The 48,653-nt window shown below is 71.4% G+C and carries 37 protein-coding genes, 2 tRNA genes and 2 pseudogenes (1 of these 41 cut by a window edge); 12 read left to right on the top strand and 29 right to left on the bottom strand.

The window, feature by feature from the left end:
- From ACIQHQ_RS15085 to ACIQHQ_RS15095, 3 genes are all read left to right on the top strand, one after another.
- A protein-coding gene (locus ACIQHQ_RS15085) for a DUF1353 domain-containing protein (RefSeq protein ID WP_402612685.1) crosses the window boundary here: on the top strand, nucleotides 1–401 show its 3' portion. 154 nt of this gene lie to the left of the window's left edge; only the last 401 of its 555 coding nucleotides appear in the window; the start codon falls outside the window, past its left edge; it ends in the stop codon at nucleotides 399–401.
- A 414-nt stretch (nucleotides 402–815) separates the two neighbouring features.
- Complete coding sequence (locus ACIQHQ_RS15090; protein ID WP_402612350.1) at nucleotides 816–1,208, top strand: cyclic nucleotide-binding/CBS domain-containing protein; 393 nt, start codon at nucleotides 816–818, stop codon at nucleotides 1,206–1,208.
- Between the two features lie 194 nt (nucleotides 1,209–1,402).
- Nucleotides 1,403–1,819, top strand: a complete 417-nt coding sequence (locus ACIQHQ_RS15095) for a Fur family transcriptional regulator (RefSeq protein WP_402612351.1) — start codon at nucleotides 1,403–1,405, stop codon at nucleotides 1,817–1,819.
- Nucleotides 1,820–1,969: 150 nt separating this feature from the next.
- Here the strand turns inward: ACIQHQ_RS15095 and ACIQHQ_RS15100 are convergent.
- The 4 genes from ACIQHQ_RS15100 to ACIQHQ_RS15115 form a co-directional block, all read right to left on the bottom strand.
- A tRNA-Met gene (locus tag ACIQHQ_RS15100) sits at nucleotides 1,970–2,043 on the bottom strand.
- 300 nt (nucleotides 2,044–2,343) lie between these two features.
- Nucleotides 2,344–4,167 carry a tetratricopeptide repeat protein gene (locus tag ACIQHQ_RS15105; protein WP_402612352.1) on the bottom strand — a complete coding sequence of 608 codons (1,824 nt, stop codon included), beginning with the start codon at nucleotides 4,165–4,167 and terminating at the stop codon, nucleotides 2,344–2,346.
- A 236-nt stretch (nucleotides 4,168–4,403) separates the two neighbouring features.
- A tRNA-Met gene (locus tag ACIQHQ_RS15110) sits at nucleotides 4,404–4,477 on the bottom strand.
- Between the two features lie 57 nt (nucleotides 4,478–4,534).
- The gene (locus ACIQHQ_RS15115; protein WP_402612686.1) at nucleotides 4,535–7,468 is read right to left on the bottom strand and encodes a UPF0182 family protein; all 2,934 of its coding nucleotides are present in this window, start codon (nucleotides 7,466–7,468) and stop codon (nucleotides 4,535–4,537) included.
- 163 nt (nucleotides 7,469–7,631) lie between these two features.
- On the opposite strand from ACIQHQ_RS15115, the gene ACIQHQ_RS15120 reads away from it, so the two are divergent.
- Entirely contained in the window at nucleotides 7,632–8,174 is a 543-nt protein-coding gene (locus tag ACIQHQ_RS15120) for a PPA1309 family protein (RefSeq protein WP_402612353.1), read from the top strand.
- A gap of 49 nt (nucleotides 8,175–8,223) precedes the next feature.
- Here the strand turns inward: ACIQHQ_RS15120 and ACIQHQ_RS15125 are convergent, their stop codons facing one another.
- The 4 genes from ACIQHQ_RS15125 to ACIQHQ_RS15140 form a co-directional block, all read right to left on the bottom strand.
- Complete coding sequence (locus ACIQHQ_RS15125) at nucleotides 8,224–9,315, bottom strand: PDZ domain-containing protein (RefSeq protein ID WP_402612354.1); 1,092 nt, start codon at nucleotides 9,313–9,315, stop codon at nucleotides 8,224–8,226.
- A 100-nt stretch (nucleotides 9,316–9,415) separates the two neighbouring features.
- On the bottom strand, nucleotides 9,416–9,580 hold the full coding sequence (locus tag ACIQHQ_RS15130; protein ID WP_402612355.1) for a hypothetical protein: 165 nt from the start codon (nucleotides 9,578–9,580) through the stop codon (nucleotides 9,416–9,418).
- Nucleotides 9,581–9,695: 115 nt separating this feature from the next.
- Nucleotides 9,696–10,157, bottom strand: coding sequence for a molybdenum cofactor biosynthesis protein MoaE (locus ACIQHQ_RS15135; protein ID WP_402612356.1), 462 nt, complete (start codon nucleotides 10,155–10,157; stop codon nucleotides 9,696–9,698).
- Nucleotides 10,158–10,249: 92 nt separating this feature from the next.
- Nucleotides 10,250–11,371: an NAD-dependent epimerase/dehydratase family protein gene (locus ACIQHQ_RS15140; protein ID WP_390991398.1), complete on the bottom strand. Its 1,122-nt coding sequence runs from the start codon at nucleotides 11,369–11,371 to the stop codon at nucleotides 10,250–10,252.
- A gap of 192 nt (nucleotides 11,372–11,563) precedes the next feature.
- Here ACIQHQ_RS15140 and ACIQHQ_RS15145 point away from each other — a divergent pair, with 192 nt between their 5' ends.
- Both ACIQHQ_RS15145 and ACIQHQ_RS15150 read left to right on the top strand, forming a co-directional pair.
- Nucleotides 11,564–13,024, top strand: a complete 1,461-nt coding sequence (locus ACIQHQ_RS15145) for a zinc-dependent metalloprotease (RefSeq protein WP_402612357.1) — start codon at nucleotides 11,564–11,566, stop codon at nucleotides 13,022–13,024.
- Nucleotides 13,021–13,548, top strand: a complete 528-nt coding sequence (locus ACIQHQ_RS15150) for an NUDIX hydrolase (protein ID WP_402612358.1) — start codon at nucleotides 13,021–13,023, stop codon at nucleotides 13,546–13,548. Before ACIQHQ_RS15145 ends, ACIQHQ_RS15150 begins: the two co-directional genes overlap by 4 nt.
- 155 nt (nucleotides 13,549–13,703) lie before the next feature.
- Here ACIQHQ_RS15150 and ACIQHQ_RS15155 read toward each other — a convergent pair whose 3' ends face one another.
- From ACIQHQ_RS15155 to ACIQHQ_RS15170, 4 genes are all read right to left on the bottom strand, one after another.
- Nucleotides 13,704–14,459: an AIM24 family protein gene (locus tag ACIQHQ_RS15155; RefSeq protein ID WP_402612359.1), complete on the bottom strand. Its 756-nt coding sequence runs from the start codon at nucleotides 14,457–14,459 to the stop codon at nucleotides 13,704–13,706.
- Between the two features lie 16 nt (nucleotides 14,460–14,475).
- Nucleotides 14,476–15,156 carry an AIM24 family protein gene (locus tag ACIQHQ_RS15160; RefSeq protein ID WP_234845832.1) on the bottom strand — a complete coding sequence of 227 codons (681 nt, stop codon included), beginning with the start codon at nucleotides 15,154–15,156 and terminating at the stop codon, nucleotides 14,476–14,478.
- Nucleotides 15,157–15,167: 11 nt separating this feature from the next.
- Nucleotides 15,168–16,868, bottom strand: coding sequence for a TerD family protein (locus ACIQHQ_RS15165; protein WP_402612360.1), 1,701 nt, complete (start codon nucleotides 16,866–16,868; stop codon nucleotides 15,168–15,170).
- A gap of 142 nt (nucleotides 16,869–17,010) precedes the next feature.
- Entirely contained in the window at nucleotides 17,011–17,619 is a 609-nt protein-coding gene (locus tag ACIQHQ_RS15170) for a M48 family metallopeptidase (protein WP_402612361.1), read from the bottom strand.
- Between the two features lie 317 nt (nucleotides 17,620–17,936).
- Here ACIQHQ_RS15170 and ACIQHQ_RS15175 point away from each other — a divergent pair, with 317 nt between their 5' ends.
- Nucleotides 17,937–19,148 (top strand): ThiF family adenylyltransferase, encoded by a 1,212-nt coding sequence (locus tag ACIQHQ_RS15175; RefSeq protein WP_402612362.1) that lies wholly within the window; start codon nucleotides 17,937–17,939, stop codon nucleotides 19,146–19,148.
- Nucleotides 19,141–20,508 (top strand): ABC1 kinase family protein, encoded by a 1,368-nt coding sequence (locus tag ACIQHQ_RS15180; protein ID WP_402612363.1) that lies wholly within the window; start codon nucleotides 19,141–19,143, stop codon nucleotides 20,506–20,508. Before ACIQHQ_RS15175 ends, ACIQHQ_RS15180 begins: the two co-directional genes overlap by 8 nt.
- A gap of 16 nt (nucleotides 20,509–20,524) precedes the next feature.
- Here ACIQHQ_RS15180 and ACIQHQ_RS15185 read toward each other — a convergent pair whose 3' ends face one another.
- The 5 genes from ACIQHQ_RS15185 to ACIQHQ_RS15205 all read right to left on the bottom strand — a co-directional run bounded on the left by ACIQHQ_RS15185 (nucleotide 20,525) and on the right by ACIQHQ_RS15205 (nucleotide 24,678).
- A complete protein-coding gene (locus tag ACIQHQ_RS15185; protein ID WP_402612364.1) occupies nucleotides 20,525–20,743 on the bottom strand; it encodes a hypothetical protein in 219 nt (72 codons plus the stop codon).
- Nucleotides 20,744–21,041: 298 nt separating this feature from the next.
- Nucleotides 21,042–21,365, bottom strand: a complete 324-nt coding sequence (locus ACIQHQ_RS15190; RefSeq protein ID WP_402612365.1) for a hypothetical protein — start codon at nucleotides 21,363–21,365, stop codon at nucleotides 21,042–21,044.
- Nucleotides 21,362–21,730: a WhiB family transcriptional regulator gene (locus ACIQHQ_RS15195; protein WP_030854855.1), complete on the bottom strand. Its 369-nt coding sequence runs from the start codon at nucleotides 21,728–21,730 to the stop codon at nucleotides 21,362–21,364. Before ACIQHQ_RS15195 ends, ACIQHQ_RS15190 begins: the two co-directional genes overlap by 4 nt.
- Nucleotides 21,731–21,904: 174 nt before the next feature.
- Entirely contained in the window at nucleotides 21,905–22,231 is a 327-nt protein-coding gene (locus ACIQHQ_RS15200) for a hypothetical protein (protein WP_361301695.1), read from the bottom strand.
- A gap of 164 nt (nucleotides 22,232–22,395) precedes the next feature.
- On the bottom strand, nucleotides 22,396–24,678 hold the full coding sequence (locus tag ACIQHQ_RS15205; protein ID WP_402612366.1) for an ATP-dependent DNA helicase UvrD2: 2,283 nt from the start codon (nucleotides 24,676–24,678) through the stop codon (nucleotides 22,396–22,398).
- 96 nt (nucleotides 24,679–24,774) lie between these two features.
- Between ACIQHQ_RS15205 and ACIQHQ_RS15210 the strand changes: the two genes are divergently transcribed.
- Nucleotides 24,775–25,032 (top strand): mycoredoxin, encoded by a 258-nt coding sequence (locus tag ACIQHQ_RS15210; RefSeq protein WP_187823882.1) that lies wholly within the window; start codon nucleotides 24,775–24,777, stop codon nucleotides 25,030–25,032.
- A 215-nt stretch (nucleotides 25,033–25,247) separates the two neighbouring features.
- Here the strand turns inward: ACIQHQ_RS15210 and ACIQHQ_RS15215 are convergent.
- The 7 genes and pseudogenes from ACIQHQ_RS15215 to ACIQHQ_RS15245 form a co-directional block, all read right to left on the bottom strand.
- Nucleotides 25,248–25,453 (bottom strand): annotated as a pseudogene (locus tag ACIQHQ_RS15215) (hypothetical protein); the annotation flags it as partial.
- A 54-nt stretch (nucleotides 25,454–25,507) separates the two neighbouring features.
- Nucleotides 25,508–25,570, bottom strand: a pseudogene (locus tag ACIQHQ_RS15220) (hypothetical protein); the annotation flags it as partial.
- Nucleotides 25,571–25,642: 72 nt separating this feature from the next.
- Nucleotides 25,643–26,587: an NAD(+) diphosphatase gene (nudC, locus tag ACIQHQ_RS15225; RefSeq protein WP_402612367.1), complete on the bottom strand. Its 945-nt coding sequence runs from the start codon at nucleotides 26,585–26,587 to the stop codon at nucleotides 25,643–25,645.
- 155 nt (nucleotides 26,588–26,742) lie between these two features.
- Complete coding sequence (locus ACIQHQ_RS15230; protein ID WP_402612368.1) at nucleotides 26,743–28,146, bottom strand: dipeptidase; 1,404 nt, start codon at nucleotides 28,144–28,146, stop codon at nucleotides 26,743–26,745.
- Between the two features lie 10 nt (nucleotides 28,147–28,156).
- A complete protein-coding gene (locus ACIQHQ_RS15235; protein ID WP_402612369.1) occupies nucleotides 28,157–31,759 on the bottom strand; it encodes an ATP-dependent helicase in 3,603 nt (1,200 codons plus the stop codon).
- 90 nt (nucleotides 31,760–31,849) lie between these two features.
- Nucleotides 31,850–35,218 carry an ATP-dependent helicase gene (locus tag ACIQHQ_RS15240; protein ID WP_402612370.1) on the bottom strand — a complete coding sequence of 1,123 codons (3,369 nt, stop codon included), beginning with the start codon at nucleotides 35,216–35,218 and terminating at the stop codon, nucleotides 31,850–31,852.
- A gap of 266 nt (nucleotides 35,219–35,484) precedes the next feature.
- Nucleotides 35,485–35,874 carry an MGMT family protein gene (locus tag ACIQHQ_RS15245; RefSeq protein ID WP_402612371.1) on the bottom strand — a complete coding sequence of 130 codons (390 nt, stop codon included), beginning with the start codon at nucleotides 35,872–35,874 and terminating at the stop codon, nucleotides 35,485–35,487.
- Between the two features lie 186 nt (nucleotides 35,875–36,060).
- Between ACIQHQ_RS15245 and ACIQHQ_RS15250 the strand changes: the two genes are divergently transcribed.
- The 3 genes from ACIQHQ_RS15250 to ACIQHQ_RS15260 all read left to right on the top strand — a co-directional run bounded on the left by ACIQHQ_RS15250 (nucleotide 36,061) and on the right by ACIQHQ_RS15260 (nucleotide 42,274).
- Nucleotides 36,061–38,790, top strand: a complete 2,730-nt coding sequence (locus ACIQHQ_RS15250) for a lysylphosphatidylglycerol synthase domain-containing protein (RefSeq protein ID WP_402612372.1) — start codon at nucleotides 36,061–36,063, stop codon at nucleotides 38,788–38,790.
- Between the two features lie 334 nt (nucleotides 38,791–39,124).
- Nucleotides 39,125–40,669, top strand: a complete 1,545-nt coding sequence (locus tag ACIQHQ_RS15255) for an alpha/beta hydrolase (RefSeq protein WP_402612373.1) — start codon at nucleotides 39,125–39,127, stop codon at nucleotides 40,667–40,669.
- Nucleotides 40,670–40,804: 135 nt separating this feature from the next.
- Complete coding sequence (locus ACIQHQ_RS15260) at nucleotides 40,805–42,274, top strand: alpha/beta hydrolase (protein WP_402612374.1); 1,470 nt, start codon at nucleotides 40,805–40,807, stop codon at nucleotides 42,272–42,274.
- A 71-nt stretch (nucleotides 42,275–42,345) separates the two neighbouring features.
- Here ACIQHQ_RS15260 and moeZ read toward each other — a convergent pair whose 3' ends face one another.
- The 5 genes from moeZ to ACIQHQ_RS15285 form a co-directional block, all read right to left on the bottom strand.
- Nucleotides 42,346–43,524 carry an adenylyltransferase/sulfurtransferase MoeZ gene (gene moeZ / locus ACIQHQ_RS15265; protein WP_402612375.1) on the bottom strand — a complete coding sequence of 393 codons (1,179 nt, stop codon included), beginning with the start codon at nucleotides 43,522–43,524 and terminating at the stop codon, nucleotides 42,346–42,348.
- Between the two features lie 63 nt (nucleotides 43,525–43,587).
- Nucleotides 43,588–44,337, bottom strand: coding sequence for a spherulation-specific family 4 protein (locus tag ACIQHQ_RS15270; RefSeq protein ID WP_402612376.1), 750 nt, complete (start codon nucleotides 44,335–44,337; stop codon nucleotides 43,588–43,590).
- Entirely contained in the window at nucleotides 44,325–45,284 is a 960-nt protein-coding gene (locus ACIQHQ_RS15275) for an NAD-dependent epimerase/dehydratase family protein (RefSeq protein ID WP_402612377.1), read from the bottom strand. Before ACIQHQ_RS15275 ends, ACIQHQ_RS15270 begins: the two co-directional genes overlap by 13 nt.
- A gap of 120 nt (nucleotides 45,285–45,404) precedes the next feature.
- The gene (locus tag ACIQHQ_RS15280; protein ID WP_402612378.1) at nucleotides 45,405–46,748 is read right to left on the bottom strand and encodes a hypothetical protein; all 1,344 of its coding nucleotides are present in this window, start codon (nucleotides 46,746–46,748) and stop codon (nucleotides 45,405–45,407) included.
- Nucleotides 46,745–48,457 carry a DUF3492 domain-containing protein gene (locus ACIQHQ_RS15285; RefSeq protein ID WP_402612379.1) on the bottom strand — a complete coding sequence of 571 codons (1,713 nt, stop codon included), beginning with the start codon at nucleotides 48,455–48,457 and terminating at the stop codon, nucleotides 46,745–46,747. The genes ACIQHQ_RS15280 and ACIQHQ_RS15285 overlap by 4 nt, the downstream gene beginning before the upstream one ends.
- Between the last annotated feature and the right edge of the window lie 196 nt (nucleotides 48,458–48,653).

Raw genomic sequence — 48,653 nt, forward strand, 5'->3', positions numbered from 1 at the left:
TCTTCCCTACATATGGCCGTTACACCAAAGCAGCAATTCTGCACGACTACCTCGTCAAAAAGCCTCCCCCTGAGGACCGTCCACCCGATATGAACCGCTCCAAAGCTGATCATATTTTCCGGTGCGCCATGCTGGAGTTGGGTGTGCCATTTGTGCGCAGATGGATGATGTGGAGTGCGGTTCGAACCCAAGGCCTTCTCCGCAACACAGGACCAGCAGAGTTTGCCTCGTGGCTGATTGTACTGGTGCCATCGGTTGCATTCTTGATAGTCCCATTCTTGGTCTTGAGTCTATGGCTGATACTATTCAAGATTATTGAAAGTATCTTCTGGGTCGTCCTGAAACCAATCAGTGGGTTTACCAAAGAGCGCGTCAATCGCCCTACGGTCCTACCTCAGTAAAAGATTTCCAATCCTTTTGGGACCAGGTATGGGAATGGACTGGGGTGCGTGAGCGGGAAAACCAGGAGCCCGCGGAAGCCCGCTTGCGGCCGGAGAGCTGCTGACAAGGACGGGGGGCAGCGCTGCGCCTCAGCGCACCCCAGCCTCTGGGCCGTCTGTGGGCCGTCCGAGGAAGCGCTTCGACGGCCCACAACGACCAATGCCGACCGCAACGATGCAGCTCAGCTAGCGGCAGGCTGAGACATCTGCACTCGGCTGGCCAGGCCAATCAGAACCAGCGCTACTGAGCCCCCGTTGTTACCGAGCGCCCCCTTGTTGACCCTCCCTCTGCCTGCCACTCTGAGAGTCCCCCCACTTGTGCATTTGTGAAACCTGAACGAACGGCGGGGAGACTCCCAGGAGGTGGCTCCATCCATGCTCGTCCGTGACGCCATGAGCACTGTCGTCCTCACGATCGGCCCGACCCACACGCTGCGTCAGGCCGCCGCGCTGATGTCCGCGCGCAAGATCGGGGCGGCCGTGGTCCACGACCCCGACGCCGGCGGCATCGGCATCCTCACCGAACGCGACATCCTCAACTCCGTCGGCCTGGGCCAGGACCCGGACACCGAACGCGCCCACGCCCACACCACCACCGACGTCGTCTTCGCCGCTCCGACCTGGACCCTGGAGGAGGCGGCGGGCGCCATGGCACACGGCGGCTTCCGGCACCTCATCGTGCTGGAGGGCGGTGAACCGGCCGGCATCGTCTCGGTCCGCGACATCATTCGCTGCTGGGCACCGGCACGCCAGCGCGTTCCGGCATGACCGCGCGGACGGGCCGGGCCTCCTTCGGGGTCCGGCCCGTCCGCCACAGTTCACCGGCGAGCCGGGTGGCCTGCGGCTGGCCAGCCCACCCCGAGCCAAAGCCGGGCCCTATCATAGACAAGGTCTAAATAAAGTTAGGTTCTAAACTCACACCTGTTCGGGACCTGGTCCCCTTAGCTGTTAGGCTGGTGGCCATGAGTGACCTTCTGGAACGCCTACGCGGACGCGGATGGCGGATGACCGCGCAGCGGCGCGTCGTGGCCGAGGTCCTCGACGGCGAACACGTCCATCTGACGGCCGACGAGGTCCACGCCCGGGCCGTCGCCAAGCTCCCCGAAATCTCCCGGGCGACCGTCTACAACACACTCGGTGAGCTCGTGACCCTCGGCGAGGTGCTGGAGGTCTCCACCGACCAGCGCGCCAAGCGGTACGACCCGAACGCCCACCGGCCGCACCACCACCTGGTCTGTGCCCGGTGCGGCGCGATCCGGGACGTCCACCCGATCGGCAACCCGCTGGCGGACCTCCCCGACACCGAGCGCTTCGGCTTCACGGTCTCGGACGTCGAGGTGACGTACCGCGGCGTTTGCCCGAACTGCGCGGCCGCCTAGCACTCCGGCTGACAAGCCCCGACACCGATGGGTGCCGGGGCTTTGCGCTGCCCGCCGACTCGGCGACCTCCAGGGCGACGGCAACGGGGGCGCGACTGCGGAAAACACCTGGGGCCGGAACCCTTTCGGATTCCGGCCCCAGGCCTTCAGTAGCGGGGACAGGATTTGAACCTGCGACCTCTGGGTTATGAGCCCAGCGAGCTACCGAGCTGCTCCACCCCGCGTCGATGAATGCAACGTTACGTCAATGACGAGGACGGATGCAAATCGCTTCACGGCGAGCGGTTCGCGGCGCCGCGAGGACAGCGGCCCGACTGCGGCACCCGCGGCGAATCGGGCCACGCAACCCGCCGCCGGTATCGGTACGGGTGCTGCCGGGCACCATGCAGCGGCGGCTGCGCCGGCACCGGACAGCCCGGTCCCCTGTACCGACCGTCGAGCACCGCGCAGCCCGGCCCTCGCACCGGCACCGGACAGCCCGACCCCCTGACCCGACGTCGAGCACCACTCGGCCCGGTCCGGCCTCAAGCCGACAGTTCCTGCCGCAACGCGTCCCTCAAGCGCTCCGCCCTCTCGGTGACCGACGCCGGTCCCAGTGACACGGCCCGGTCCGCCCAGCGCTGCCCTTCCGCGAGCTCACCCCGACGCGCGTAGACCAGGGCAAGCCGCAACGCGGCCCGCCCGTGCCCCGCGTCAGCCGCCCGTGTCCACCAGACCGCCGCCTCCGGCTCGCTCCCCTCCCGGGCCAGCAGCAGCCCCAGATTGAACGCCCCGTTGCGGGACCCGGCCTCGGCCGCCTCCCGGTACCACCGAGCCGCCTCGACGACGTCGCCCCGGGCCGCCGCCAGCATGCCGACCCGGACCTGCGCCCGCCGATGCCCCTGGGAGGCCGCCCGCTCGTACCACTCCTCACACTCACTCCGCCGGTGCACGGGCTCCCCGAGCTCGTGCGCGGGCTCCGGTGGCCGACGGGCGTCGAGCACGGTCGCCAGCCGGTACGCGGCCTCGGCGCTCCCGCCCCCGGCCGCACACCGCAGGTGCCGCTCGGCCTCCTGCTCGTCGCCGTCCCGCAGCCTCGCCATACCGACCTGGAGCGCCGCCTCGGTGTGCCCGGCCGCGGCGGCACGCTCGTACCAGCGCAGCGCGGCCTGCTCCTCGCCCCGCCCGGCATGCAGGATGCCGAGGTTGAAGGCGGCGTCCACGCTCCCCGCCTCCGCGGCCTTGGAGAACCAGGGCTCCGCGCCCGTCTCGTCGCCGGCCCGCAGCAGCAGGATCGCCAGCGCGTTCGCGGCCTCCCGGTGCCCGGCGTAGGCCGCGCGCCGGTACCACTGCTCGGCCTGCGGGGTGCGCCCCTGCTCGGCGCAGAGCAGGCCGAGGTTGTACGCGCCGTTGACGTCACCCGCGTCCATCGCGGCCCGGTACCAGCGCTCGGCGGTCTGGGTCTCGCCCCGCTCGGCGTGCAGCGCGCCCAGCGCGTTCGCCGCGTTGCCGTCACCGTCCTGGGCGGCCCGCAGCCACCAGACGGCGGCGTTCTCGGTGTCGCCCGCGTCCCGCAGCAGGAAGCCCAGCGCGCAGGCGGCCCGCGCCTCGCCGTCCTTGGCGGACGTCAGGTACCAGCGCCCGGCCTCCTTGAGCTCGCCGCGCCTCTCCAGGATCGTCCCGAGGTGCAGCGCGGCCCGCCGGTGGCCGCGCGCGGCGGCCTGCCGGTACCACTGCTCGGCCTCGTCGGCCCCCTGGACACCGTTGTCGCCGTCGGCCTCCCGCGTCGCCTTCCGGTCCAGGGCCCGCGCCAGCCGGTACGCCGCCTCCCGGTGCCCGCGCTCGGCCGCGACCCGCATCCACTGCTCGGCCGCGGCGTCCCCGCGGTGCTCCAGCAGATCGGCGAGCGCGTACGCGCCCAGGGTGTGGCCCTGCTCGGCGGACTGGCGCAGCCAGTACTCGGCGGCGGGCTCGTCGCCCCGCTCGCGGTGGTGCCGGCCGAGGGCGTGCGCGGCCGCCGTGGATCCGGCGACGGCGGCGATCCGCCACCATCCGGCGGCCTCGTCGGCGTACCCCCGCTGATGCAGGAGGACTCCCAGATTGTTGGCGGCCGCCCGGTCGCCCGCGGCTGTGGCGGCACGCAGATGAGGCTCGGCACCGTCGAGATCACCACGGCGCAGCAACATGGCCCCGAGGACACTCATCGCCTCGACGTCGCCGGCCTCCGCAGCGAGCCGCTGACGCAGCTCCTCGGCCGCCTCATCGGCGATCTCCCCGGTCTCGTCCGGGGTCTCGGTGTCCTCCCGGCTGGAAGGCTGCACAAAACGCCCTGTCTCGAACAGAGTTGCCTTGTCCCCCATAACGTCCATCGTCGCACCACCTGCAACCTGGGTACACCTGGTATACCGCAGCCAGTGAGGTCACTTCAGCGTTTTGTCGACATGCCCACAGAGAGACAAGTCAAACACAGATTGCCCAACTCCCCCCGGCGGCACGGCCGCAGTCTGCGCCAGCACATGCGTTCACACACATCACGAAGGCCCGGATTCCTGTGTGGAATCCGGGCCTTCGGTGTCACTCTGCCACTCGGACATCGCGACTTCAGTAGCGGGGACAGGATTTGAACCTGCGACCTCTGGGTTATGAGCCCAGCGAGCTACCGAGCTGCTCCACCCCGCGCCGTTGTGTTCACAACCGTATCACGGCGCGGGACGGGCATTTGACCAGGCCAGGGGCCTAACTGCTCGGCTTGGGGCTCGGGCTGCTGCTCGGCTTGCCGCCGGGCTTGCTCTCGCCGCCTCCGGCGCCGCCCGTCCGGCTCGCCTCGGCCTGCGCGTCCTCGGCCCGCTGCAGGGCCTCCTCGAGGTCCTTCTGCGCCCGGCCGTAGGCCTCCCAGTCGTTCTTCTTCAGGGCCTCCTGACCCGCGTCGAACGCCTTCTGGGCGTCCTCCAGGGCCTGTTGGACCGACGGGTCCTCGGACGTCGGCGGTGGCGTATCGCCCTTGTCCGGCGGCTCGGTGGCCGGACCCTCCGCTCCGAAGACCTTGTTGAGGGCCGCGTCGAGGGTGTTCTCGAAGGCGGTCTGGCCTCCGTAGGTGACCAGGATCTTGCGCAGCAGCGGGTACTTCAGTCCGCCACCGCGTACGTAGACCGGCTCCACGTACAGCAGTCCTCCGTCGAGCGGCACCGTCAGCAGGTTGCCGTACTCGACCTCGGAGTCGCCGCCTCTCAGAAGCCTGATGGACTCGGCGATGTCCTCTTGGGAGTTGAACTGACTCTGGACCTGCTTGGGTCCGTTGACCGTGGTGTTGGTCGGCAGTTTCAGGATTCTGATCTTGCCGTAGTCACTGGTGCCCGCCTCGGCGTCGACCGCCATGAACGCGCTGAGGTTGTCCCGGCCGTTGGGCGTGAAGGTCGTCGTCAGCGAGAACGCCTGTGCCTTCTGGTCGGGCATCTTCATGCTCAGGTAGTACGGCGGCACCGCGCTGCCCGACCGGTTCGTCGGGTCGTCCGGCACCTGCCACACCTCGCTGCCGCTGAGGAACGTCGTCGCGTCCTTCACGTGGTAGCGGGTGAGCAACTCCCTCTGGACCTTGAACAGGTCCTGCGGGTACCGCAGGTGGTCCATCAGGTCCTTGGAGATGCCGCTCTTGGGCTCCACCGTGTCGGGGAAGGCCTTCATCCAGGTCTTCAGGACCGGATCCTTGGTGTCCCACTGGTAGAGCTTGACCTCGCCGGTGTACGCGTCGACGGTCGCCTTCACCGAGTTGCGGATGTAGTTGACCTGATTCTGCTGGGCCACCACCGCGCGGTTGTCGTTGGTCGCGGTCAACGAGTCGGCCGTCGTGTCACCGAGGGTCGTACGAGAGGAGTACGGGTATCCGTTCGTCGTCGTGTACGCGTCGACGATCCACTGGATCTGACCGTTCACGACCGCCGGATAGGCGTCGCCGTCGATCGTCAGCCAGGGGGCGACCGCCTCGACGCGCTCCTTGGGTGTTCGGTTGTACAGGACCCGCGACCCCTCGCCGATGGCGCCGGAGTAGAGGATCTGCGGCTCGCCGAACGCCACCGCGTACGCGGCGCGGTTGACCGGGTTGGAGAGGTTGACCCCGCTGTCACCCTTGTAGCTGGTGGTCTTCTCGCCCTTGTCGTCGGAGTAGTCGATCTCCTTCTGGGGACCGCCGACGATCGAGTACGTGGTCGTCTTCTCGCCGTAGTACACCCGCTGCTCGTACGTGCCGAGGTTGCCCTTGGAAGGCAGGTCGGACTCCGTGAAGACCGGCCGGCCCTGAGCGTCGGCGCTGGTGCCCTCGGCGGCGACCACTCCGTATCCGTGCGTGTAACGGAAGTGGTTGTTGATCCAGTTCTTCTTCGGGATACCCGCCAGGTTCACCTCACGCAGGCCGATGACCGTGTCCTGGTCCTTGCCATCCTTGGTGTAGCGGTCGACGTCCAGGTTGTTCGGGAACGCGTAGTAGTTCCTGATCTGCTGGAGCTGCTGGAAGGTCGGCGAGACGATGTTCGGGTCCACGATCCGGATGCTCGCCGTGGAGTCGACGTCGTCGCGCAGCGTGGTCTTGTCCTCGGTCTTGCTCGTACCCGAGTAGTCGGTGACCTGGGTGCCGTCGATGCCGTAGGCCTTGCGCGTCGCCTCGAGATTCTTCTCGACGTACGGCGCTTCCTTGGCCTGCTCGTTCGGCTGGACCTGGAACTTCTGCACGATCGCCGGGTAGAGGCCGCCGATGAGGATCGCGGAGAGCACCATCAGGCCGAAGCCGATCACGGGCAGCTGCCAGGTACGCCGCCACAGGGTGGCGAAGAACAGCAGCGCGCAGATGACGGCGATGCAGAACAGGATCGTCTTGGCCGGCAGGTAGGCGTTGGCGTCGACGTACCTCAGGCCCGTCCAGTTGTCGGTCGCCCTGAAGTCGCTGGACTTCACCGCGAGTCCGTACCGGTCGAGCCAGTACGCGACCGCCTTCAGCGCCACGAAGACGCCGATCAGCACCGACAGGTGCCCGGTGGCCGCGGCCGTGGCCCGGGCGCCGGGGCTGGTGACGCGCAGGCCGCCGTACAGGTAGTGCGTCAGCGCGGCGGCGATCACGGACAGGATCGCGGCGGCGAAGCCGAAGCCGAGCAGGAACCGGTACCAGGGCAGGTCGAAGGCGTAGAAGGAGACGTCCAGCTTGAACTGGGGGTCCTTCTGGCCGAAGGGCACGCCGTTGACCCACATGAGCCAGGTGCGCCACTGGCCGGACGCGGAGGCGCCGGCGATGAGGCCCACCAGGGCGGTGATCCCGAACAGCAGCCACTTCTTGTAGGGCGCGATGCCCATCCGGTAGCGGTCGAGGTTCTGCTGCTCCATCGACATGGCGCTCAGCGGCGGGCGCAGCCGGTGCGCCAGCCAGATGTTGAAGCCGACGGCGAGGGCCATCAGCAGGCCGAAGACGAAGAAAAGCCCGATCTTGGTCCACAGGGTGGTGGTGAAGACCGAGGAGTAGTTCACCGACCGGTACCAGAGCCAGTCCGTCCAAAAGCCCGCGAACATGGTGAACGCCATGCCGAGAACGGCCAGGACGCCCAGCGTCATGAGCAGGGTCCGGACACGCCGGGACGGGCGGCCCACTCTCATCCGCGGCCCTGTCGGGCCTCCGCCGCGGTCCGGCATCTGGAAAGCCAAGGTGCGCACCTCGAAGTTCGCTGTTGATTCGTCAGGCCCGCGTCTTCACGGGCCGTGCGTGGCCCCCGTGATCGTGGGCCCCCACCTATGCAACTTACTCACCGTTTACTCGGTTCCCGATTCCGGCCGGGAACGAGGCAGGATTGTGACCATGTCCAACACTCCCATGGCTGCGAACCCGCTCACCCGGGCCGTTCTCGAGATCGACGAGTACGTCTCCGGCCTCGGCTGGGACCAGTCAGCCCGCCTTTTCGCCCTCGTCGACACCGCACGGCTGCGGGCAGAACAGCCCTCACTCGCGGACCGGCTCGGCCTGGGGGACGAGCCGGAGAACTCCGGCCTCACCCCGATCGAGCAGGACGAGGTTCCAACGGGCAAGCCGCTCGACGAGTTCCTCGCCACCATCGCCTGGCCCGACGCGGTGGTCGGCTGCGCCCTCGCCGTGGAGCGACTGATGCTGCCGCCGTCCGCGGAGGCGCAGGTTCCGCAGGGTCTGAGCGAGGCCGCGCTCACAAAATGGGTGGCGGACCACCCCGACCGCCAGGAGGTCCGCATGACGGTCGGGGTCCTGCGCGACGGCACACGTGAGTCGGCCCTGCGGCTGCGCGAGAAGGACTCCCCCACCGAGGTCCTGACCGGTTCCGACCTGGTCCCGGGGCTGGCGGAGGCGCTGGCTGCGACGTTCGAGGAATAGGCCGAGGGGCCCGGGAGGGTCCGGTCGGCCGGGCCCTCGGCTTCTCGGACTACTTACCGCACTTCGGCAGAGCCGCGGTGTCGCCGCTGCGGATGTCCTTGAGCGCGCCGAGGGCGTCCTGGATGGTTCCCACCTTGACGAGGGTGAGGCCGTCGGGGGTGTCCTTGGCGGCGGCCGCGCAGTTGTCGGCGGGCGTGAGGAAGTACTGCGCGCCCTTGGCCCGCGCACCCACGGTCTTCATCTCGATGCCGCCGATCGGCCCGACCTTGCCGGCGTCGTCGATCGTGCCGGTGCCGGCCACGAACGTGCCGCCGGTCAGGCTGCCCGGGGTGAGCTTGTCGTAGATGCCGAGCGCGAACATCAGCCCGGCGCTCGGCCCGCCGACGTCGGCCAGCTTGATGTCGATGGTGAACGGGAACGTGTGGTCGGTCCCCGCCGAGATCCCGACGATGGCGCGCTTCTCACCGTCGTCGTCCGACGTCGCGGTGGTCATCGTGATGACCTGTGTCCTGGTCGGCGTCCGCTTCTCCTTCTCCGCGGCGGCCTGCTCCTTGGCCGGCACGATCGTGAAGCGGACCTCCTGGCCCGGCTTGTGCTTGGTGACGAGCTTCGCGACGTCGGCCGGCGCCTTCACCGTCGTACCGTCGACGGCCTTGATCACGTCCCCCGCGTGCAGCTTGCCCTCGGCCGGGGACCCCTTGACGACTGTCGAGACGATCACCCAGGACTTCACCGGAACGTCCAGCTCCTTCAGGGCGGCGACCTTGGCGCTCTCCTGGGACTGGCTGAACTCCTCGGCGTTCTCCTGGGTGGACTGCTCCTCGGTCTTGCCGTCCGGGTAGAGCGTCTCGTGCGGCACGACCTTGTTGTCGTGCGCGAGCCAGCCGTAGACGGCTTCCACCAGGTTCATACGGTAGTCGGCACTCGTGACCCGGACCGTGGTCATGTTCAGGTGGCCACTGGTCGCGTACGTCTTCTTCCCCGCGATCTGCAGCACCGGCTCACCGTCGTGATCGCCCAGCGTGTTCACCGTCGGCCCCGGGGACATCTCCGCATAGGGCACGGGGATGAACACTCCCGCGCACAGGAGCGCGATCAGCATCAGGGTGGAGGCGAGCATCGTCGCGGTGCGGCGTGGCATGACTCGACATTACGGGACGGCCCTGTCAGCGCACCGTCAGGGCCGCCCGTCCGGGCGGCCCTGCGCTCTCAACCGTCTGTGACCTGCTGTTCTTCGACCGTCAGCCACCCGGCCAGGGCTTCTCCATGGCCTCCCGGAAACGGGCGTAGCCGGTGAGCTCCGGACCGTCGTTGCGTACCTTGCGGGTCCGGTTGACCCAACTGCCCCAGAGCCCCGCGCCGATGGCAGCCACAAGCGGAATCAGCAACCAGGCGAGCGCCGCCATGCCGACCTCCAACCCCTTCGAGCGTCCGCAACTGACTGATCAGCAGATTAACCATCCGCAGTGACAACGCTCACGCCAGGGGTGCGGTTACGCAACCGGAAGGCGGCTTGGCGGATCAGCAGGCGCCGACCCATTCCTCGGTGCCGTCGGAGAACTTCTGGTGCTTCCAGATGGGCACCTCGTGCTTGAGGTCGTCGATCAGCTTCCGGCAGGCCTCGAAGGCCTCCCCGCGATGCGGGCAGGAGACGGCGACGACCACGGCGAGGTCCCCGACCCGGAGGTCCCCCACGCGGTGCACGGCCGCCAGGGCCCGCACCGGGAACTCGGCGGCGACCTTCCCGGCGATCCGCCGCATCTCCGCCTCGGCACTGGGGTGGCAGGAATACCCCAGCTCCTCGACGTCGGCGCCACCGTCGTGGTTGCGCACGGTGCCCACGAAGAGCGCGGTGCCCCCGGCCGCGTCGTCCCCGACCGCCCGGAACACCTCGTCCAGCGAGAGGGCCGTGTCCCGGATCCCGATCAGCTTGATCGGGTCCTGCGCGGCCTGCTCACCGGGGTGATCGTTCGTGGTTGCCATGCCTCCATCGTGCCGCACGCGACCGGCCGCGCGGAACAAGGCTGTCGGCCGGCACGCGCGCGTCGCGTTCGAACTCTCCTGCAGGGGCCCTCTCAGATCCGCCGCCGGGCCTTCCGCGCCCGCCGTACCACCGCCGCCGCGCCCAGCAGGGCCACCGTCGCACCCGCGGCACCCGCGGCCGTGGCGTCCTTGCGGCCCAGCCGCCGCCCGGCGACCGTGTGCCGCCCGGAGACCTCCTCCAGGAGTTCCGCCAGCACCTCCTCGTTGGTGTACCGCGGCCGCCACCCGGCGTCGTGCAGCCGGCTGCCGCTCACCACCCAGGGGTACATCGTGTACGCCAGATCTCCGGCCGGGGACGGCGTCAGCCCGATCCGGTGCAGTCGTGCCGCCGCGCCGAGCGCGACCGCCGAGGGCAGCTCCATCCGCCGGATGCCGCTGAGCTCCTCGACCTCTTCCTGCTCCAGCCAGCCGTCGCACCCGACGGTCAGTTCCCCGTCGACCTTCTCCAGGACGGCGTACTCCAGCGCGCTGCACAGGTCCTCGACGTGGCAGAACTGCCACGCGGGCCGCGACCCGGCGACGACGAGCAGCCGGGGAGACTCGAAGTACCTGGTCAGGGCGGTGTCGGTGCCGCCCACCAGTACGGCCGGCCGTACCACGGTGACATTGAGCCCGGGATGCGCCCGGGGCGCGCGCCGCGCCAGCCGTTCGATCTCCAGCAGGTCGCCGACGCCCGTCGCCTCCGCCGTGGCCCGCAGCTCGGCGTCCTCGGACAGCGGCAGCTCGTTGTCGGGGAGCGCCCCGTAGACCATCGCCGAGGTGCACAGCACGACCCGGTGCACTCCGGCCGCCGCGGCAGCCGTCAGGACGGTCTGTGTCCCCCGTACGTTGTAGGCCGTTCGGGCGGCTGCGTCGGTTTCCAGATCGAGATCCAGTGCCAGGTGCACCACCACGTCGGCGCCACGCAGTTTGTCAGCGATGGCCGGATCCCGTACGTCCAGGATGTGCCACTGGGCCGCCGCGCACTCGCCGCGCCGCTCGTCGATGGCCACGACCTGCTTGACCTCGTCGGATGCCGCGAGCTGCTCCGTGAGCAGGGCTCCTACGCCGTAGGCGGCGCCGGTGACCGCGACGACGGGCCCACGCGCCGCGGAGCTCGCGGAACTGGTTGACTGGTTTCGCGCTGCGCGAACCTGCGGATCTGGGGAACTCACCGGGCGTCTCCAGCGGTTGTCTTCAGTACGAGCGCGTCCGACGCGTGCGTACCAGGTGGCATCCATCCTGCCGCAGGCCGTCAGCCGGCGAAGCACCGAGGCCCGATCCGCCCCAGGTGTCTACGCTGGGTGGTGTTGTCGGGCAGCCGTGCCGCCGGAAAGAACCGGCGGCCCTACCAGCCGAGGAATCCCGTGAGTGACACCCCATTCGGATTCGGCCTTCCGCCGGAGGAGCCGGACGACGGCGACGAGGGCAAGAAGAAGGACCAGCAGAGCGGTGGTGGTCAGGGACCGGCCAACCCGTTCGGTTTCGGCGGCCTGCCCGGAGCCGGAGGCTTCGGCGGAGGCCCTGGCGGCCCCGGCGGCCCCGGTGCGGACAATCCGTTCGCAGCCATGTTCGGGTCGCTGAACCCCACCGACCTGGGTGCCGCGTTCCAGCAGCTCGGCCAGATGCTCTCCTACGAGGGCGGACCGGTGAACTGGGACATGGCCAAGCAGATCGCCCGCCAGACGGTCTCCCAGGGCAGCCCTGACGGTACCAAGGACGCCAGTGTCGGCCCGGCCGATCGCAAGGCCGTCGACGAAGCCGTCCGCCTGGCCGACCTGTGGCTCGACGATGCCACCTCCCTGCCGTCCGGCGCCGCCTCGGCGGTGGCCTGGAGCCGCGCGGAGTGGGTCGAGGCCACCCTGCCCGCCTGGAAGGAGCTCGTCGACCCGGTCGCCGAGCGCGTGGGCACCGCCATGGGCGACGTCCTGCCGGAGGAGATGCAGGCCATGGCCGGCCCGCTGATCGGCATGATGCGCTCGATGGGCGGCGCCATGTTCGGTACGCAGATCGGGCAGGCCGTCGGCGTGCTCGCCGGTGAGGTCGTCGGCTCGTCCGACATCGGCCTCCCGCTCGCCCCGGCCGGGAAGGCCGCCCTGCTGCCGGTGAACATCGAGACGTTCGGCAAGGACCTGAGCGTTCCCCAGGAGGAGGTGCGCCTGTATCTCGCCCTGCGCGAAGCCGCCCACCAACGCCTGTTCGCGCACGTGCCGTGGCTGCGCTCGCATCTGTTCGGTGCCGTCGACGGCTACGCCCGCGGGATCAAGGTCGACACGGCCAAGCTGGAGGACGTGGTCGGGCAGTTCGACCCGCAGAACCCGGAGCAGTTGCAGGAGGCCCTCCAGCAGGGCATGTTCCAGCCGGAGGACACGCCCGAGCAGAAGGCGGCCCTGGCCCGTCTGGAGACGGCTCTGGCGCTCGTGGAGGGTTGGGTGGACGCGGTGGTCCACGCCGCCGCGAAGCCGCGCCTGGCATCGGCCGACGCCCTGCGCGAGACGCTGCGCCGCCGCCGCGCCTCGGGCGGTCCGGCCGAGCAGACGTTCGCCACGCTGATCGGCCTGGAGCTGCGCCCGCGCCGTCTGCGGGACGCCTCCCGTCTGTGGGCTTCGCTCACGGACGCGCGCGGTGTCGACGGCCGGGACGCCCTGTGGCACCACCCGGACATGCTGCCGACGGCGACCGATCTGGACGACCCGGACGGCTTCGTGCACCGCGAGCAGATCGACTTCTCCGAGTGGGACAAGATGCTCGGCGAGGCGGCGGACAAGCCCGACCTCAAGAAGAAGGACCAGGGCGAGGACGAGAACAAGGGCGACGACGCCGGGTGAGGCTGTACGACGACGCGGTCCTCGTGCTGAAGGGGTACGAGGACCAGACAGAGCTGCGCCAGGCCTATCTCGACCACCTGGCGCAGCACCCGGACGGTCTGTGGAAGGCCTGCCACGCGGGTCATCTCACGGCGAGCGCCCTGGTGATCGACCCCGAGGGCGGCCGAGTGCTGCTCACCCTGCACAAGAAGCTCCGGATGTGGCTGCAGACGGGCGGCCACTGCGAGGAGGGCGACGCGTCCCTGGCGGGGGCGGCCCTGCGTGAGGCGACGGAGGAGTCCGGTGTCCCGGGGCTCACCCTGCTGCCCGGCGGCCCGGTGCGCCTGGACCGGCATCCGATCCCGCCGCCGTGCCACCGCCACTTCGACGTCCAGTACGCCGTCCTGGCACCGCCGGGCGCCGTGCAGGCGGTCAGCGACGAGTCGCTCGACGTGCGCTGGTTCGGCTACGACGAGGTACCGCACGTGGCGGACGAGTCGGTCGTCCGGCTGCTGGAGGCGACGCGGGCGAGGCTCGCGCTCTGAGCGGAAGTAAGGGGCGGTCGCAGGAACGGCCGCCCCTTACATGTGATCCTGACCGTGGGGTGCCCCCCGGGGCACGGGGACTGCGCGACAGTCCCGGACGGCCCGCAGCCCGAGGCGGGACGGACAGCCCACGATCGGCCGAACCCGCGGAGCGATCAGCTCCAGGCGTTGCCCTGGTTCTGCCCGCGCGCTCCCTGCTGGCCCATGCCGTACTGCGCGGTGAGGCCCGAGCCGATCTGGGCGTTCTGCGGCGGCAGCAGTTCACTCGGCTGGACGAGTGCGAAGCCGGTGCCCATGAAGCTCAGCTCCCAGCCCTCCCCGGTGCTGCCACGCCGCCGCCACACCCCGGAGGAGTGCGTCTGGGCCTGCATCTGCACCCGCAGGCCCGTGGACCAGGCGACGATCGCGTCGGCGTCGCAGTTGACGTACCTGTCGGGCGTCACCTGCAACAGCAGCGGCATGCCGGATGTCATCAGGGCGACCTTGCCCCGGCCGGAGATGTTGAGCTGGTACTTCCCGGAGCCGGAGATGCCGTACAGGCTGTCCACGGCGATGACCTCGTGGTGCAGCGAGGAGTCCATCGCCAGCACATAGCTGCTGTCGACGGTGAGGCCGTCCTGGTCCACGTCCATGACGTGGACGTGCTGCTTGAGGTTGGCGAGGTAGACCGTGCCCTGCCCGTGGCAGCGCATCAGGTCGAGGCCCTCCCCGGTCTGCGCACGCGCGCGTGACTGCTGGTTGCTCTGGTACTCGGCGTCAAACTCGACGAGGCCCTGGTAGGCGACCATGGTGCCCTTGCGGGCCAGGATGTCCTCGTGGCCCTCCAGGGCGACGCGCAGCATCTGCTTGTTCTGCAGGCTCCAGCGTTCCTGGGTCTGCTGCTCGTTGTAGGCGAAAATCGGGCTCTGCATGGCGTGTGGCTCCCCCTCAGCCCCGGAACCGGAGGCGGTCGGTGCTGTCCTCGCTGGGCTGGACGACGACGATGCCCTGACCGGAGAAGGCCATCTGGTAGGCCTCGCCGCTGCCGCGGCCGATCAGCGACTGGGCCCGAAAACTGCGCTTGCCCTTCACCTTGAGGTTCGGTGACCAGGCGACGAGCGCGTCGGGGTCGACGTAGGTCTCGTCCTCGCCGCCTCCGCAGTCGACGACGATGGGCTTGCCCCGGGACGTCAGCGCGACCCAGCCCTGTCCGGAGATCTTGGTGTTCCACAGGCCCTGGCCGGCGAACTTCGCCAGGCCCTTGACCCGCTCCACGCCCCACGTCAGGTGGGCGTCGAAGGCGAGCAGGTTGGTGGCGTTGACGGAGATGCCGTCGCCGTTGAGGTTGATGACGACGACGTTCGCCCCGTAGTCGGCCAGGTAGAGCAGGCCGTCGCCGGAGCACTTCATCAGGGGCGCGCCCTCCCCGGTGAGCCAGTCCTTGGCGATCTGGCGCACGGCCGGCGGGTTGGGCTCGTACTGCACGAACCCTTCGTAGGCGACCATCGACCCCACGCGCGCGAGGAGGTCGTTCCCGGTCTGCATGGCGACCTTCAGCATGTGATTGCCGTGGTTCTCCATGCGGGCGGTGACGGGTGCGGGGGCGTGGCCCGCGAGCTGCTGTGTCATGACGGGCTCCCTCAGACCTCGTACGGCTGGACGACGATGAAGTTCCCGGGCGCTCCCCGGAACTGCAGGTTGACGCTCTCCCCCGTGTCACCGGGATAGGCGTTGCGGCGCATCCTTACCTGGCTGGACACGACGACCTGGGCGGCGGCCGACCAGGCGACCACTGCGTTGCAGTCGGCGAAGGTGGTGGGCGTGACGGGCAGCACCACGGGTGTGCCGTGCGTCTTCACGACGATGGTGCCCGTGCCCTGGAACTGCATCGTGAACAGCGCGCCGCCGGGGATGCCGTGGCCCTCGATGCGGCGGACCTCGTAGGTGAGGCTCTCGTCGAAGGCGAGGACGTTCTCTGCGGAGACGCAGACGGCGTCCCCCTGGAGCTCCAAGGGATGGAGCATGGTCGAGTTCTCGGCGAGGAACACCTGCCCCTGGCCCGTGCAGCGCATCAGCTGCATCTCCTGGCCGGTCGCGTTGCCCACGATCCGGCCGGCGAACCCGGCGCCCTTGTAGCTGAAGTCGACCTTGCCCTGGTAGAGCACCATGCTGCCCTGCCGGGCCAGCACGGGCTGTCCCCCGATGCCGAGGTCCACGCGGACGAGCTTCTTGTTCTGCTGTGTCCAGCGCTGCCCCGTGGGGGTCTCCTTGAACTGCTGGAGCGCGGCGGACACACCGGCGCCCTGAGGGGCACCTTGCGGAGCACCCTGCGAAGCTCCGTAGGGGGCCTGTCCGAAGGGCGGCTGCTGACCGTAGCCGGGGGGCGGGGTGTGCTGACCGTAGCCGGGGGGCGGGGCGGGGGCCTGGGGTGCCTGCGGCAGGTGGGGTGCCTGGGGCTGACCGTAGCCGGGGGGCGGCGGGGCCGTCTGGCCCGGGACCTGGCCGTACGGCGGCGGCTGCTGGCCCGGCTGGCCGTACGGCGCGGGTGCCGGGGGCGGCACCGGCGAGCTGCCGGGCGGGGTGTGCAAGGGCGCGACGACGGTCGGGGCGGCGTGCACCGGGGGTGCGGGCGCCGGAGGCGGAGTGGGCCCGGGCGGGGGCGCGAAGCCCTGGGCGGGGCGGGGGGCGGGAGCCGGAGGCGCTGCCGGTGCGGGGGCGGATTCCGAGGTTCCGGGGACACCGAACGCGGGTGGGGCGAAGCCGGGGGCGGCACCGGCCTGCGGTTGCTGCGGCGCGGGTGCGGGCGTCTCCTCCTCGGCGACCTCGCCGCCGAAGTTCTTCAGCAGCGCGTCCAGTCCTCCGTCGAAGCCCTGCCCGACGGCGGCGAACCGCCATACGTCCTTGAGGTAGAAGTCGCCCAGCATCACGGCCCGTTCGGTGGAGAACTCCGAGCCGGTGAAGGAGTAGCGCGCCACCTCCTCGCCGCCCGCGACGATGCGGATGTAGCCGGAGGTGATCTGCGACATCTGCCCGGCACCGTCGATGGTCGCCGTGAAGGACAGTTTCTGGATCTGCGGCGGGATCCGGTCGAGCGTCACCCGGAAGGACTCCGTGTCGCCCGCCTGGGCGCCCAGGAGCTGAATGGACTCCTCGGGGGACTTCGGCTGGTTGAAGAAGACGAAGTACCGGTCGTCCGAGAGCCGTTCGCCGGCGTCGAGGCCGAAGCAGCTGATGTCGAAGCTCAGCCCGGGGCCGGCGATCTGCACACCTACGTACAGATCGGTGCCCGCGGTGAGGTCACTGATCCTGGCCTTGTGGCCGCGTTGGAATTCCCTGGCCATGCGTAACGACCGTCCCCCATCCAGAACGTGAGTGCGTCGCGCCAGGCTAACGGCAAACTCGGACATTGGACGAGGTCGGTACAGAGCCGGTACACAACGCCCGCTCGGCCGTATCCGCTGTTCGCTCGCGGAAAGCGGTCGGTCACCCCGCGGGGTCCTCACCCCGCGCCCGGGGTACGTGGGGCAACCTCCCGGCCGCGACGACTCCTTCGAGGTAGCCGCGGGCCCGCTCCGTGCGCGGATAGGCCTCCAGCAGTGCCCAGAAGCGAGGTCCGTGTCCGGGTACGAGCAAATGGGCGAGTTCGTGGACGAGGACGTAGTCGACGACGTACTCGGGCATGCCCTGCAGGCGGTGCGACAGGCGGATGCTGCCCTCGGAGGGGGTGCAGGAGCCCCAGCGCGTGTTCTGGTTCGTCACCCAGCGCACCGAAGCCGGCCGGGCCCGTCCGTCGAAGTACTGGTCCGACAGGCGCCGGGCCCGCTCGGCCAGCTCTGCGTCGCCCAAGGCCCGCTTGCTCTCCTGGGCGGCGAGCCTGTCGAGCATGACGTGCACCCAGCGCTGCTCCTCCGCCTCGGACATCCGGGCGGGGATGAGCACGACGGTGCGATCGCCCTCGCGGTACGCGGAGACCGTTCTGCGCCGGCGGGCGCTCCTGCGGACCTCGATCGCGCTCGCCAGCGAGCCGCTCGGCAGCTGGCTCATCGTGCTGCGCGGTGACTTTCCGGCGCGGTGCAGTGGGTCGGCGGGCACGCCCCGACGTTACCCGCTGCACACGGGGAAGTCCCGGCTCCGGGATGGTTCGCTCCCGTCGGCCACCACCCGATGCCGGACTTGTACGACGAATGCCCGGGCCTGTGGACAACTTTCGGCAGCGGGCCGCGGGTTTGGGCATGCTGGATCTCGTCGGCGAAGCGATGACTGGGCCGACCCGGGACCAGGGGCCGCCTTGCGCTCTGGTGGCCGCCCACTCACGGGCTGTGCCTGCGACCGGCCTTGGCGCGACGGGCCCGGGCTGCGACTCGCTCCACCGACATACGGGAACGATCTATGACATACGGGGGCCTGTCATGCATCCGATGGTGAAACCGGCGCTGAGGCGCGGCTGGCGCGACCTCAACACCGTGCAGTTCGGAATGACTCCGGCGCATGCGATGACGCTCGGTCCGATGGACCTGGCGACGGGCAGCTTCCTCGACCTCCTGAACGGCACGCGAGGACTGGAGCTGCTGCGCGAGGAGGGACGCCGCATGGATCTGCCCGACGGTCATGTCGACGGGCTCGTGCGGAGACTCGCGCGAGCCGGGCTCCTGGACGACGCCCGGGGAGGCGGTCCGGCCGCTGACGCCCTGCGAAAGAAGAAGGAGGTCCTCGACCGGCTGCGGCCCGACCTGGCCTCCCTCTCCTTGACGACCTCGGCTCCCGGCGACGCGATGGGCCGACTGGCCGCCCGACGCTCGCAGCGCGTGCAGGTGCGCGGCGCGGGACGGGTGGGTGCCGTGCTGGCCTCGCTCCTGGCGGGGGCCGGTGTGGGCGGGGTGGACGTGCTCGACGCCGGCCGAGTGGAGCCGTGGGACGTGGCACCGGGCGGACATCCCGCGGAAGCCGTCGGCGACCGCAGGGACGAGTCGGCCCGCCGTGCCGTGCGCCGGGCGGCCCCGGATCGGCCTCCGCGCCGGACGCGGCAGGCGTCTTCGGAGGGAGGCGACCCGGGGTTCTCGCTGGTGATCATCGCCCCGCGGGACGATGTCGCCGTGCACGCGCCCGACCCGGCCGCCGCCGAGCCGCTGATGGCCTCCGGGACACCCCATCTGTACACCGGTGTCGTGGAGGGCACCGGCGTGGTCGGTCCTCTCGTCCTCCCCGGGGAGACGAGCTGCGCGGGATGTCTGCACGAGGGCCGCGCCCAGCGGGACCCGGCCTGGCCGCGCCTGGTCGCCCAGTGGCGTTCCGGCAGGCAGCGTCAGGTGCACCCCTGCGACCTGACGCTGGCCACGACCGTCGCCGGACTGGCGGCCGCCCACGCGCTCGCCTTCCTGGACGGCCGGATCCCCTCCAGCGCTGGGGCACGCTGGGAGGTCTCCGCCCCTGCTCTGCACTGGCACGCGCGGCCGATCTGGGCACATCCGGCATGCCCGTGCGCGGCGGCGGAGAGAGGAAAAGGGGAGCACCCCTCCGAGGACGGGGCATCGCACGAGACAATGGCGGTGCAACGGCCGTCGGAGCAATGCCGTGAGGCAGAGGCGGAGCGGCCGGCTGGGACTTGGAGGGCGCATGTCTGATCTTCCCCGGAAGGCGGTTACCCGGACCGCCAAGCTCGCCGCGCTCCCGCTCGGCATCGCCGGGCGGGCGACCTGGGGATTGGGCAAGCGGATCGTCGGTGAATCCGCCGAGCTCGTCGGCCGCGAACTCCAGCAGCGCACGGCGGAGCAGCTGTTCAAGGTGCTCGGCGAGCTCAAGGGCGGCGCGATGAAGTTCGGCCAAGCCCTGTCCGTCTTCGAGTCCGCGCTCCCCGAGGAGGTGGCCGGCCCCTACCGGGCCGCGCTGACCAAACTCCAGGAGGCGGCGCCGCCCATGCCGACCCGGACCGTGCACGCCGTGCTCGAGGAGCGGCTCGGCGAGGGCTGGCACGAGCTGTTCCTGGAGTTCGAGGACAAGCCCGCCGCGGCCGCCTCGATCGGCCAGGTCCACCGAGGGGTCTGGCACGACGGCCGCGAGGTGGCGGTCAAGGTGCAGTACCCGGGCGCCGGCGAGGCGCTGCTGTCGGACCTGAACCAGCTGAGCCGCTTCTCGCGTCTGCTCGGTCCGCTGATCCCCGGCATGGACATCAAGCCGCTGATCGCGGAGCTGAAGGACCGCGTCTCGGAAGAGCTGGACTACGGCCTGGAAGCCCAGGCCCAGCAGGCCCACGCGGAGGAGTTCACGGACGATCCGGACGTGGTCGTGCCACAGGTGGTCCACCAGTCCGACCAGATTCTGGTCACCGAATGGATGGACGGCATCCCGCTGTCGGAGATCATCTCGGACGGCACCCAGGAGCAGCGCGACCGTGCCGGTCAGCTCCTGGCCCGCTTCCTGTTCTCCGGCCCCGCCCGCACCGGCCTGCTGCACGCCGATCCTCACCCGGGCAATTTCCGGCTTCTGCCCGGCGGCCCGGCGGGTGAGGACGACTGGCGGCTGGGCGTCCTGGACTTCGGCACGGTCGACCGTCTTCCGGGTGGCCTGCCGGCCACCATCGGCGAGTCCCTGCGGATGACCCTCGACGGGGAGGCCGAGACGGTCTACGAGCTGCTGTGTGCGGAAGGGTTCGTCAAGGAGACGATAGAGCTGAACCCGGACGCGGTCATGGACTACCTGTTGCCGATCATCGAGCCGGCGCAGGTCGAGGAGTTCACCTTCACTCGGGGCTGGATGCGCAGCCAGGCGGCCCGGGTCGCCGACCCCCGCTCCCCTGCCTACCAGCTCGGCAAGCAGCTCAACCTGCCCCCGTCCTATCTGCTGATTCACCGGGTGACGCTGAGCACGATCGGCGTGCTGTGTCAGCTGGGGGCGACGGTGCGACTGCGCGAGGAGTTGGAGGGATGGCTGCCGGGGTTCGTCCCGGAGGATCCGGCGGACGGCGAGGAGGCAGCGGAGGCGTGAGTCCCGGCCGTGGGCCTCACCACCAGTCAGATTCCAGGCGCCCTTCGATGGACCTGAGGTTTTCCCGGGAGCACGTCTGGCAGTAGTGGCGGCGGACGCCGTCCTCCACGGAGTAGGTCCAGGTGAGTGTTGGGCCCACTCCATCGAGCGCGTCGGCCGTCGTGCCGCAGCGGGCGCAGACAAGGCGCCGCTCCTGCGCGGCGGAGTCGTCGCTGCCTCCGGTAGGACTCGTCATCCGGAGACGATATCTCCGCATCTCCGCGCCCAGCCGGCTCAGCGGCCACAACGCCCCGGGCCGGGGTGGGGCACATCCCCGCTGTGCCGGCGCCACGCCCCGGTGGCGGCGGGCCCAACACCCGGGCTCGGCGGCGCGACGCCCTGGCCTCGGTGCGCGCACCATTCCGGCTCGGTGCTGCCGTGAGCCCTCCTGGTCGTGCAACGCACTGCGGGGGCCGGTCCGTTCGGCACGGACCGGCCCCCGCGTTGAGTACTCGGCCTCCTGGGCGGGAGGCCTCCGCTTCAAGTGGGGCGGGTTACTGCATGACCGCCATGGCGAGCGCCCGGCGAGCACGCAGCGATGCGCGCTCCGCCCTGCGCTGCATCCGGCGGGCGGCCACCAGGCGCACGGCCTGTCGGTCTCGCTCCGCCTCCTGCAGTCGCTCGCGCATATGCGCACGAGCCATGGCTTCTGGAATGAGTTGCATCTCTCGGGTCCTGTTCTGACGCGAGTCCTTCGCGCCGCTGATGGTGAAGTCTTGGTTCGCGGAGCCTGCGGGATCGTAAGTGGACGGCTTCATCGGGGCCTGCTTCTGGGGGTCGTGCGTGAGGGGACGGTCGATCGTTCCTGCGGTGTTCATGCCGTGACCGGGTTCTTGCGCGGGCGGCCACGCGGCCGCTTCCGGGCGACGACGACACCCTGGACGAACAGCTCGCCACCCCAGACGCCCCAGGGCTCACGCCGCTCCTTGGCACCGGCGAGGCAGGCCTCGACCAGCGGGCAGGTGCGGCAGAGGGACTTGGCGTACTCGACGTCCGCGGGCGACTCGGCGAAGAAGACCTCCGGGTCGTAGGAGCGGCACGGGACGGGCACGCCGAGGTTCTCGATGGCGTCATCGAGCGCGGTGAGCGCGGTGAGCGGGGTCAAGGCGGGGTCCTCCGTGGAGCCGAGCTTGGGGATCGTGTCGGAAGGCGGTACGGACGGGGCGTGCGCTTCGAGTTGCACGGTTCGTCTTCCTCGTCTGGTCGTTCCGGCCGGTTGGCCGGGGGGGTGGTGGTACCGGGTTCTTTTCTTGTCCCGAGGCTCCTTCGGTCCGTCATCCCTGTTCAGGGACAAACAGAAGGGCCGCGGATCCCGGATGGGGTTCCGCGGCCCTGAAGGCGCCGGCCTGATCGACGATCAGGCTGGATCACTCCAGGGTTCTGGCCCACGGAAGGCCCACATCTGGTGGTGCTGCGTCGTCTGCTTCCGGAATCCGGCACCGGTCGCCGTAAAGGCATAGGCCTGTGCCTGTGCCTCTACTGCCGCTTCCAGTGCCTTGGTCGGTCGCTCATTGCGCTCACGAACGGGAAGGCCCGCGGGAGCAACGGAGGAGGACGCCGGACGGGCGGCACGAATGCCGGACAGACCGGTGCCCAGGTTCGAAACGCCGAGCATGCACGCGGAGACGGCCGAGCGATCGGTCATTTTCACAATGCTGACGGAGCTGGTGTTGATGCTGATCACTGGACTCGCCTCCTCTCGGCGTCTCGGGGGACTGGGTGAACCAGTCCTACGGATATGCAAGTACAACACGGAATCAGCGCCTCCGAGAAGGCCGCTGCTCTCGTGCCTAAGAACCTATGGGGATTGCTGGGGCATGCGCAAACTATTTTTTCGACGAGTTCGTGTCAGTCCTGATCTGTGTGCTCCGCGCCTGACTGGCCTGCGCAGATGGCCAGGACATCGGCCCCGTAACGGGTGAGCTTGCGCGTCCCGACGCCCGGGATGCGGGCGAGCTCGCGCTCGTCGTCGGGAGCGGTCTCGGCGATCGCCATCAGGGTCCTGTCCGTGAACACGCAGAACGCGGGTTGACCGCTGCTGCGGGCCTGGTCGGCCCGCCACTCCCGCAGCCGCTCGTAGAGGCCCTCGTTCATGTCGGAGGGGCAGTCGTCGCAGCGCATCAGCTTCATCTCGCCCGGGTCGGTCAGCGTGCGTCCGCAGACTCGGCAGCGGGCGGGGACTCGCTGGGTCCGTCTCGGGGCGGACCCCCTGGTTCCGGGGATTCCACGCTCGATCCCGCCAGCTCCGCCGATGGTGGTGCGGCCCGTGGTGGCCGTCGAGCCGGGGCGCAGCCCGTCGAGGAAGCGGCTGGGGCGGCGGTTGGGACGGCCGCCGGGTGAGCGGGAGAGCGCCCAGGAGACATGGAGGTGTTCGCGCGCCCGGGTGACCCCGACATACAGGAGGCGGCGCTCCTCCTCGATCTGCTCGTCGGTCTTCGCGTAGGTGATCGGCATCATGCCCTCGGCGACGCCGACCAGGAAGACGACGTCCCACTCCAGGCCCTTGGCCGAGTGCAGCGAGGCGAGGGTGACGCCCTGCACGGTGGGCGCGTGCTGGGCGTTCGCCCGTTCGTCGAGCTCGGCGACGAGGTCGGCCAGCGTGGCGCCCGACTTGGCGGCGGCGAAGTCCTGGGCGAGGTTCACCAGGGCGGCGAGGGACTCCCAGCGCTCCCGCACTGCACCGGAGCCGGCCGGTGGTTGCGGCGTCCAGCCCTCCCCCGACAGCACGGCGCGCACCTGGGAGGGGAGGTCGACGACATCGTCGAGAAGGGAGTCGTTGCCGCCGAAGCGAGCCGCGCCGCGCAGGGCGATGCCCGCCTTGCGCACCTCCGGGCGGTCGAAGAACCGCTCGGCGCCGCGCAGCTGGTAGGGCACCGCGGCGTCGGCCAGGGCCTGCTCGTAGGTTTCGGACTGGGCGTTCGTGCGGAACAGGATGGCGATCTCGGAGGCCGGGATCCCCGAGTCGATGAGCTCGCGGATCCGGCGGGCCGCGCCCTCCGCCTCCGCGGGCTCGTCTGTGTACTCGGCGTAGACCGGCTCGGGCCCCGGAGCGCGTTGGGAGACGAGCTCCAGGCGGTGGTCGGCGGCCCGGCCCCGGGCCTGGGCGAGCAGGCCGTTGGCGAGGTGGACGACCTGGGGGGTGGAGCGGTAGTCGCGGACCAGTTTGACGACGGTGGCACCGGGGTGGCGGGTGCGGAAGTCGAGCAGGTGGTCCGGGGTCGCTCCGGTGAACGAGTAGATCGTCTGGCTGGCGTCCCCGACCACACACAGGCTGTCCCGCTCACCCAGCCACAGTTCGAGCAGGCGCTGCTGGAGGGGGCTGACGTCCTGGTACTCGTCGACCACGAAGTGCTGGTACTGGGTGCGGATCTGCTCGGCGATGTCGTGCCGGTCCTGGAGGACGGCCACGGTCAGCAGCAGCACGTCCTCGAAGTCGATGACGGACCGCTCGCGCTTGACGTCCTCGTAGGCGGCGTAGAGCTGGGCGATCTCGGCGGGGTCGCGGGGGGACACACGTCCGGCCTTGGCGGCGGCGGGCGCGTAATCGGCGGGGACGGTCTGGGTGACCTTGGACCATTCGATCTCTGCGGTGACGTCCCGCAGCTCGCCCCGATCGAGCCGGATACGGCACGCGGCCGCCGCGTCGGCGACGAGCTGGATCTTGCGGTCGACGAGCCGGGGCATGGAGCCACCGATCGCTTTCGGCCAGAAGTACTGGAGCTGGCGCAGGGCGGCCGAGTGGAACGTTCGCGCCTGGACGCCGCCGGCGCCGAGCTGGCGCAGCCGACCGCGCATCTCGCCGGCGGCGCGGTTGGTGAAGGTGACGGCGAGGATGCTGGACGGGTGCAGGATGCCGGCGCGCACACCGTAGGCGATACGGTGCGTGATCGCCCGGGTCTTGCCCGTGCCCGCACCCGCCAGGACGCACACCGGACCGTGCAGGGCCGTGGCCACCTCACGCTGCTCGGGGTCGAGCCCTTCGAGCACCGCGTCGGCGGAGTCCGGTACCTGCGGGAACAGGGTGGAGTGCGTTGCTGCTGTCACACAGCCATGCTGCCAGGTCGCGAGAGACGGCCGCGCCGGTTGTCCACAGGCGGGCACTGATAGTCGTACCAATGCGGCAGGCGTCATGTCGGGCCGGTGCCGGGGCACGGGAATGGTGGACCTTTCACATACGTTCCCTCACTGCGACCACCCGCCCCGAGCCAATGAAGGAGCACGAGCGACATGCTGGGCACTGTGACGATGTACAGCACCACGTGGTGCGGCTACTGCCGCCGGCTGAAGAGCCAGATGGACCGCGAGGGCATCGCGTACACCGAGATCAACATCGAGCAGGACCCGGAGTCCGCCGCGTTCGTGGAGAAGGCGAACGGCGGAAACCAGACGGTGCCGACCGTTCAGGTGGTTCCCTCCAGTGGTGGCGCTGAGGTCGTGATGACGAACCCGAGCCTTGCCCAGGTGAAGCAGGCGCTCGGCGTCTGACCCCCGCGCGGCACACCCCCGACCGGCCTCACGCTGATCGGGGGTTTGTGTCCCCCCGGGCAGACCCAGCGGCAGGACAAGGCCCGCCCTCGGCACCACCGCCGTGGATGCGAGGCCGTCCCCCTGAAGCGCCCTGGAGGGCGCGGAGACTGAGCGCTCCACCTGGCAGCCGCCGCCAACCGAACCTCTGAGCGCGCGGTGGCAAAGCCGCAGGTTCAGAGCGTGAACACAGGCCGAGCAGGGAAATCCTCAAGAGGTCTTCGCCCTCCGGGCCGTACACGAACTCGGCCATGGATGGGTTGCGATGGGCGGTGGCCAGGGGCAGCCATGCCAGCAGGTGGCCGTAGCCTCCGCACACCGACTCGCCACCGTCTCCGCCGTGGACCGCTGTAACGTCGCTCGTCAGCTCCGTGCGGTAGGTGTACGCGAACTCACGGGCGAGCTTGATCATCTCCGGGGAGCGGTCCACCCCCGTGGCGGAGGCCGCCCGGGCCGCGAGCTTGCGGGTGAGCAGGCCGTCGCCGCAGCCGGCGTCCAAGGCCGCCCCGCACGGCAGGGTGGTGATGGACGTTGTGGTTCCAGTACGGGCCGGTCACAGCGGCGGCCACCGTCAGGCGGCGCTCCGCGTCGGGAGCGGCTTGCCGTACCAGAGCTCGATCAGGCGGGCCGCGATCGAGATGCCGTACGGCGGGAGCACCTCACCGGACTCGAAGGCGGCGCGCAGTTCGTCGCGGGAGAACCAGCGGGCTTCGTGGATCTCGTCGCCGTCGACATTGATCTCGGTCGAGGTGGCGCGGGCCATGAACCCCAGCATGAGGCTGGACGGGAAGGGCCAGGGCTGGCTGGCGACGTACTCGACCTGGCCGACGCTGATGCCGACCTCCTCGTGGACCTCGCGGCGCACGGACTCCTCGATGGACTCACCGGGCTCGACGAAACCGGCGAGCGTCGAGAAGCGGCCCTCGGGCCAGTGGACCTGGCGGCCGAGCAGGACGCGGTCGTCCTCGTCGGTCACGGCCATGATCACGGCGGGGTCCGTGCGCGGATAGTGCTCCGCGCCGCAGGCCTGGCAACGGCGGATGTGCCCGGCGGCTGCGATGACGGTCCGCTCCCCGCAGCGCGAGCAGAAACGGTGGGTGCGCTGCCAGTTCTCCAGACCCACCGCGTGCACCATGAGGCCCACGTCGCGTGCCGACAGCAGCGCGCCCGCCTCGCGCAGGCCCGCCGGGCGCGCGGACTGGTCCATGCGCCCGGGCAGGGAGTCCTTCTGGAGGGCGAAGTAGCTGACGCCGTCCTCGTCGATGCCGAGGAAGTAGCGGTGTGCCTCGGTCAGGGGGGCCTCGAACGAGGGAGTCATGACGAGTTCGGTGCGCCCGTCCGCTGTCTCGTCGATGAGGACCTGTCCGCCGGAGACCACGAAGCAGCGGGTGGTGGGGTGGCTCCACGCCGCCGCGAGCCAGGCCTCGTCGAGCCGGTGGTGCGCGGCCCTGTCGATGCCGCTCGGGGCGGTGAGCGAGATGGGGCGGTCGGCGTTGTGGTCGGTCCAGGTGGTCACGGGTGCTTCCAACTCCCCGGTGGGACGGTCGGGTTCGGCAGGCGGTTCAGCGGGACGTACGGCGGGAGACGACCCGCTCCGGCGGGCTCGGGCGGTGCGGGACGGTGCTTCCAGTGTGCCGCGCGCGTGTGGCCGGTCCGGGCGGCTCGGGACGCTCAGGGTGCATGGCGCCAGTTCTCGGCGAGGTCACCCCACAGGTACGCGGTGGTCTCGACGCCTTTGAGGAGCAGGTCGAGTTCGACTTTCTCGTTCGGGGCGTGCCAGCCGTCCGAGGGGACGGAGATGCCCAGGAACAGCACCGGGGCGCCGAGGACGTCCTGGAGGTCGGCCGCCGGACCGGAGCCGCCCTCGCGCGTGAAGCGGACCGGCTTCTCGAAGGCACGGCCCATGGCGCGGGTGACCGAGCGCAGGGCCGGGTGGTCCAGCGGTGTCAGGCACGGGCGGGTGGCGCCGCTGAACGTGATGTCACAGCGGATCCCGGGCGGTACCTGCTCCTCGGCCCAGGCGCGGACGGCTTTCGCCACATGGTCGGGGTCCTGGCCGGCGACCAGGCGGAAGGACAGCTTCAGCACGGCGGAGGAGGGGATGATCGTCTTGCTGCCGGGGCCCTGGTAGCCGCCGCCGATGCCGTTGACCTCCGCGGTGGGGCGGGCCCAGATCCGCTCCAGGGTGGTGTACCCGGCCTCTCCCTGCGTGGCGTGCGACTTGGCCGTGCGCAGCCACCGCTGCTCGTCGAAGGGCAGTTCGGCGAGCAGTTCACGCTCGCGGTCGGTGAGTTCGACCACGCCGTCGTAGAAGCCGGGGATCGCCACGCGCGCGTGCTCGTCGTGCAGGGCGGCGACCAGGCGGGCGGCGGACGTCGCCGGGTTGGGCACCGCGCCGCCGAAGGAACCGGAGTGGATGTCCTGGTCGGGGCCGTACAGGCGTATCTCGCACTCGGCCAGGCCGCGCATGCCGGTGCACACCGTGGGGGTGTCCTCGGACCACATGCCGGTGTCGGAGACGATCACCGCGTCGGCGCTGAGCCGCTCGGCGTGCTGCTCGACCAGGGCGCGGAAGTGCGGCGAGCCGGACTCCTCCTCGCCCTCGACGATCAGCTTGAGGTGCACGGCCGGGGTGGTGCGGCCGGTGGCGGCGAGGTGGGCACGGACGCCGAGGGTGTGGAAGAACACCTGACCCTTGTCGTCCGCCGCCCCCCGCGCGTAGAGGCGGTTCCCGCGCACGACCGGCTCGAAGGGCTCGCTGTCCCAGCCGTCCTCCCGGGCGGCGGGCTGCACGTCGTGGTGGCCGTAGACCAGCACCGTGGGCGCCTGCGGGTCGTCACAGGGCCACTCCGCGAAGACGGCGGGCGCGCCCGGGGTCGGCCAGACCTCGGCCGTCGGGAAGCCGGTCTCCCTCAGCTTGGCGGCGAGCCAGTCGGCGCTGCGTCGTACGTCGGGCGCGTGGTCCGGCTGGGCGGACACCGACGGGATGCGCAGCCACTCGGCGAGGTCGTCGAGGAAGGCGGCGCGGTGCTGCTGAATGTACGTACGGACGACGCTGTCCGGGGTCTGGCTCATGGTCACGAGCCTATCGGCCCGCACGGGCGTCCTCGGAGTGCGGTTCCTCACCGGGCCCGGCCCCGGTCCCCGCTGTGCTCTCCGCGCCGGACGGCTCCTCCAGCAGCAATCGCTCCAGGGCGGCTCGGTCCGGCAGCTCCGCCGGGCGTACGATCTCGCCGCTGCGCACGTAGAGGAACGCGGCCGTGACCGACTCGGGTGGGACGCCCTGCTGCTCGGCCCAGGCGAGGCGGTAGACGGCGAGCTGGAGGGGGTCGGCGGTGCGGGAGCGGTTGGTCTTCCAGTCGACGATCTCGTACGTCGCATGCTCCCCGTCGCCTTGTTTGTAGACGGCGTCGATGCGGCCCCGGACGATCCGGCCGGCGATCTCGAGCTGGAAGGGAGCCTCCACCCGGTGGGGCGTGCGGTGTGCGTACTCGGTGCGCTCGAAGGCGTCCTTGAGGGCCTCCAGGTCCCGTTCGTCGGCGATCTCGGCCTCGTTTCCGGGCAGTTCCTCCGGCTCCAGCATGGGCAGCGTGAGCTCTTCGAAGCGGGCCTCGATCCAGGCGTGGAAGCGGGTGCCGCGCCGGGCCGCGGGCTGGGGCGGGCGGGGCATGGGGCGGGCCAGCTCCTGGGCGAAGCCGTCCGGGTCGGCGGCCAGGCGCAGCAACTGGGACGCCGAGAGCGACGCCGGGAGGGGGACGTCGGTGACGCTGTCGCGAGCGCGCAGGAGTTCGCCGGTGAGGGCGTCGAGGTCGCGGTCCCAGGAGGCGATGGTGCGGGCTTCCTCCGGGGTGAGGCGCCGGTGTTCCCGGCCCCGGGGGCCCGGGTGCTCGGAGGTACCGGGGTGTGGGCGGGCGGCCGGGGGCAGCTGGTGGGGGACGGTGGGGCGGCCGGCGGGGAGGGTGTTCCGGTCCGCCGGGTCTTCGCCGTAGGCGTCGCCGAAGGGGTCCCCGTCGGGGGAACCCACCTCGAGGGGGTCCTCGTCGAACGGGTCCGGTTCGTCGCACGGAGGTCCTTCGTAAGGAGGTCCTTCGTAAGGAGGCTCGTCGTCCTCGGGGGGCGGCGGCCACTCCGGGTCGTCGAGGGCGTCGGGATCGTGAACGGCTGCGGGGTGCCCGTGCTCGTGGGACGCGAGGTCCTCCAGGTGGGCCAGGACGGTCTCGGCGGCCGCCCGGCGCCGGGCGAGGGCCGTCTCGTCCAGGGGCAGTGGCCACACCTGGTCCGCCGTCGTCCGGTGCAGGGCCGGGTTCTCCTCGTCCTCGGCGGGTTCGTCCGCCCAGGCCTCGATCTCGCCGTACCCGGCTTCGCAGTGCTCGTGCAGGGCTTGGAGGAACGCGGAGGGTCCGCGGCGCTTCTTCTGAGTGGGCCCCCACCAGTGGCCGGAGCCCAGGAGGAGCGAGCGGGGGCGGGTGAAGGTGACGTAACCGAGGCGGAGCTCCTCGGTGTGCTGGTGCTCCTTCATGGCCTCGTGGAAGGCCTTCAGTCCCCTGGCGTCCCAGGACGTCACGTCGGGCAGGGTGTCGGCGTCACCGCGCAGCTCGTGCGGCAGGACCTTGCCCTGGGAGGTCCACTTCTCGCGGCCCTGGCTGCTGGGGAAGGTGCCGGTGACCAGGCCGGGGACGACCACGACGTCCCACTCCAGCCCTTTGGACTTGTGGGCGGTGAGCACCTTGACGGTGTTCTCGCCGCCGGGGAGGGCGTTGTCGAGCCCCTTCTCGTACTGTGCGGCCGTGCGCAGGAAGCCGAGGAAGGCGAGCAGGGACGCCTCGTTGTCGCCGGCGGCGAAGGAGGCGGCGACGTCCAGGAAGTTGGACAGGGTCTCGCGGCGGCGGGCGGCCAGGGCGTGCGGGGACGCCGACAGCTCCACTTCCAGGCCGGTGACGGCGAGGACGCGGTGCAGGACATCCATCAGCGGGTCGGCCAGGGAGCGGCGCAGTTCGCGCAGTTCCGTGGCCAGCCGGGCGAAACGCACGCGCGCGTCGGGCGAGAACGGCAGGCCGTCGTCGTCCCCGCGGCCGTCCAGCGGGGTCTCCAGGAAGGTGTCGAGGGCGTCCGCGAGGGAGATCACCTCGGACGGGTCGACGCCCTCGACGGCCTCGGCGAGGCGGCGGTCCTGGTCGTCGTCGTCCGTCACGCGCGCGTGCGCCACGAGGAGCCGGGCGCGCCGCCCCAGCAGGGCGAGGTCGCGCGGGCCGATGCGCCAGCGAGGGCCGGTCAGCAGGCGCACGAGCGAGGCGTTGGCGCCGGGGTCCTGGAGGACCTCGCAGACGGCGACGAGGTCGGCGATCTCCGGCAGGTGCAGCAGCCCGGACAGGCCGACGACCTCGACGGGGACGTCCCTGGCGACCAGGGCGCCCTGGATCTCGGCGAAGTCGGTCGCCGTGCGGCACAGGACGGCGATCTCGCCGGGTGCCGTCCCGGTCCGGACGAGGTGGGCGACGGAGTCGGCGGCCCAGTCGATCTCCTCGGCGTGGGTGGGCAGCAGGGCGCAGCGGACCATGCCGTCGCGTTCGGCGCCGGGGGCCGGACGGAGGGCCTCCACGCCCGCGTGCAGGGCGCGCAGGGGCTCTGCGAGGTCGTTGGCGAGGTCGAGGAGGCGGCCGCCGCTGCGGCGGTTCTCGCTGAGGGCCTGACGGGTCGCGGGGCGGCCGTCGGCGTGGGCGAAGTGCTCGGGAAAGTCGTCGAGGTTGGCGACGGAGGCGCCGCGCCAGCCGTAGATCGCTTGGCAGGGGTCGCCGACGGCGGTGACGGGGTGGCCGGTGCCTTCGCCGAACAGGCCTGCCAGGAGGACGCGTTGGGCGACCGATGTGTCCTGGTACTCGTCGAGCAGGACCACCCGGAACTCGTCGCGCAGGGCACGGCCCACCTCGGGGATCCCGGCGAGCCGGGCCGACAGGGCGATCTGGTCGCCGAAGTCGAGCAGGTCCCGCTCGCGCTTGGCGGTCCGGTAGCGGGTGACCAGTTCGGCGAGTTCCCGCCGGGCGGCGGCCGCCTCGGGGACCTTGCGCAGGTCGGCGTTGCCGAGCTTGGCGCCCCGCAGCGTCAGCAGCAGGTCGGCGTCGTACGCGCGCAGCGCCTCCGGGCGTACGAGGTGCTCGGCGAGCTCGGCGTCGAGGGCGAGGAGGTCGCCGACCAGGTCCGGGAAGGAACGCGTCAGGGCCGGGTAGGGCCCGGGCGCCTCGCGCAGGACGCGCGCGGCGAGCTGGAAGCGGGTGGCGTCGGCGAGCAGCCGGGACGTGGGCTCGAGACCGATGCGCAGGCCGTGGTCGGTCAGCAGACGGCCCGCGAAGGCGTGGTACGTGGAGATCACCGGCTCGCCCGGCGGGTTGTCGGGGTCGATGACGTCGGGGTCGGTGACGCCGGCCTTGACCAGCGCCTTGCGGACGCGCTCGGCGAGTTCGGCGGCGGCCTTGTTGGTGAAGGTGAGGCCGAGTACCTGCTCGGGGGCGACCTGGCCGGTGCCGACAAGCCACACCACGCGGGCCGCCATCACCGTCGTCTTGCCCGAGCCGGCTCCGGCCACGATCACCTGCGGGGCGGGCGGCGCGGTGATGCAGGCCGTCTGCTCCGGGGTGAACGGGATGCCGAGGAGCTCCTTGAGCTGTTCGGGATCGGTGATTCGGGCGGGCACAGCGAAAGGCTAGCGGCGGCCACTGACAGGAGTGACCGGATCGGCCTCCGTGAGGGAAGAAGCGCAGGTCGGCCCAGGTGGTGCGATAGCTCACTCGACGACGTGACGCCCCTCCTGCCGCGCGCTGCACGAGGCCCGGAACGCGCAGTGCGTGCAGTGCTGCCCCGCGGTCGGTGTGAACCGTTCGTCGAGAACCTTGCCGGCGGCGGTGGCCAGCAGATCACCGACCCACTCCCCCTCCAGGGGCTCCTGGGCCTGCACCTTGGGCAGGCTCTCACCGCCGTCGCGTTTGGCCGCCCCCTGCCGGAGGTGGACGAGTTCGGCGCCGCCCGGCTCGGGGCGTACGCCGTCGAAGGCCTCGTCTACGGCGCCCTCGCGTACGGCCAGCTGGTAGACGGCGAGCTGCGGGTGGCGCTCCACCTCCTTCGAACTGGGCGCCTGCTTGCCGGTCTTGAAGTCGACCACGTAGGCGCGGCCGTCGCCGTCCGTCTCGACCCGGTCCATCTGGCCGCGGATGCGTACCTGGTAGTCGCCCGCTTCGAGGGTGACGTCGAAATCGTGCTCGCTGGCCACCGGGGTGCGCCCGGTGCGGTTCATGACGTGCCATTGAAGGAACCGTTCAAGCGCCACGCGCGCGTTGTCCTTCTCCTGGGCCGACTTCCACGGTGCGTCGAAGGCCAGGGCGTTCCACACGGAGTCGAGGCGTTCCATGAGGACGCCGAGGTCGGCCGGAGTGCGCCCGGAAGCCACCTCGTCGGCGAGGACGTGCACCACGTTGCCGAAGCCCTGGGCGGCCGTCGCGGGCGCGTCGGCCTTCACCTCGCGGCCGAGGAACCACTGGAGGGCGCAGGTGTTGGCCAGTTGGTCGAGGGCGCTGCCGGAGAGCACGACGGGCTGGTCCCGGTCGCGCAGCGGCACCTTGGACTCGGTGGGCTCGAACATGCCCCACCAGCGGTAGGGGTGGGCGGACGGCACCAGGGGGCGTCCGTCGTCGTCGGCGAGGGCGGCGAGCCGGGCCAGGCGGTGGGCGGCGGCCTCCCGGAGGGTGTCGGAGACGCGCGGGTCGACCGTGGTGGCGCGCAGTTCTGCGACGAGTGCGGCGACGGACAGCGGGCGGCGGGGGCGTCCCGTGACGTCCTTGGGTTCGACGCCGAGTTCGGTCAGGAAGCGGGAGGGCTGGTCGCCGTCGTCCGCGGGGGCCTTGACCGCGGTGACGACAAGGCGTTCACGCGCGCGCGTGGCGGCCACGTAGAAGAGGCGGCGTTCCTCGGCGAGCAGCGCGCCGGGGGCGAGGGGCTCGGCGAGTCCGTCGCGGCCGATGCGGTCGGCCTCCAGGAGGGAGCCGCGGCGGCGCAGGTCCGGCCACAGGCCCTCCTGGACGCCGGCGACGACCACGAGGCGCCACTCCAGACCCTTGGAGCGGTGCGCGGTCATCAGGCGGACGGCGTCGGGGCGCACGGCACGCCGTGTGAGGGTGTCGGCGGCGATGTCCTCGGCGTCGATCTCCTCCAGGAAGTTCAGGGCCCCCCGGCCGCCGGTGCGCTCCTCGGCGCGGGCGGCGGTGGCGAACAGGGCGCAGACGGCGTCCAGGTCGCGGTCCGCGTTGCGCCCGGCGGCGCCGCCCCGGCGGGCGGCCCGCTCCAGCCGGCCGGGCCACGGCGTGCCTTCCCACAGGTCCCACAGCGCCTCCTCGGCGGTCCCGCCGCCGGCCAGGCGCTCGCGGGCCTTGCGCAACAGCGCGCCGAGGCGCTGGGCACCCCGCGCGTACGTGGGGTCGTGCACGGCGAGACGCTCCGGCTCGGCGAGCGCCTGCGCGAGCAGCAGGTCGGAGGGGGGCGGCAGCGGGTTGCCCGCGGCCCGTTCCTCGTCGCGCAGGGCGCGACCGAGACGGCGCAGGTCGGCGGCGTCCATGCTCGCGAGGGGGGAGGTCAGGAGGGTGAGGGCGGTTTCGGTGTCGAGCCAGCAGCTGTCCTGGCGTGCGGAAGGGGCGTCGTCGGAGGATGGGGCCTCCTCGAACTCCCGGGAGTAAGGGACCTCCTCGGGCTGCCGGGGCACGGGGGATCCCGCCTCCGCCGCAGCGACCGCCCGCAACGCCGTCAGCAACGGTGCCACCGCCGGTTCGTGCCGCAGCGGCACGTCATCACCGTCGACGTCCACGGGGACGCCCGCCGCCGTGAGGGCGCGGCGGACCGTGGGGATGGTGCGGGAGCCGGCGCGCACCAGGACGGCCATGTCGCTCCACGGGACGCCGTCCTCCAGATGGGCCCTGCGGAGGATGTCGGCGATGTTGTCCAGCTCGGTCCCGGACGTCGGGTACGTGTACGCCTCGACACGGCCGCCGTCCCGATCGGGGGCGAGTTCGCGATGGGCGCGCACCTTCTCGGCGGGCAGGCGGGTCAGCGGCATGCGCTGCGTGAGCAGCCGGGTGGCGGCCAGCAGGCCGGCGCCGGAGCGACGGGACGTGCGCAGCACCGAGACGGGGGCGGGGCGGCCGTCCGCGCGCGGGAAGACGTGCGGGAAGTCCAGGATGCCGTTCACGTCGGCGCCGCGGAACGCGTAGATCGACTGGTCGGGGTCACCGAAGGCCACGAGGGTGCGGCCGCCGCCGGCCAGGGCGTCCAGCAGCCGCACCTGAGCGGGGTCCGTGTCCTGGTACTCGTCGACGTACACGGCGTCGTAGCGGGCGGCGAGCCACGCGGCGACCTCGGGGCGGCGGGCGAGGAGCACCGCGCGGTGGACGAGCTCGGCGTAGTCGATCACGCCTTGCAGGTCGAGCACGTCGAGGTACTCGGCGAGGAAGGCGGCCGCGGCGCGCCAGTCGGGGCGTCCCGTGCGGCGGGCGAAGGCGTCCAGGGCGTCGGGGCCGAGGCCCAGTTCGCGGCTGCGGGCGAGTACCGCGCGGACCTCGTCGGCGAAACCGCGGGTGGTCAGGCAGGCGCGCAGTTCGTCCGGCCAGCGCACGTGTGCGAGTCCGAGCCGTTCCAGATCGACTTGGCCCGCGAGCAGCTCCCGCACGGAGACGTCCTGCTCGGGGCCGGACAGCAGCCGCAGCGGCTCCACGAACAGGTCGCTGTCCTGGTGGGCGCGGACCAGGGCGTAACAGAACGAGTGGAAGGTGGTCGCCTGGGGGGCGCGGGCCGCCCCGGTCCGCAGGGCCAGGCGATCGCGCAGTTCGACGGCCGCCCGGCGGCTGAACGTGAGCACCAGCACACGCTCGGGGTCCCCGCCCCGGGCGACGCGCTCGGCCACCGACTCCACGAGCGTGGTGGTCTTGCCTGTGCCGGGACCTGCGAGGACGAGCAGCGGGCCCCCCGGGTGGTCAACCACGGAGCGCTGCGAGGCGTCCAAGTGAGGGGGGTCCACCCGAGCAGGAGGGGTACGTACCAGTCGGTAGGCGCCACGACTCCCCCGCCGCACCCGGGGGTGCGACAGGCGGCTGGTGAAGGAAGAGGAGCTCACGTGGTTCGCCGGTTCTGGTGGAAGTGCTGGGTGGCGGGCCACCGCACGAGGCGGGCGGTGACCGCGGGGTGACGTGGGCACGCGGAGCCGACGCTACGCCGACCAGTGAGGCGGAAGCAGGGCTTCCCCTTCTTCCCGTCGGTCACTCGCGGCGCTCGTGGCACTCGCGCCCCTCGCCTCTCGAACGTACGTCATGCCCTCGATGTGCCCCGATTCCCCCGTACGGATCACGGGTCCCACGAGAGGCCGTCCGATGGCGGAAGCTGTCAGGTGTGACCCTCCGCGCGATCGCCGCCGTCCCACCGCGCCCGTCTCATGTCGATGCGCGGCAGGTGGCCCTCGGCCGAGCGGCCCGCCTCCTTCAGGGGTGTGCCCTCCGCCCGGTAGTGCCCGAGCGCCCGCTGCTCGTGCCCGGGCAGCAGGACGCCGTCCGCGCGGACGACCCGCCACCACGGCGCGGCTCCCCCGTAGAGCGCCATCACACGGCCGACCTGCCGCGGACCGCCCTGCTCCAGCCACTCGGCGACATCCCCGTAGGTCATGACACGACCCGGCGGGATCAGTTCGGCGACGTCGAGGACCCGCTCGGCGTACTCGGGGAGCTCTTGCGCGGGCCCGTCCTCGTACCCGCCCCCCTCAGGGCTCTGCTCACTCATCCGCCCCATCCTGCCCCACCCCACCGACAACGGGCCGGGCGCGATCCCGGGCATTTCCCTCACGAGGCAAGAGCGCGTCGGGCAGACTGTCCGCCCCCGCATGTGCACCCTGATTGTCCCGTGTGCCGGTGCGGCATGCCACCATCGTGCGGGCGGTGATCGGTGATACGAGACCAAGAAGAGACGATGAAGCAGCAGGGTGCGCACCCCGAGGGCACGGAGGGCACCTCTGACGCTTCGTCGCGCCCGAGCACTCCGAAGGACCGTCCGAAGGGGGCCGCGAAGAAGCCCCGGGCGGCCGCCGAGGAGCCCGACGTCGCGCACATCGACGAGGTGGAGGGCGACGAACCGCTGCTCCCCGCGCGCGTGCACCGCCCGTCCGACCTGATGCGCCTGCTCGTGGGTGTGCTCGCCGTCGCGATCCTGATCGGCATCGCCGCGTTCGCGCACGGCACCACCTCGGGCCTCGAACAGGACATCAACAAGGGCACCGGGCAGGCCCCCGACCTGCTCATCAAGATCGCGGGGCTGGCCTCCAGCATCGCCATCCTGCTGGTGCCGGTCGCCTTCGCCATCGAGCGGCTGATCAAACGGGACGGGCTCCGCATCGCCGACGGCGTCCTCGCGGCAGTCTTGGCGCATGGTGTGACCCTCGCCACCGACCTGTGGGTCGCCCGGGCCGCCCCCGACTCGATCCAGGAGGCGCTCACACAGCCCTCTCCCGGCGACATCCACGCGCTGACCGATCCCGTGCACGGCTATCTGGCCCCGGTCATCGCCTATATGACGGCCGTCGGCATGTCGCGCAGACCGAGATGGCGTGCGGTGCTGTGGGTCGTGCTGCTCCTCGACGCCTTCTCCATGCTCGTCACCGGCTACACGACCCCGTTCTCGATCATCCTGACGGTGCTGATCGGCTGGACCGTGGCCTACGGCACCCTGTACGCGGTCGGCTCGCCCAACGTCCGGCCCACCGGGCAGACCCTGATGGCCGGTCTGCGGACCGTCGGCTTCCGCCCGGTCAGCGCGTCCCGCGAGGACACCTCGGACACCCCGGACACCGGAGACCGGGGCCGACGCTACTTCGTCACCCTCGAGGACGGCCCGCCCCTGGACGTGACGGTGGTGGACCGGGAGCAGCAGGCGCAGGGCTTCTTCTACCGCGCCTGGCGCAATCTCACCTTGCGCGGCTTCGCCACCCGCAGCAGCCTCCAGTCGCTGCGGCAGGCACTGGAGCAGGAGGCGCTGCTGGCATACGCGGCCATCGCGGCCGGCGCCAACGCCCCCAAGCTGATCGCCACCTCCGAGCTCGGCCCGGACGCGGTGATGCTCGTCTACGAGCACAGCGGCGGTCGCACCCTCGACTCATTGTCGGACGAGGAGATCACCGACGACCTGCTGCGCGACACCTGGCATCAGGTGAGGTCCCTGCAGTCCCGGCGTATCGCGCACCGCAGGCTGGTGGGTGACGCGATTCTGGTTGATCGTTCCGGCACGGTGATCCTCACCGACCTGCGCGTCGGCGAGATCGCGGCCGGCGATCTGCTGCTGCGCATGGACACCTCCCAGCTGCTCGTGACCCTCGGCCTCCGAGTGGGTGCCGAGCGGGCCGTGGCATCGGCGGTGGGCGTGCTCGGTCCCGACGCGGTGGCGGACTGCCTGCCGATGCTCCAGCCCATCGCGCTCAGCCGCTCCACGCGCGCGACGCTGCGCAGACTGGCCCGGGAGCGGGCGCAGCGCGAGCGGGACGCGGTGCTGGAGGCGTCCCGGCAGGCCAAGCAGGCCCGCTTGGAGGAGAACGCGGACGAGTCCGCGCCGGTCCTGGAGAAGCCCGACAAGAAGGCCGTACGGGCGGAGCAGCGGGCCGAGAAGCGGGCGATCGACGAGGCCCTGGAGGAGGCTCGCGAGGAGGACCTGCTCACTCAGATCCGGCACGCGGTGCTGCGGATCAGGCCGCAGGCGCCCGTCGAGCCGGCCCGGCTGGAGCGGGTACGGCCGCGCACGCTGATGAGCTTCATCGCCGGCGCGATCGGCGCGTACTTCCTGCTGACGCAGCTCACGCACATCGAGTTCGGGCCGCTCATCTCGAACGCCGAGTGGGGCTGGGTCGCCGCGGCCGTGCTGTTCTCGATGTGCAGCTACGTCGCGGCGGCGATGGCCCTGCTGGGGTTCGTGCCCGAGCGGGTGCCGTTCGTGCGGACCGTGGCGGCGCAGGTCGCCGGATCGTTCGTGAAGATCGTCGCCCCGGCGGCGGTCGGCGGAGTCGCGTTGAACACGCGCTTCCTGCAGCGCGCCGGGGTGCGGCCGGGGCTCGCGGTGGCGAGTGTCGGCGCGTCGCAGCTGTTCGGGCTCGGCTGTCACATCCTGATGCTGCTGTCCTTCGGCTATCTGACCGGCACCGAGAAGACACCGTCGTTGTCGCCGTCCCGGACGGTCATCGCCGGTCTGCTGACGGTGGCGGTGCTCGTGCTCGTGGTGACGTCGGTGCCGTTCCTGCGGAAGTTCGTCGTCACGCGCGTGCGGTCGCTGTTCGCGGGGGTCGTGCCGCGCATGCTGGACGTCCTCCAGCGGCCGCAGAAGCTGGTCACCGGCATCGGCGGCATGCTGCTGCTGACCGCCTGTTTCGTGATGTGCCTGGATGCGTCGATCCGCGCCTTCGGGGACGAGTCCACCTCGATCAGCATCGCCAGCGTCGCGGTCGTCTTCCTCGCGGGCAACGCCCTGGGGTCCGCGGCGCCGACACCGGGCGGCGTGGGCGCGGTCGAGGCGACCCTGACGGTCGGTCTGATCGCCGTCGGACTGCCGAAGGAGGTCGCGGCACCGGCGGTCCTGCTGTTCCGCCTCCTGACGCTGTGGCTCCCCGTTCTGCCGGGCTGGCTGGCCTTCAACCACCTCACGCGCAAACAGGCCCTCTGACCCGCCCGGGCCGCGCCCGGTCGGCCGGCGCCTCCCCGTCCGGGGTGCTCGGGAACAATCGTCGCGGAAGCGGGCCCTTCACACCGCAGCACCGGCGGACAGCCTTCGGCACCACCGGCCGTGGCCTTTGTCACCACCGGCCCGACAGCCTTCGGCACCACCGGCGTGGCCCTTGTCACCACCGGCCCGGCAGCTTTCGGCACCACCGGCCGGACAATCGGGTCTCAGCCGCGCTGCCGGCCCGGCGAGCAGGCCCTCCGGCCTCGTCAAACCCTCTTACCTCGTACGGCACGCGTCCCGCGCGTCCCGCTCGGTGCCGCCGCAGGATGGAGCCATGCCAACCCTCCTCCGGCTGCGCGCCACCGCCCTGACCGCCTCCGCCCTGCTGCTCTCCACCATGCTGGCGGGCTGCGGCGACGACGCCAAGGACGAGGACCTCACGCGGCAGGAACTGAGCTGGAAGGCCTGCCCGGCCCCGGACGAGGCCCAGGGCGGGGGCGCCTCGCCCTCCCCGCTGCCGGACGACGGTGAGTGGCAGTGCGCCACCATGAAGGCTCCGCTCGACTGGGGCGACCCGAAAGGCGACACCATCGGCCTCGCGCTGATCCGCGTCGGGACGACCGGCGCCGGGAACGAACGCATCGGCTCGCTCATCTTCAACTTCGGCGGGCCCGGCGGCTCGGGCGTCACCTCGCTGCCCGCGTTCGCGGAGGGCTACGAGACCTTGCGCACCCGCTACGACCTGGTCAGCTTCGACCCGCGCGGAGTCGGCCGCAGCGACCCCGTGCTCTGCGAGAACGACCAGCAGCTCGACGCCTACTTCCAGCAGGACGCCACGCCCGACGACGCCGCCGAACGCACCCAGCTCGTGGACGACACCAAGGAGTTCAACGACGCCTGCGAGCGGAACTCCGAAAAGATCCTGCCGCACCTGCGCACCACCGACGCGGCCCGCGACCTGGACCTGATGCGCCAGGTCCTCGGCGACGACAAGCTCCACTACTTCGGCATCTCCTACGGCACCGAACTGGGCGGGGTCTACGCCCACCTGTTCCCCGAGCGGGTCGGCCGGGCCGTGTTCGACGCCGTCGTCGATCCCACGCAGAACTCCGAGCAGGGGTCGCTGGGGCAGGCCAAGGGCTTCCAGCTGGCACTCGACAACTTCGCCGAAGACTGCGCGTCGAAGGCCGAGGAGTGCCCGATCGGCGACAGTGCCCAGGACGTGAAGGACCGTATCGCCAAGCTGCTGAACGACCTCGACCGCAATCCGATCCCGGGGATCTTCCCGCGCCTGCTGACCCAGACGGCGGCGACCAGCGGCATCGTGCAGGCGCTGTACTCCCAGGACTTCTGGGAGTACCTCACCGAGGGCCTGAAGAACGCCTACGACGGTGACGGCAGGATCCTGCTGTCGCTGTCCGACTCGATGAACGGCCGCAGGGAGAACGGCGAGTACAGCAACATCACCGCCGCCAACGTCGCCATCAACTGCGCCGACGACAAACCCCGCTACGACACCGCCTACATCGAGCGGAAGCTGCCCGAGTTCCGGGCCGCGTCCGACCTGTTCGGCGACTACATGGCATGGGCCATGCTCAGCTGCACCGACTGGGCCGTGGCGGGCGCCGCCGACCATCCGGACGTGAGCGCCGCGGGCTCGGCGCCCATTCTGGTCGTCGGCAACACCGGTGACCCGGCCACGCCGTACGAGGGCGCGCGGGCGATGGTGAACGCGCTGGGCAAGGGGGTCGGGGTCGAGCTGACGTACCGGGGCCAGGGACACGGCGCGTACGAGAGCGGGAACAAGTGCGTGCAGGGCGCCGTGAACGGCTACCTGCTGGACGGAAAGGTGCCGCAGACGGGGAGCGTCTGCTCCTGACACCAGCAGCGATCCCGGAGAATTCGCAGGTCAGAAGGTTATCCACAGGCTGAAGCGGTCGACGCGGGAGCTGCCTACCATGGCATGACCGCCATCCGCGGCACGGAGCGGACGGCCTGCGAGGGGGGATGGGCAATGACGCGCTTCGTTCGGTGGGCCGCTCTGGCGGCCGCCTCGGCCCTGCTGGCCGCCGGCTGCGGCGGCGGTTCGTCCGACGACGACAAGAGCGGGCTCGCGTGGGGCCGGTGCAAGGCCACCGCCGACGCTCCCGCGCCGAGCAGCGAATGGCAGTGCGCGACGCTGAAGGTGCCGCTGGACTGGTCCAAGCCGGACGGCGAGACGATCGGGCTGGCGCTCATCCGCGCCAAGGCCCGCGGTGACGACCGCGTCGGATCGCTGCTGTTCAATTTCGGCGGCCCGGGCGCCTCGGGCGTGTCCATGATGCCGTCGTACGCCCCGACCGTCTCCGCACTCCGCGAGCGGTACGACCTGGTCAGCTGGGACCCGCGGGGTGTGGGCGCCAGCGAAGGGGTGCGCTGTCGCGGCGACGAGGAGATCCAGGCCGCCGAGTCGGTCGACCTCACCCCGGACACCCCCGCCGAGGAGAAGGTGTACTTCGAGGACGCCGCCGACTTCGGCAAGGGATGCCAGAAGGACGCCGGGAAGCTGATGGCGCATGTCTCGACCGCCGACTCGGCCCGCGACATGGACCGCATCCGGAAGGTCCTCGGCGACAACCGGCTGAACTACTTCGGCATCTCCTACGGGACCGAGCTGGGCGGCACATATGCCCATCTCTTCCCGAAGCACGTGGGACGCATGACGCTGGACGCGGTCGTCGACCCCGCCGCCGACACCGTGGGCCACGCCCAGAACCAGGCCCGGGGATTCCAGCGCGCGCTGAACGGCTACCTCGAATCCACGGGCCAGGACCCGCAGGAAGGCTCCCGCAAGATCACCGGCCTGCTGCGGCGGATCGACGAACGGCCCCTGGCGACGGGCACGCCCGGACGGAAGCTGACGCAGGCCCTCGCGGTCACCGGCATCATCCTGCCGCTGTACGGCAAGGACAGCTGGCCGACCCTGACCGGCGCCCTCGACGCGGCCGAGAAGGGCGACGGCTCGGAGCTCTTGGCCCTCGCCGACCGCTACAACGAACGCCACCCGTCGGGGACCTACGGCACGACGACTCACTCCCAGCGGGTCATATCGTGCCTGGACGACAGGCAGCGGCCGACGCCGGCCCGGACGAAGAAGCTGCTGCCCCGGTTCGAGAAGATCTCCCCGGTCTTCGGGACGTTCCTCGGTTGGGACACGGCAGGCTGGTGTCACGACTGGCCGGTGCCCGGACAGCATGACACCCCGGAGGTGAGCGCCCCCGGCGCGGCACCGGTCCTGGTCGTCGGCAATACGGGCGACCCCGCCACCCCCTACGAGGGCGCGCGCAGGATGGCCGACGAGCTGGGCGAGGGCGTCGGCGTGATGCTCACCTGGCGCGGCGAGGGGCATGGCGCCTACGGCAGTGGAAGCGACTGCGTCGACTCCACGGTGAACGCGTACCTGCTGGACGGCTCGGTGCCGAAGGACGGCACGGTCTGCTCATGACGACGGCGGGGGTTTCGAGCACCCGTGGTGCGCGAAACCCCCGCCGCTCGGAAAGGGAGGCCGGATGCGGCTCAGTAGATCGGCTTGGACGGCTCGATCTGGTTGACCCAGCCGATCACGCCACCGCCGACGTGGACCGCGTCCGAGAAGCCCGCGGACTTCAGGACCGCGAGGACTTCCGCACTGCGGACACCCGTCTTGCAGTGTAGGACGATCTTCTTGTCCTGCGGGAGGCTCTCCAGGGCGGTCCCCATGAGGAACTCGTTCTTCGGGATCAGCCGGGCGCCCGGAATGGAGACGATCTCGTACTCGTTCGGCTCACGGACGTCGATGATGTCGATGCTCTCGCCGTCGTCGATCCACTCCTTGAGCTGCTTGGGAGTGATCGTGGAGTCGGCGGCCGCCGCCTGGGCCTCTTCGGAGACGACGCCGCAGAAGGCCTCGTAGTCGATGAGCTCGGTGACGGTCGGGTTCTCACCGCAGACCGCGCAGTTGGGGTCCTTGCGGACCTTGACCTGGCGGTACTGCATCTCCAGGGCGTCGTAGATCATCAGTCGGCCGACCAGCGGCTCGCCGATGCCTGCGAGGAGCTTGATGGCCTCGTTGACCTGGATGGAGCCGATGGACGCGCACAGCACACCCAGGACGCCGCCCTCGGCGCAGGAGGGGACCATGCCGGGGGGCGGGGGCTCCGGGTACAGGCAGCGGTAGCAGGGGCCGTGCTCGGACCAGAAGACGGACGCCTGGCCGTCGAAGCGGTAGATCGAGCCCCACACGTACGGCTTGTTCAGCAGCACGCAGGCGTCATTGACCAGGTAGCGGGTGGCGAAGTTGTCCGTGCCGTCGACGATCAGGTCGTACTGGCTGAAGATGTCCATCACGTTGTCGGCCTCGAGCCGCTCCTCGTGAAGGATCACGTTCACGTAGGGGTTGATGCCCTTGACGCTGTCGCGGGCGGACTCCGCCTTGGAGCGGCCGATGTCGGCCTGGCTGTGGATGATCTGGCGCTGCAGGTTCGACTCGTCGACCTCGTCGAACTCCACGATGCCGAGGGTGCCGACGCCCGCGGCGGCCAGGTACATCAGCGCCGGCGAGCCCAGGCCGCCGGCGCCCACACACAGCACCTTGGCGTTCTTCAGCCGCTTCTGCCCGTCCATCCCCACGTCGGGGATGATCAGGTGGCGGGAGTACCTGCGGACCTCGTCTACGGTGAGCTCGGAAGCCGGCTCGACCAGGGGTGGCAGCGACACGGGGACTCCGTTGGTCGGTCAATCACTACGGTTGTTCTCCCCGTAACAGTGCCATGCGCTTTTTCATTCCGAGACACCCGTTCCGAGGCGCGAGACGAATTCGTCCCAGTAGCCGGGCATCGCCTCCCAGGGGTGGGTGGGACCGCCCTGGTCCGTGCGGTCGGTGATCCAGACCGTGCCCGCGCCCTGCCGCCGGGCGATGTCCAGTGCCTCCGCCAGGTGGGGGCGGGGTACGCCGTGGACGAAGTGGCAGAAGCGCCCGGGCGAATGGTCCGTGGTCCACTCGGCCACCTGCGACCAGCGGTAGTCGCTCCAGGGGCCGGAGAAGGTGACCAGCTGGTCGGCGAGCTCGACGTAGCCGGGGTGCGGGTGGATGCCGTGGCCCAGGACGATGTGGGCAGCGTCACGGATCACGCGGAGCGTGGCGACCGTGCGGCGGACCTCGGGCAGCCCGGCGTGGTCCGCCGGGCAGCGTTCCAGGAGGAACCCGTCGACCTGGTACCAGTCGACGAACCGGTGGGCGTCCGAGATCAGCTCGCCGAGGTTCCGTGTGCCGTACCGGATGTCGAGATGGCCGAGGACGCGGATGCCCGCGTTGCGCAGACGGCCCGCCGCCTCCAGGCAGTGCGGGTCGGGGCGGGCTCCGGGGCCGTCGGCCACGTTGAGGACCACCCAGTGCAGCGGGGTGCCGGGGCGGGTCAGTTCGCCCCACTCGGTGGGCGCGAGAAGGGGATGCGCGTAACCGGGGACGCCGACCCCCGGGCGGAGTTCCGTGCCCGAGGTGTGCCGACGGGTGCTGGTCAGATGCGGCATGCCGCCTCCATCCAGATGTCGGCGAGGGACTCCTCCAGCCCGATGCGCGGACGCCAGCCGAGCCGGTCGCGCGCGGTGCGCACATCCGCCTGCTGCCAGTTGCCGCAGCCGTCCGGGTACGGGTACGCGACGGGCGGCGCGTGGTCCGGGTCGGGGCGTGGGTGGCCGATGGCCGGGCGCAGGCCACCGGGCGGGCCGTCGAGTTCGTGGAGGGCGCCGCCGTACCCGGCGACGCGGGCGAGGACCGCGGCGGCGTCACGCAGACGTACGGCACGGCCGGAGCCGATGTTGATGACGCCCTGCGCGGCGGAGAGTGAGGCGGCGTGGACGGCACGGGCCACATCGCGGACGTCGACGAAGTCGCGCTGTGCGCCGAGGCCGCCGAGTTTCAGCTCGCCGTCGCCGGACTGCATGGCGCGGCGCATGGCCTCGGCGAGACGGCCCAGCGGGGAGCCGGCGGGGGTGCCGGGTCCGGCCGGGGAGAAGACGCGCAGGACGACGGCGTCCAGGCCGGAGCCGAGGACCAGTTCGGTGGCGGCGAGCTTGCTGACGCCGTACGGACCTCCGGGCCGGGGTACGGCGTCCTCGGCCGTGGAGGAGCCGGGCTGGCTCGGACCGTATTCGGCGCTGCAGCCGATCTGCACCAGCCGGGCTCCGCAGCCGCTGCGGCGCAGGGCCTCGCAGACGGTGGCGACGGCGATGGTGTTGTGGCGAGTCAGTTCCCGGGCTCCGCCGCGGGTGGCGCCGGCGCAGTTGACGACGACGCCCGGGTGGACCGCGTCGAGGAAGCGGGTGAGGGCGCCGGGGCTGCCGGAGGCGAGGTCGAAGCGGACGTCGGCGTCGTCGCCGCGGCCGAGGGCGGTGAGCTGTACGGCGGGGTCGGCGAGCAGGCGGTCGGCGACGAAGCGGCCGATGTAACCGTTGGCTCCGATCAACAGGACTCTCATCACGCGGCTCCCCTTGTCGCCGGGGTTCCTGGGTGGGTGGTCATGCGGGTTCTCCTCGAGGCGGAAAGGAAAGGGTGGGACGGGTGCTGCCTGCGCCGGTGGGGCCGGCGCCCGCGGCGGTCACCGCGCGGGCTCCGGCGGTGCGTGGGCCGAGGCCCGGGTCAGCTTGCGGGTCGTGTGGACCAGGAGGGCCAGGGCCGCCGCCCCGCAGGCGAGGGTGGGGACGCTGTCGGCGCCCCAGGTGGTGACGAGGGTTTCGACGGGGGTGGCCAGGAAGCCGAAGCCGGGAAGGCGTGAGGCGAAGACGGTGGCGAGGGTGGCCGCCTCGGCCATGGCCGTCGCGGTGAGGACCACGGCGGGGGCATAGGTGAAGCCGTGCGTGGTGAGGAGGCGGGCCAGGAAGAGGAGGGCGCCCAGGCTGAGGGCCTCCGCATGGGCCGCGGGCTCGTCGAGGAGGGCCGCGCAGAGGGTGAGCAGGGCCCCCAGGGCCCCCAGGAACAGGGCGATCGCGCCGAGCAGGAGGGGGCGTACGGCGGCGGCGAAGTCCTCCAGGCCGCGGCTGGCGGCGAGTCTGCGGCGGGCCCGCGCGGTGAAGAGGTGCGCGGTCCAGGCGGCGGGCGCGCAAGCCAGGGCGAGGGCCAGGACCGGGGCGGCGGTGACGGGCCAGGGGCTGTCGGCCGTTCCGGTGGGCAGGGCGTCGGGGCCTCCGGCGAGGGCGCCGGCGAGCAGGCCGTTGCCCAGCAGGGAGTAGGCGACGAACCACACGGTCCACGGGGCGGTTCGGCCGTTGGCAGCGCCGGGACGCGGTCCGGGTCGGTCCGCGCCGGTCCTGCTCAGGGGACCTCGGCGCAGGGCCGCGCGGAGGGCCAGGGCTACGGCGAGGGCACCGGCCGTGGCCGCGAGCAGCCGCGTCTGCCCGTGGGTGAGGTGCACGGCGGTCACGGCGGCCGCGCACAGCGCCCCGGGCAGGAGGGTCAGGAGAGCCCAGTCGGCGCGTACCCGGGGTGCGGCGGGCGCCGCGGGCAGGGGGGCGTCTCCGTCACGGGAGACCCTTGCGTACATCTCCTCCGCGAGGGAGAAGACGTCCCGGTGGCGGAAGCGGGCGGCGGTCCGGTCGGTGATGCCGTGCGCCTCCAGGCCGGCGGCGATCTCAAGAGGGTCCACCGCCCGCGCGCAGAGCTCGCGGTGGCGGTGCATCAGCGCCTTCACGGGGTCGGCGGCCCCCCGGCCCGGGGTGGACGCCTTGCGGCCGGTGACCGACTCGGGCGGCACACGTGCCTCGTGGCCGGTGGTCTGCCCTGGTTCGGGAGGCGGCGTACCGTCAGCGGCCTTCGCCCGCTCGGTATCGGCACCCGGACCGGGCGAGCCCGTGGTCGCCGGATCCGGTTCCTTCTCCGTGCGGGCGTCCGGCGCCCCGGAGCCGGACGGGGTTCCCGGACGATCCAATGCGCCCAAGTCCTTCATCGGGCGCCCTCCGGGGCCGGGGCGGGAGTGGTGGCGCGTACGGGGCTGCCCGCCGCCCAGCCGGGACCACCTCGGGTGAGGCGGGGCGACGCGGCGGTCCAGCGGACGGGCACGTGGGCCTCGGCGGGAACCGCGAACGGCAGCGGCTCTCCCGCTCCGTCGAGGAGACAGCGGCGGACGGGAGCACGGGAGACGATCTCCAGGTAAATGCCGTGAAATGCCTCGATGTTCTGCTCGACCGTGAACAGTTCGAGGGCACGGGCGCGCGCGGCGGCACCCAGCCGCGCACGGCGCTCGGGGTCGCGCAGCAGCGCCACGCACGCCTCGGCGAGCGCCCGCGGATTGCGCGGCGGTACGACGAGTCCCGTGCCACCGATGACCTCCACGACCGCGCCGACGTCCGTGGACACCGTCGCGCGCCCGCAGAGCATGGCCTCGACGAGACTCAGGGGGAAGCCCTCGACGACGCTGGAGAGGACGGTCACGGCGCCCGAGGCGTAGGCGTCGGCGGCGGCCGGCAGATCGGGGCCGCCGACCTCCTCGAAGGAGACCGGGTTGTCCCCGGCGGCGTGCGGGCCCTCGGCCTCGTCGGGGAAGAGCTGGGCGGCCAGTGTCCTGCAGTGGCCGAGGTAGGCCGCACCCTCGGGGCCGGCGGGAGCGCCGACGATGCGCAGGCGCGTCCTCGGTTCCTGCTTGCGGATCTCCGCGAAGGCGTGCAGCAGCGAGACCAGGTCCCGGGCGGGCTCGACGCGGCCGACCCAGACGAGTGTGTCCGGGTCGGCGCCGTCCGGGGACTCGCCGACCTCGGTGAAGGGCCGGGCGTCCATGCCGGGATAGACCGTGCGCAGCTTCTCGCGATCGGCACCGCAGCGCTCCTGCCAGCGGCGGGCGTGCGTGTTGCCGGCGGTGACGACCTCGGCCTGCCCGTAGGCCTCGGCCGCGAGCCGGCTCTGGAAGGCCGCCGGCAGGGACCGTACGGCGGGTGGGGCGTCCGGGGTGGTGAGGTAGTGCGTCCGCAGGCGCACGCCGTACTCGGTCACCATCAGGGGTACGCCGGTGAAGTGCCGGGCCAGCAAGCCGGACAGGGCGGCCGTGCCGCCGGACGCGGCGTGGCAGAGGTCGACCGCGCCGAGCCCCTCGTTCTCGTACCAGTCGAGGGAGAGGGGGCGCAGGGCGCGTTCCAGATGGGCGGCGACGGCGAGCAGATCCGGTACGCGCGCCTCACGCGCCGCGCGCTGAGCGCCGGGCGCACGACAGGCGCGTTCCAGGGTGCGCACAGCGGCCTCCGAACGGAGGGCCCCCACCAGTCCCCCTTCCTCGCGGGCGAGTTCCGCGAGCCCGTACAGAGCACTGGCGAAACGGTCCGCCTCAGGGGTCGACGCACCCCCGGAGAGCCCTCCGGCGGAGGCGCTCCCGGGCGTCCCGCACAGCACGGCGGCCAGTTCCCCGAAGCACTCGGCGAACCGCCGACGCGCACGGCGCCCGAGCACCGCCTCGTCGTCCTCAACCATCCACAGCGGTGCGGTGCGCACCCGCCGGACGTTGGGTGGCAGCGGGATCCAGCCCTCGTCCTCCTGGTGCTGGCTGCGGCTGAGCGCGTAGACGTCGAACTCGTGCTGGGCGAGTCCGTGCACCAGCCGGTCGCACCAGAGCCTGGCGTCACCGCTCACGTACGGATACCCACCCTCCGTAAGCAGTCCGATGCGCACGAGTGCACCCCCGATCTCCCGTATGGGGAGCCGCCGTTGCCCGGCGGCTCGCAGCGGGACGAACGTATGCGGACAAGGCGGTGGTGGGGGGGGGGGGGGGGGGGGGCGCCGCCCCCCCCCCCCCCCCCCGCCCGCCCCCGAAAGTCGAGGGGGCGGGGGGGTGGCGGGTGAGCGAAAAAGGACCCACTCCGACGCA

It is taken from the genome of Streptomyces sp. NPDC092370, from assembly GCF_044755265.1.
Taxonomy (GTDB): Bacteria; Actinomycetota; Actinomycetes; order Streptomycetales; family Streptomycetaceae; genus Streptomyces.

Coding starts and splice junctions, on each gene's coding strand:
- ACIQHQ_RS15090 (WP_402612350.1), top strand. CDS start 816: ATGCTCGTCCGTGACGCCATGAGCACTGTCGTCCTCACGATCGGCCCG.
- ACIQHQ_RS15095 (WP_402612351.1), top strand. CDS start 1,403: ATGAGTGACCTTCTGGAACGCCTACGCGGACGCGGATGGCGGATGACC.
- ACIQHQ_RS15105 (WP_402612352.1), bottom strand. CDS start 4,167: ATGGACGTTATGGGGGACAAGGCAACTCTGTTCGAGACAGGGCGTTTT.
- ACIQHQ_RS15115 (WP_402612686.1), bottom strand. CDS start 7,468: ATGCCGGACCGCGGCGGAGGCCCGACAGGGCCGCGGATGAGAGTGGGC.
- ACIQHQ_RS15120 (WP_402612353.1), top strand. CDS start 7,632: ATGTCCAACACTCCCATGGCTGCGAACCCGCTCACCCGGGCCGTTCTC.
- ACIQHQ_RS15125 (WP_402612354.1), bottom strand. CDS start 9,315: ATGCCACGCCGCACCGCGACGATGCTCGCCTCCACCCTGATGCTGATC.
- ACIQHQ_RS15130 (WP_402612355.1), bottom strand. CDS start 9,580: ATGGCGGCGCTCGCCTGGTTGCTGATTCCGCTTGTGGCTGCCATCGGC.
- ACIQHQ_RS15135 (WP_402612356.1), bottom strand. CDS start 10,157: ATGGCAACCACGAACGATCACCCCGGTGAGCAGGCCGCGCAGGACCCG.
- ACIQHQ_RS15155 (WP_402612359.1), bottom strand. CDS start 14,459: ATGCAGAGCCCGATTTTCGCCTACAACGAGCAGCAGACCCAGGAACGC.
- ACIQHQ_RS15160 (WP_234845832.1), bottom strand. CDS start 15,156: ATGACACAGCAGCTCGCGGGCCACGCCCCCGCACCCGTCACCGCCCGC.
- ACIQHQ_RS15165 (WP_402612360.1), bottom strand. CDS start 16,868: ATGGCCAGGGAATTCCAACGCGGCCACAAGGCCAGGATCAGTGACCTC.
- ACIQHQ_RS15175 (WP_402612362.1), top strand. CDS start 17,937: ATGCATCCGATGGTGAAACCGGCGCTGAGGCGCGGCTGGCGCGACCTC.
- ACIQHQ_RS15180 (WP_402612363.1), top strand. CDS start 19,141: ATGTCTGATCTTCCCCGGAAGGCGGTTACCCGGACCGCCAAGCTCGCC.
- ACIQHQ_RS15185 (WP_402612364.1), bottom strand. CDS start 20,743: ATGACGAGTCCTACCGGAGGCAGCGACGACTCCGCCGCGCAGGAGCGG.
- ACIQHQ_RS15190 (WP_402612365.1), bottom strand. CDS start 21,365: ATGAACACCGCAGGAACGATCGACCGTCCCCTCACGCACGACCCCCAG.
- ACIQHQ_RS15205 (WP_402612366.1), bottom strand. CDS start 24,678: ATGACGCCTGCCGCATTGGTACGACTATCAGTGCCCGCCTGTGGACAA.
- ACIQHQ_RS15210 (WP_187823882.1), top strand. CDS start 24,775: ATGCTGGGCACTGTGACGATGTACAGCACCACGTGGTGCGGCTACTGC.
- ACIQHQ_RS15230 (WP_402612368.1), bottom strand. CDS start 28,146: ATGAGCCAGACCCCGGACAGCGTCGTCCGTACGTACATTCAGCAGCAC.
- ACIQHQ_RS15245 (WP_402612371.1), bottom strand. CDS start 35,874: ATGAGTGAGCAGAGCCCTGAGGGGGGCGGGTACGAGGACGGGCCCGCG.
- ACIQHQ_RS15250 (WP_402612372.1), top strand. CDS start 36,061: ATGAAGCAGCAGGGTGCGCACCCCGAGGGCACGGAGGGCACCTCTGAC.
- ACIQHQ_RS15255 (WP_402612373.1), top strand. CDS start 39,125: ATGCCAACCCTCCTCCGGCTGCGCGCCACCGCCCTGACCGCCTCCGCC.
- ACIQHQ_RS15260 (WP_402612374.1), top strand. CDS start 40,805: ATGACGCGCTTCGTTCGGTGGGCCGCTCTGGCGGCCGCCTCGGCCCTG.
- ACIQHQ_RS15270 (WP_402612376.1), bottom strand. CDS start 44,337: ATGCCGCATCTGACCAGCACCCGTCGGCACACCTCGGGCACGGAACTC.
- ACIQHQ_RS15275 (WP_402612377.1), bottom strand. CDS start 45,284: ATGAGAGTCCTGTTGATCGGAGCCAACGGTTACATCGGCCGCTTCGTC.
- ACIQHQ_RS15280 (WP_402612378.1), bottom strand. CDS start 46,748: ATGAAGGACTTGGGCGCATTGGATCGTCCGGGAACCCCGTCCGGCTCC.